The 56404-nt window shown below is 60.5% G+C and carries 58 protein-coding genes (1 of these 58 cut by a window edge); 10 read left to right on the top strand and 48 right to left on the bottom strand.

Annotation, left to right across the window (positions count from 1 at the left end; translation table 11 throughout):
- The 5 genes from QWE_RS12075 to QWE_RS12055 form a co-directional block, all read left to right on the top strand.
- A protein-coding gene (locus tag QWE_RS12075; protein WP_006726409.1) for an NAD(P)/FAD-dependent oxidoreductase crosses the window boundary here: on the top strand, positions 1–1266 show its 3' portion. It extends 21 nt beyond the left edge of the window; 1266 of the gene's 1287 nt are visible here — the last part of the coding sequence; its start codon lies beyond the left edge, outside the window; its stop codon occupies positions 1264–1266.
- Positions 1267–1450: 184 nt separating this feature from the next.
- Positions 1451–2923, top strand: coding sequence for a glucose-6-phosphate dehydrogenase (gene zwf / locus QWE_RS12070; RefSeq protein WP_006726408.1), 1473 nt, complete (start codon positions 1451–1453; stop codon positions 2921–2923).
- 11 nt (positions 2924–2934) lie between these two features.
- Positions 2935–3633 carry a 6-phosphogluconolactonase gene (gene pgl / locus QWE_RS12065; RefSeq protein WP_006726407.1) on the top strand — a complete coding sequence of 233 codons (699 nt, stop codon included), beginning with the start codon at positions 2935–2937 and terminating at the stop codon, positions 3631–3633.
- Positions 3634–3759: 126 nt separating this feature from the next.
- Positions 3760–5577: a phosphogluconate dehydratase gene (gene edd / locus QWE_RS12060; RefSeq protein ID WP_006726406.1), complete on the top strand. Its 1818-nt coding sequence runs from the start codon at positions 3760–3762 to the stop codon at positions 5575–5577.
- 275 nt (positions 5578–5852) lie between these two features.
- A complete protein-coding gene (locus QWE_RS12055) occupies positions 5853–7649 on the top strand; it encodes a methyl-accepting chemotaxis protein (protein ID WP_006726405.1) in 1797 nt (598 codons plus the stop codon).
- A gap of 43 nt (positions 7650–7692) precedes the next feature.
- Here QWE_RS12055 and QWE_RS12050 read toward each other — a convergent pair whose 3' ends face one another.
- Both QWE_RS12050 and QWE_RS12045 read right to left on the bottom strand, forming a co-directional pair.
- Positions 7693–8397 (bottom strand): anti-sigma factor, encoded by a 705-nt coding sequence (locus tag QWE_RS12050; RefSeq protein ID WP_006726404.1) that lies wholly within the window; start codon positions 8395–8397, stop codon positions 7693–7695.
- On the bottom strand, positions 8394–8945 hold the full coding sequence (locus tag QWE_RS12045; RefSeq protein WP_040300158.1) for a sigma-70 family RNA polymerase sigma factor: 552 nt from the start codon (positions 8943–8945) through the stop codon (positions 8394–8396). The genes QWE_RS12050 and QWE_RS12045 overlap by 4 nt, the downstream gene beginning before the upstream one ends.
- 262 nt (positions 8946–9207) lie before the next feature.
- Here QWE_RS12045 and QWE_RS12040 point away from each other — a divergent pair, with 262 nt between their 5' ends.
- Positions 9208–9993 (top strand): DUF4394 domain-containing protein, encoded by a 786-nt coding sequence (locus QWE_RS12040; protein WP_006726402.1) that lies wholly within the window; start codon positions 9208–9210, stop codon positions 9991–9993.
- Positions 9994–10080: 87 nt separating this feature from the next.
- On the opposite strand, the gene QWE_RS12035 is transcribed toward QWE_RS12040, so the two are convergent.
- The 8 genes from QWE_RS12035 to QWE_RS12000 form a co-directional block, all read right to left on the bottom strand.
- Entirely contained in the window at positions 10081–11412 is a 1332-nt protein-coding gene (locus QWE_RS12035) for a DUF2778 domain-containing protein (protein WP_006726401.1), read from the bottom strand.
- A gap of 185 nt (positions 11413–11597) precedes the next feature.
- A complete protein-coding gene (locus tag QWE_RS12030; RefSeq protein ID WP_006726400.1) occupies positions 11598–12302 on the bottom strand; it encodes an SDR family oxidoreductase in 705 nt (234 codons plus the stop codon).
- A 122-nt stretch (positions 12303–12424) separates the two neighbouring features.
- Positions 12425–12835 carry a hypothetical protein gene (locus QWE_RS12025; RefSeq protein ID WP_006726399.1) on the bottom strand — a complete coding sequence of 137 codons (411 nt, stop codon included), beginning with the start codon at positions 12833–12835 and terminating at the stop codon, positions 12425–12427.
- Between the two features lie 151 nt (positions 12836–12986).
- On the bottom strand, positions 12987–14075 hold the full coding sequence (locus QWE_RS12020; protein ID WP_006726398.1) for an ABC transporter ATP-binding protein: 1089 nt from the start codon (positions 14073–14075) through the stop codon (positions 12987–12989).
- Positions 14076–14089: 14 nt separating this feature from the next.
- Positions 14090–15745, bottom strand: a complete 1656-nt coding sequence (gene bglA / locus QWE_RS12015) for a beta-galactosidase BglA (protein ID WP_006726397.1) — start codon at positions 15743–15745, stop codon at positions 14090–14092.
- 37 nt (positions 15746–15782) lie between these two features.
- Positions 15783–16946: a carbohydrate ABC transporter permease gene (locus QWE_RS12010; RefSeq protein WP_006726396.1), complete on the bottom strand. Its 1164-nt coding sequence runs from the start codon at positions 16944–16946 to the stop codon at positions 15783–15785.
- Positions 16947–16960: 14 nt separating this feature from the next.
- Positions 16961–18202 (bottom strand): carbohydrate ABC transporter permease, encoded by a 1242-nt coding sequence (locus QWE_RS12005; protein ID WP_006726395.1) that lies wholly within the window; start codon positions 18200–18202, stop codon positions 16961–16963.
- Positions 18203–18295: 93 nt separating this feature from the next.
- The gene (locus QWE_RS12000) at positions 18296–19648 is read right to left on the bottom strand and encodes an ABC transporter substrate-binding protein (protein WP_006726394.1); all 1353 of its coding nucleotides are present in this window, start codon (positions 19646–19648) and stop codon (positions 18296–18298) included.
- Positions 19649–19928: 280 nt separating this feature from the next.
- On the opposite strand from QWE_RS12000, the gene QWE_RS11995 reads away from it, so the two are divergent.
- Positions 19929–20954: a LacI family DNA-binding transcriptional regulator gene (locus QWE_RS11995; protein ID WP_006726393.1), complete on the top strand. Its 1026-nt coding sequence runs from the start codon at positions 19929–19931 to the stop codon at positions 20952–20954.
- Between the two features lie 24 nt (positions 20955–20978).
- Here the strand turns inward: QWE_RS11995 and folD are convergent, their stop codons facing one another.
- From folD to flgF, 38 genes are all read right to left on the bottom strand, one after another.
- Positions 20979–21878, bottom strand: a complete 900-nt coding sequence (gene folD, locus QWE_RS11990) for a bifunctional methylenetetrahydrofolate dehydrogenase/methenyltetrahydrofolate cyclohydrolase FolD (RefSeq protein ID WP_006726392.1) — start codon at positions 21876–21878, stop codon at positions 20979–20981.
- Between the two features lie 125 nt (positions 21879–22003).
- Positions 22004–22825: a WecB/TagA/CpsF family glycosyltransferase gene (locus tag QWE_RS11985; RefSeq protein ID WP_100220897.1), complete on the bottom strand. Its 822-nt coding sequence runs from the start codon at positions 22823–22825 to the stop codon at positions 22004–22006.
- A 123-nt stretch (positions 22826–22948) separates the two neighbouring features.
- Positions 22949–23488: a flagellar basal body-associated FliL family protein gene (locus QWE_RS11980; RefSeq protein ID WP_006726390.1), complete on the bottom strand. Its 540-nt coding sequence runs from the start codon at positions 23486–23488 to the stop codon at positions 22949–22951.
- Positions 23488–23853, bottom strand: coding sequence for a hypothetical protein (locus tag QWE_RS11975; RefSeq protein ID WP_006726389.1), 366 nt, complete (start codon positions 23851–23853; stop codon positions 23488–23490). The genes QWE_RS11980 and QWE_RS11975 overlap by 1 nt, the downstream gene beginning before the upstream one ends.
- 29 nt (positions 23854–23882) lie before the next feature.
- Entirely contained in the window at positions 23883–24443 is a 561-nt protein-coding gene (locus QWE_RS11970; RefSeq protein WP_006726388.1) for a rod-binding protein, read from the bottom strand.
- A gap of 33 nt (positions 24444–24476) precedes the next feature.
- A complete protein-coding gene (locus QWE_RS11965; protein WP_052018175.1) occupies positions 24477–24830 on the bottom strand; it encodes a hypothetical protein in 354 nt (117 codons plus the stop codon).
- A gap of 67 nt (positions 24831–24897) precedes the next feature.
- Positions 24898–25647: a flagellar biosynthetic protein FliR gene (locus tag QWE_RS11960; protein ID WP_040300090.1), complete on the bottom strand. Its 750-nt coding sequence runs from the start codon at positions 25645–25647 to the stop codon at positions 24898–24900.
- Positions 25644–27731 carry a flagellar biosynthesis protein FlhA gene (gene flhA / locus QWE_RS11955; protein ID WP_006726385.1) on the bottom strand — a complete coding sequence of 696 codons (2088 nt, stop codon included), beginning with the start codon at positions 27729–27731 and terminating at the stop codon, positions 25644–25646. The genes QWE_RS11960 and flhA overlap by 4 nt, the downstream gene beginning before the upstream one ends.
- A 108-nt stretch (positions 27732–27839) precedes the next feature.
- Positions 27840–28106: a flagellar biosynthetic protein FliQ gene (locus QWE_RS11950; RefSeq protein ID WP_006726384.1), complete on the bottom strand. Its 267-nt coding sequence runs from the start codon at positions 28104–28106 to the stop codon at positions 27840–27842.
- Between the two features lie 58 nt (positions 28107–28164).
- The gene (gene flgD / locus QWE_RS11945) at positions 28165–28614 is read right to left on the bottom strand and encodes a flagellar hook assembly protein FlgD (protein WP_006726383.1); all 450 of its coding nucleotides are present in this window, start codon (positions 28612–28614) and stop codon (positions 28165–28167) included.
- Positions 28605–29054 (bottom strand): flagellar biosynthesis repressor FlbT, encoded by a 450-nt coding sequence (gene flbT / locus QWE_RS11940; RefSeq protein ID WP_006726382.1) that lies wholly within the window; start codon positions 29052–29054, stop codon positions 28605–28607. The genes flgD and flbT overlap by 10 nt, the downstream gene beginning before the upstream one ends.
- Positions 29051–29398: a flagellar biosynthesis regulator FlaF gene (flaF, locus tag QWE_RS11935; protein WP_006726381.1), complete on the bottom strand. Its 348-nt coding sequence runs from the start codon at positions 29396–29398 to the stop codon at positions 29051–29053. Before flaF ends, flbT begins: the two co-directional genes overlap by 4 nt.
- A 36-nt stretch (positions 29399–29434) precedes the next feature.
- The gene (locus QWE_RS11930) at positions 29435–30499 is read right to left on the bottom strand and encodes a flagellar hook-associated family protein (protein ID WP_006726380.1); all 1065 of its coding nucleotides are present in this window, start codon (positions 30497–30499) and stop codon (positions 29435–29437) included.
- A gap of 5 nt (positions 30500–30504) precedes the next feature.
- Positions 30505–31959, bottom strand: a complete 1455-nt coding sequence (gene flgK / locus QWE_RS11925; protein ID WP_006726379.1) for a flagellar hook-associated protein FlgK — start codon at positions 31957–31959, stop codon at positions 30505–30507.
- Between the two features lie 21 nt (positions 31960–31980).
- On the bottom strand, positions 31981–33207 hold the full coding sequence (locus tag QWE_RS11920; protein WP_006726378.1) for a flagellar hook protein FlgE: 1227 nt from the start codon (positions 33205–33207) through the stop codon (positions 31981–31983).
- Positions 33208–33343: 136 nt separating this feature from the next.
- Complete coding sequence (gene rem, locus QWE_RS11915; RefSeq protein ID WP_006726377.1) at positions 33344–34015, bottom strand: transcriptional activator Rem; 672 nt, start codon at positions 34013–34015, stop codon at positions 33344–33346.
- A 280-nt stretch (positions 34016–34295) separates the two neighbouring features.
- On the bottom strand, positions 34296–34877 hold the full coding sequence (locus QWE_RS11910) for a transglycosylase SLT domain-containing protein (RefSeq protein WP_240532539.1): 582 nt from the start codon (positions 34875–34877) through the stop codon (positions 34296–34298).
- Positions 34801–36207 (bottom strand): flagellar hook-length control protein FliK, encoded by a 1407-nt coding sequence (gene fliK, locus QWE_RS24420; RefSeq protein WP_052018165.1) that lies wholly within the window; start codon positions 36205–36207, stop codon positions 34801–34803. Before fliK ends, QWE_RS11910 begins: the two co-directional genes overlap by 77 nt.
- Position 36208: 1 nt before the next feature.
- Positions 36209–37534, bottom strand: a complete 1326-nt coding sequence (motC, locus tag QWE_RS11900) for a chemotaxis protein MotC (RefSeq protein ID WP_420804555.1) — start codon at positions 37532–37534, stop codon at positions 36209–36211.
- Positions 37534–38856 carry a MotB family protein gene (locus QWE_RS11895; RefSeq protein ID WP_006726373.1) on the bottom strand — a complete coding sequence of 441 codons (1323 nt, stop codon included), beginning with the start codon at positions 38854–38856 and terminating at the stop codon, positions 37534–37536. Before QWE_RS11895 ends, motC begins: the two co-directional genes overlap by 1 nt.
- Positions 38853–39500 carry a FliH/SctL family protein gene (locus tag QWE_RS11890; RefSeq protein ID WP_006726372.1) on the bottom strand — a complete coding sequence of 216 codons (648 nt, stop codon included), beginning with the start codon at positions 39498–39500 and terminating at the stop codon, positions 38853–38855. Before QWE_RS11890 ends, QWE_RS11895 begins: the two co-directional genes overlap by 4 nt.
- A 264-nt stretch (positions 39501–39764) precedes the next feature.
- Complete coding sequence (locus QWE_RS11885; protein ID WP_006726371.1) at positions 39765–40724, bottom strand: flagellin N-terminal helical domain-containing protein; 960 nt, start codon at positions 40722–40724, stop codon at positions 39765–39767.
- A 305-nt stretch (positions 40725–41029) separates the two neighbouring features.
- Positions 41030–42028 carry a flagellin N-terminal helical domain-containing protein gene (locus QWE_RS11880; RefSeq protein WP_006726370.1) on the bottom strand — a complete coding sequence of 333 codons (999 nt, stop codon included), beginning with the start codon at positions 42026–42028 and terminating at the stop codon, positions 41030–41032.
- Between the two features lie 223 nt (positions 42029–42251).
- Entirely contained in the window at positions 42252–43166 is a 915-nt protein-coding gene (locus QWE_RS11875) for a flagellin N-terminal helical domain-containing protein (RefSeq protein ID WP_006726369.1), read from the bottom strand.
- 402 nt (positions 43167–43568) lie between these two features.
- Complete coding sequence (locus tag QWE_RS11870) at positions 43569–44477, bottom strand: flagellin N-terminal helical domain-containing protein (protein WP_006726368.1); 909 nt, start codon at positions 44475–44477, stop codon at positions 43569–43571.
- A 248-nt stretch (positions 44478–44725) separates the two neighbouring features.
- Complete coding sequence (fliP, locus tag QWE_RS11865) at positions 44726–45463, bottom strand: flagellar type III secretion system pore protein FliP (RefSeq protein ID WP_006726367.1); 738 nt, start codon at positions 45461–45463, stop codon at positions 44726–44728.
- On the bottom strand, positions 45460–45978 hold the full coding sequence (locus tag QWE_RS11860) for a flagellar basal body-associated FliL family protein (RefSeq protein WP_006726366.1): 519 nt from the start codon (positions 45976–45978) through the stop codon (positions 45460–45462). Before QWE_RS11860 ends, fliP begins: the two co-directional genes overlap by 4 nt.
- Positions 45979–45997: 19 nt before the next feature.
- Positions 45998–46717, bottom strand: a complete 720-nt coding sequence (flgH, locus tag QWE_RS11855; RefSeq protein ID WP_006726365.1) for a flagellar basal body L-ring protein FlgH — start codon at positions 46715–46717, stop codon at positions 45998–46000.
- Entirely contained in the window at positions 46714–47250 is a 537-nt protein-coding gene (locus tag QWE_RS11850) for a MotE family protein (RefSeq protein ID WP_006726364.1), read from the bottom strand. The genes flgH and QWE_RS11850 overlap by 4 nt, the downstream gene beginning before the upstream one ends.
- Positions 47247–48350, bottom strand: coding sequence for a flagellar basal body P-ring protein FlgI (locus QWE_RS11845; protein ID WP_006726363.1), 1104 nt, complete (start codon positions 48348–48350; stop codon positions 47247–47249). Before QWE_RS11845 ends, QWE_RS11850 begins: the two co-directional genes overlap by 4 nt.
- Before the next feature lie 14 nt (positions 48351–48364).
- A complete protein-coding gene (gene flgA, locus QWE_RS11840; RefSeq protein ID WP_006726362.1) occupies positions 48365–48841 on the bottom strand; it encodes a flagellar basal body P-ring formation chaperone FlgA in 477 nt (158 codons plus the stop codon).
- Positions 48842–48858: 17 nt separating this feature from the next.
- On the bottom strand, positions 48859–49647 hold the full coding sequence (gene flgG / locus QWE_RS11835; RefSeq protein ID WP_006726361.1) for a flagellar basal-body rod protein FlgG: 789 nt from the start codon (positions 49645–49647) through the stop codon (positions 48859–48861).
- 15 nt (positions 49648–49662) lie between these two features.
- The gene (fliE, locus tag QWE_RS11830; RefSeq protein ID WP_006726360.1) at positions 49663–50001 is read right to left on the bottom strand and encodes a flagellar hook-basal body complex protein FliE; all 339 of its coding nucleotides are present in this window, start codon (positions 49999–50001) and stop codon (positions 49663–49665) included.
- Complete coding sequence (gene flgC, locus QWE_RS11825) at positions 49998–50420, bottom strand: flagellar basal body rod protein FlgC (RefSeq protein WP_006726359.1); 423 nt, start codon at positions 50418–50420, stop codon at positions 49998–50000. Before flgC ends, fliE begins: the two co-directional genes overlap by 4 nt.
- Positions 50420–50815 (bottom strand): flagellar basal body rod protein FlgB, encoded by a 396-nt coding sequence (gene flgB / locus QWE_RS11820; protein WP_006726358.1) that lies wholly within the window; start codon positions 50813–50815, stop codon positions 50420–50422. The genes flgC and flgB overlap by 1 nt, the downstream gene beginning before the upstream one ends.
- Before the next feature lie 75 nt (positions 50816–50890).
- Positions 50891–51457: a hypothetical protein gene (locus tag QWE_RS11815; protein WP_040300150.1), complete on the bottom strand. Its 567-nt coding sequence runs from the start codon at positions 51455–51457 to the stop codon at positions 50891–50893.
- 2 nt (positions 51458–51459) lie between these two features.
- A complete protein-coding gene (gene fliI, locus QWE_RS11810; RefSeq protein ID WP_006726356.1) occupies positions 51460–52848 on the bottom strand; it encodes a flagellar protein export ATPase FliI in 1389 nt (462 codons plus the stop codon).
- 18 nt (positions 52849–52866) lie between these two features.
- Positions 52867–53601 carry a flagellar basal-body rod protein FlgF gene (gene flgF / locus QWE_RS11805; RefSeq protein WP_006726355.1) on the bottom strand — a complete coding sequence of 245 codons (735 nt, stop codon included), beginning with the start codon at positions 53599–53601 and terminating at the stop codon, positions 52867–52869.
- Between the two features lie 225 nt (positions 53602–53826).
- Between flgF and motA the strand changes: the two genes are divergently transcribed.
- The 3 genes from motA (at position 53827) to fliN (ending at position 56364) form a co-directional block, all read left to right on the top strand.
- The gene (gene motA / locus QWE_RS11800) at positions 53827–54705 is read left to right on the top strand and encodes a flagellar motor stator protein MotA (RefSeq protein ID WP_006726354.1); all 879 of its coding nucleotides are present in this window, start codon (positions 53827–53829) and stop codon (positions 54703–54705) included.
- A gap of 2 nt (positions 54706–54707) precedes the next feature.
- Positions 54708–55655: a FliM/FliN family flagellar motor switch protein gene (locus QWE_RS11795; protein WP_085942933.1), complete on the top strand. Its 948-nt coding sequence runs from the start codon at positions 54708–54710 to the stop codon at positions 55653–55655.
- A gap of 61 nt (positions 55656–55716) precedes the next feature.
- Positions 55717–56364: a flagellar motor switch protein FliN gene (gene fliN, locus QWE_RS11790; RefSeq protein WP_006726352.1), complete on the top strand. Its 648-nt coding sequence runs from the start codon at positions 55717–55719 to the stop codon at positions 56362–56364.
- Positions 56365–56404 lie beyond the last annotated feature (40 nt).

Here is a 56404-nt window from a genome sequence, read left to right as displayed (position 1 = left end):
GCGCCGGGGATCTCCTGGTATCAGGCAAGTGTGGGCGAGCGGCCGGAATATCCGGCCCTCGACGGCTCTGTCTCCACTGACGTCGCCATCATCGGTGGCGGCTTCACAGGTCTGCAGGCGGCCTTCAATCTCGCACGCCTGGGGGTCTCAGTTGTCCTGATCGAGGGAAGCCGGTTCGGGGACGGCGCTTCGGGGCGCAATGGCGGGCAGCTCGGCACCGGCCAAAGGGCCTGTCCTGGCGAGTTGGAAGCAGAGCTCGGTTTCGAGCGGTCGAAGGCGCTCTTCGACATGGCGGAAAACGCCAAGCACTACCTGCTGGACTTCGCCGAGCAGCACGGCATCGATATCGAATATATGCCCGGCCAGTTGAACGTAGCGCACAAGCGCGGCTGGGAATCGGATTATCGGCACGATGCCGAGATCATGGCTGTGCGTTACGGCTATCCGCATATCTCCTTCATGGACCGGGAAGAGACGCATGAGCGTGTCGGTTCGACGCGGTATCATTACGGGGTGCGCGATACCGGCACGGGGCATATCCATCCGCTGAAGCTGCTTGTCGGCCTCGCACGCGTGGCCCATCAGGCCGGCGCCAGGATCCACGAGATGACACCGGCAAGCGCCATTCGCCAGGAAGGCGGCAAGACCGTGATCGACACGGCGCGCGGCACCATCACCGCCAACCGGCTACTGATCGCGACCAATGCCTATATCGGCAACCTGGAACCGGTAACGGCATCGCATGTGATGCCGATCCGCTCCTTCATCGGAGCGACCGAATCGCTGAGCAAATTCCCGCAGGTGCTCAAGGGCTCCGAGGCCGTGGCCGACAGTCGCTTTGTGGTGCGCTACTTCCGCAAGAGCCGCGACGGACGGCTGCTGTTCGGCGGGCGCGAGGCCTATACCGCCGACAGTCCCCGCGACATCTCGACCCATATCCGCCGGCAGATCGCCGAGATCTATCCCGATCTCAAGAACATCGAGATCACCCATGGCTGGGGTGGCTCGGTCGGCATTACCCTGCCGCGCAAACCTTTTGCCCGGGACGTGATGCCCGGCGTGACATCGCTCGCCGGCTATTCCGGGCATGGCGTGATGCTGTCGAACTACTGCGGCAAGATGTATGCCGACATGGTGGCCGGCAATGCCCGAGAGCTCGACGTGCTCAAGGACCTGAAGATCCCGCCCTTCCCCGGCGGCGCCAGCCTGCGCAAGCCGCTGCTGTTCCTCGCGCTCACCTGGTATGCGCTCCGGGACCGGTTCTGACACCTAGGTGCAACTTGCCGGTGCCATTCATACTGGGTGCCGACTGGTGAGTTTGATTGTCGCAGAACACGCTTTGTTCATCCTGCTGGCGGCATGCAAAGACAATTTCCGCCGGGCCGGGGTGGCTTTTTTAAATCGATTAGATTAGAACCTGTCCAACGAATTTGCCGAACGAGAGATGCGCATGAGCAGCCAGATCATCCCCGTTGAACCCTTTGACTACGTCGTCTTCGGCGGCACCGGCGACTTGGCCGAGCGCAAGCTTCTGCCGGCTCTGTTCCACCGCCAGCTCGCGGGTCAGTTGACGGAGCCGACCCGTATCATCGGTGCCTCGCGCACGGCGATGACGCATGAGGAATATCGCAAGTTCACGCTCGACGCGCTTCATGAGCACCTGAAGGCCGAGGAGCTGGAAGAGAGCGAAGTCGCGAAGTTTCTCGACCGCGTCCATTACGTCTCAGTCGATGCCAAGTCGGACCAGGGCTGGGAAGATCTGAAGAAGCTGCTCGACCAGGGCAAGGATATCGTTCGGGCCTTCTATCTCGCCGTGTCCCCATCGATCTTCGGCGATATCGCCGACAAGATCCGCGACCACAAGCTGATCACCAAGTCGACCCGCATCGTCGTTGAAAAGCCGATCGGCCGCGATCTCGCCTCGGCGCAGATCCTCAACGACACGATCGGCAAGGTGTTCAAGGAAGATCAGATCTTCCGTATCGACCACTATCTCGGCAAGGAGACGGTGCAGAACCTGATGGCGCTGCGCTTTGCCAACGCGCTTTACGAGCCACTGTGGAATTCTGCCCATATCGACCATGTGCAGATCACGGTTGCCGAATCCGTCGGCCTCGAAGGTCGCGTCACCTATTACGACAAGGCCGGCGCACTGCGTGACATGGTGCAGAACCATATCCTGCAGCTTCTCTGCCTGGTCGCCATGGAAGCTCCCTCCTCGCTCGACGCGGAAGCTGTGCGCGACGAAAAGCTCAAGGTGCTGCGCTCGCTGAAGCCGATCACGCCTAACAATGTCGAGAAGCTGACCGTGCGCGGCCAGTATCGCGCTGGCGCTTCCGCCGGTGGCGCCGTCAACGGATACCAGGAAGAACTCGGGGCGACGTCGGACACGGAGACCTTCGTCGCGATCAAGGCCGAGATCAACAACTGGCGCTGGGCAGGCGTGCCCTTCTACCTCAGAACCGGCAAGCGCCTGGCAACCCGCATGTCGGAAATCGTCATCACCTTCAAGCCGATCCCACATTCGATCTTCGGCGACGCGGCCGGCCGCATCGAGGCCAACAAGCTCGTCATCCGCCTGCAGCCGGACGAAGGCGTCAAGCAGTGGCTGATGATCAAGGATCCGGGCCCGGGCGGCATGCGCCTGCGCCATGTGTCGCTCGACATGAGCTTTGCCCAGGCCTTCGACGTGCGCAATCCGGATGCCTATGAGCGCCTGTTGATGGACGTCATCCGTTCGAACCAGACGCTGTTCATGCGCCGCGACGAAGTCGAAGCAGCATGGAATTGGTGCGATCCGATCCTCAAATCCTGGGAAGAGATCGGCCAGAAGGCGCAGGGCTATACGTCCGGAACCTGGGGTCCGAGTCAGGCCATTGCGCTGATCGAGCGTGACGGCCGCACCTGGCACGAAATCGACTGAGGCCGGGGCGGATGGCACATCACATGAAGACATTCGAGACAGGCGCGGCTCTTGCGGCCGGGCTTGCCGATGCCGTGGCCTCTGCGCTCTCCGGTGCGATCGCGAACAAGGGTGCGGCAACGCTTGCCGTTTCCGGTGGCTCGACGCCCAAGGCCTTCTTCGAAGCGCTGTCGACGCGGACTCTCGATTGGCCGAAGGTCAAGATCACGCTGGTCGACGAGCGGTTCGTGGACGAAGACAATCCGCGCTCGAACCATCTGCTGGTCAAGACGCATCTTTTGAAGAACGAAGCGGCAGCAGCCGAGTTCGTGCCGCTCTATCGCCCGGAAGAGACCATCGAGGAAGCGGCGAAGACGGCATCGGGCATCGTGCCCGGCATGACCGAGCCCTTCGACGTCGCGATCCTCGGCATGGGGACGGACGGGCACACAGCCTCCTTCTTTCCGGGCGGCGATCATCTGGATGCAGCGCTCGATCTTTCACAGCCGCGCCGCGTCATGACCATGGAAGCGCCGGGTGCTGGCGAAGCCCGCTTGACGCTCTCCTTTTCCGCGCTTCACGATGCCGTCCTTCTGGTCGTGCATATCGAAGGGGCTGAAAAGAAAGCCGTACTGGACAAGGCATTGGCCGGCATGGACGAAAAAGACATGCCGATCAGGGCCGTTCTTGAACGGGCCCGGACGACGCCCGACATCTATTGGGCGCCCTGAGGGCAGAGCCCTTGCCTGCCGGCAGTGTTCGGCAGGTTGATGCGCATATGACGAGTTTCCCGGCCGACGAGGCCTTTGCGCGATGTGCGCCCTTAAGCGCCCGCGCCAGATGAGGAGCCATATCCGATGACTGCAGACAGCCGTATCGAAGCCATCACCAAGCGGATCGTCGAGCGTTCCAAGCCGACCCGCGAAGCCTATCTCGACCGCACGCGCCGGGCGATCTCCAAGGGCGTGCATCGCTCGACACTGTCCTGTGGCAACCTCGCCCATGGCTTCGCGGTCTGTTCGCCCAGGGACAAGGAAGCGCTGGCCGGCGACGTGGTGCCGAACCTCGGCATCATCACCGCCTATAACGACATGCTCTCGGCCCACCAGCCCTTCGAGACCTATCCGGCCCTGATCCGCCAGGCCGCCTCTGAAGTCGGTGGCGTGGCACAGGTGGCGGGTGGCGTTCCAGCGATGTGCGACGGCGTCACCCAAGGACAGCCGGGCATGGAACTCTCGCTGTTCTCCCGCGATGCGATCGCCATGTCGGCGGCCATCGGCCTCTCTCACAACATGTTCGATGCAGCCGTCTATCTCGGCGTCTGCGACAAGATCGTGCCAGGCCTGATGATCGCGGCACTCACCTTCGGCCACCTCCCCTCGGTGTTCATCCCGGCCGGACCGATGACCACAGGCCTGCCAAACGACGAGAAGTCGCGCATCCGCCAGCTCTATGCCGAGGGCAAGGTGGGACGCGCCGAGCTGCTCGAAGCCGAGTCCAAGTCCTATCACGGCCCTGGCACCTGCACCTTCTACGGTACGGCCAATTCCAACCAGATGCTGATGGAGATCATGGGTTTCCATCTGCCCGGCGCTTCCTTCATCAATCCCGGCACGCCGCTGCGCGATGCGTTGACCAAGGAAGCGACCAAGCGGGCGCTCGCCATCACGGCTCTCGGCAACGAGTTCACACCGGCCGGCGAGATGATCGACGAACGCTCGATCGTCAACGGCGTCGTCGGCCTGCATGCCACGGGCGGCTCGACCAATCACACGATCCACCTGATCGCCATGGCGCGCGCAGGCGGCATCCAGCTCACCTGGCAGGACATCTCGGAGCTCTCGGACATCGTGCCGCTGCTCGCGCGCGTCTATCCGAACGGGCTTGCCGACGTGAACCATTTCCATGCCGCCGGTGGCATGGGCTTCCTGATCAAGCAACTGCTTAAGGCCGGCTACGTGCATGACGATGTCCGCACCGTCTATGGTCAGGGTCTGGCTGCCTATACGATCGACCCGAAGCTCGCCGACGACGGCACCGTCCACCGCGAGCCGGCCGCGGACGTGAGTGCCGATCCGAAGGTGCTGACGACGATCGACAAGCCCTTCCAGGCCAATGGCGGCCTGAAAATGCTGACCGGCAATATCGGCAAAGCCGTCATCAAGATCTCGGCGGTCAAGCCGGAGCGTCACGTTATCGAGGCTCCCGCAATCGTCTTCAACGATCAGCAGGAACTGCAGGATGCCTTCAAGGCCGGCAAGCTGGAGCGCGACTTCGTCGCGGTTGTCCGCTTCCAAGGACCGAAGGCGAACGGCATGCCGGAACTGCACCGCCTGACGCCACCGCTTGGCGTGTTGCAGGATCGCGGCTTCAAGGTCGCACTTGTGACCGACGGCCGCATGTCCGGCGCGTCGGGCAAGATCCCGGCAGCGATCCATCTGACGCCGGAAGCCGTCGACGGCGGTGCGATCGCCAGGATCAAGGACGGCGACATGGTGCGGCTGGATGCCATTGCCGGCACGCTCGAAGTTCTGGTCGATGCGGCTGACTTCGACGCCCGACCGCTTGCCACCACCAATCTCGACGACAATGAGTTCGGCATGGGCCGTGAGCTGTTTGCCAGCTTCCGCCGGATTGCCGGACCTGCCGACCAGGGCGCAAGCGTCCTGTTCTAAGCGCCTCAATTCTTAGAGTTAAGCTCAAGGGCCGCGAGCAATCGCGGCCTTTTGTCTATTCAGATTGACAGTTCTCGTTCGGTAGCGTCAACGCCACTGGTCATTTTAACAAATTCGACACTACTAATTTTGTATATCTTGGTACGGAAACAAACGCGATAACAACAAGTTATACAAACTCGACGATTCTGCGGCAGCACCTTCGCCCTTTGTCTACCTTTTGGATGCGCGGTCCGGTTTCTGAAGAAGGAAATTGGCCAAAGGACCAAGGCACTATGTTTGGACTGTCTACAAACAACCGCGCACAGCTTGAATCGCTTGAAGTCATTACCGCGAACATCATGATCGCGGACGAAAAGCTCAACATCCGCTACATGAACACCGCGACGAAGGCGATGTTGAAGGAAGCGGAAAGTGACCTGAAGAAAGAATTGCCGCGCTTCGATTTTGACAAGCTGATCGGCAGCAATATCGATATCTTTCACAAGAACCCCAGCCATCAGCGTAACATGCTGTCGAGCCTGCAAAATCAGCACAAGGCAACCATCTGGGTCGGCCACCGGGCTTTCGACCTGATCGTCACGCCCTTGAAGAACGGCGCCAAGACCACCGGCTTCGTCGTCGAATGGGCCAATGCCAAGGAACGGTTGCAGAACCTCGACTTCCAGAACCAGATGGAAGCCATCAGCCGTGTGCAGGGGATCATCGAGTTCACGCCAGAAGGCGAGATCGTCACTGCGAACCAGAATTTCCTCGACTCTCTCGGTTACCGAATGGACGATATCAAGGGCAAGAACCATAGCCTGCTGGTCGACCCCGAATATGTGCGGTCACCCGACTATGCCGAATTCTGGAAAAGCCTGCGCGCCGGCAAGTTCCAGGCCGCCGAGTTCACTCGCTACGGCAAGGGCGGCAAGAAGGTCGTCATCAACGCCTCCTATAATCCGATCATGGACGATCGCGGTCGTGTGACCAAGGTGGTGAAATTCGCCACCGATGTGACCGAACGCGTGCATGCCGTGGACACGATCGGCGATGCCCTCGGACGCATGGCCAAGGGCGATGTCAGCTTCACGATCGACAGACCTTTCGTTCAGGATTTCGAAGCACTCAGAACCAATCTCAACGACGCGGTTCTGCAGCTTGCGACCACGCTCGGCGCCGTGGCCCAATCCACCGACCAGATCGACAGCGGCAGCCGCGAGATCAGCTCGAGCGCCGAGGACCTTTCAAAGCGCACCGAACAGCAGGCAGCTTCGCTCGAGGAGACGGCAGCGGCCCTCGACCAGATCACCGTCAACGTCAACAACGCCTCGAAGCGCGCCGAGGAAGCCCGTCACGCCACCCAGGCCGCGGATACGAGCGCAACGCGTTCCGGCCAGATCGTCGCCGAGGCCGTGGGGGCAATGGCCCGCATCGAGCAGTCGTCGAACCAGATCTCAAACATCATCGGGGTGATCGACGAGATCGCCTTCCAGACCAATCTTCTGGCGCTGAATGCCGGCGTCGAGGCGGCGCGCGCAGGAGAAGCCGGTAAGGGTTTTGCGGTCGTGGCACAGGAAGTGCGTGAACTCGCGCAACGCTCGGCGCAGGCGGCAAAGGAGATCAAGGATCTCATCCGCAACTCGTCGGAAGAGGTGAAGAACGGCGTGAAACTGGTCAGCGAGACCGGTGAGGCGTTGAAGACGATCCAGGACAATATCGTGGCGGTCAACGACCACATGCAGGCCATTGCGAGCTCGGCACGCGAGCAGGCAACCGGCCTCTCCGAGGTGAACTCGGCGGTCAACCAGATGGACCAGGTCACCCAGCAGAACGCTGCCATGGTGGAAGAGTCCAACGCTGCAAGCGCCACATTGGCAACGGAGACACAGCGGCTTCGCCAGTTCATCTCCCGCTTTACCCTCGGCAGGCACTATACCGGCCAGCAGGGTACGACCTCAGCATCCCATGGCGCTGTGCGCGCTCACACGCCGTCCAGCCCAGCGGCCGCACCCCGGCGCGCAGCGGCACGCCCGGCGCAGACGCATGGAAATGCAGCACTCAAGCAGGACGAGTGGCAGGAGTTCTGAGCCTGACAAGCGTCGCGCCCGCATACCGGGCGCGACGCCACACTCATGGGCGCGGCACTTTCGCAAAGCCCTTGCCCAGGATCGGGCCTGTCGGCTTGCCCGTCGGTGATCCGCCCAGAGGCTCCACCGTGATCTCGTAAAGCTGCTCCTCGAGCGGGCCGGGAAGGTCCGGCCCTGCGACGGTTGCTGTCCGCCAGCCATCGAGCACACCGAGCGATACGGGTCCGGTATCACTGGACGGCAAGGTCCAGAGCTGCAGGGACCGGTCCTCGGCCACAGTCACATCCGTGAGCGGAACGACCCTGGCTGTATCATTGCCGAAATCCTCGATCATCACGACCGGCTCACCCTGCTCATTCATCAGGACGGCAATCACCTGCGGCTCCGCCCGACTGAGCAGGGCGTAGGACAAGGCACCGACAAGCAGGAGCGAGGCGGCTGCAGCCGACAGACCGAAGCCTCGCCACCAGGAAAGGCTGTTGTCGTTGACCGCCGCTGGTGCCACAGAGCTCTTTGGTCGCTCCTGCGGGCCGAGCTGTCGTTCTATCCTTGCCCAGAGATCGGGGGAGACGCTTGCGGTCGGCCCGACGAGGTCGAGCTCCAGAAACCGGTCACGCGCAACAGCGACGGCACGGGCAAGGCTTTCGTCTCGTTCCATCTCGGTTTCGGTAGCGCGATGTTCATCCTCGTCCATCAATCCGAGGACATAGGCGTCGGCGCGTTCGGCGAGTGTGTGCCATGTGCTCATGCCATGCACTCCCTCAGCGCGACCAGCGATCGGCGGATCCAGGCCTTGGCGGTTCCCAGCGGCAATTTCAAGCGACCGGCGATCTCACCGTGGCTGTAACCCGAGACATAAGCCATCATGACCGTCTTGCGGCGCAGTCCGTCGAGCCGTCCGAGACAAGCGCGCAGGCGACTTGCGGTGTCGAGTTGATCGAACAGATCGTGATAGAGAGCGTCAGCTCCCTCGTCCTGCAGTCGCTCAAGGCTGTCCGTCTCGGTCAGATCTTCCCGACCTCCATCCCGGAGAGCATTCAGCGAGCGTGATCGAACGATGGCGAAGATCCAGCCTCGTGCCGAGCCGCGGGATGGGTCGTACTGCCAGGCCTTGTTCCAAATCTGCAGGAAGGCCTCCTGGACGATCTCTTCCGCCAGATCGTGGCGCCGCAGGATGCGCTCAGCCACTGTGACCATGCGAGGCGCTTCGCTCTCGTAGATCAAGGCCAGGCCTTTGCGATCCCCTGCAGCACAGGCTTTCAGCGCCGCACCGAGCTTATCTTGCTCATTCTCCATCCAGCTTCCTTCCAAGAACCTGCGCGGAAAGTAGCTCACCCGCTTGATTTGGCAACCTGCACCAGATGCGCCCGTTGAAGAACTGTCGCTCATCATCGCCACGTCCATGACTTTCTCCTTCTTTTCGGAGACACGCGAAGACGGTTTCTGGATGCAGAAGAAAAAACTTCTGACGCCTGCATCCAATCGGCATCTGCCGCGTGTCTTGAGATCAGGAGGCACCAGACCGGTGTCGCCACCATGCAAACGGGAGAAGTTTTCCATGACCAGCATCCGTATCCTCAGCCTCGCAGCCGCCACCGCCCTTACGGCCTTTGGCGCCCAGGCCGCTCAGGTCGTCGGTCTCGCAGGCGACAAGACGCTCGTGATGTTCGACACTGCGAACCCCGAGATCAGCAAATCGATGGATGTCACCGGTGTCGATCGCCTCGTCGGCATCGATTATCGCCCGGCCAACCAGACCATCGTCGGCGTGACGGCGGATAACGTCATCGTCACCATCGATCCGGAAACCGGCGCCGCCACGGAACTTGCCAAGATGGACAAGCCGCTGACGATCGGCGATGCGCCCGTGGTCGTGAATTTCAATCCGGCGGCCGATCGGCTGCGCTACATGACCGGCACCACCAACCACCGTGTCCATCCCGACACGGGCGAAGTGACCGTGGACGGTAGCCTCGTCTTCGAGGAAGGCGACATGCACAAGGGCGAAACCCCGAACACCGTCGCTGCCGCCTATACGAATTCTGTCGGAAAGCCGGAAACGGCCGCTATGTACAACATCGACGCGACGATCGGCGCATTGATCCAGCAGACCAAGCCGAACGACGGAACGCTGAAGGCAATCGGCAAGCTGGGTATCGAGAGCATGCCGACGACCTATGCCTTCGATATCGAGGCGGGTGCCGACGGCATGAACACTGCCTGGCTGGTTGCCGACAGCGCGCTTTACACCGTGAACCTCGAGACCGGGGCCGCGACGAAGGCCGGTGACATCACGGGCGCGCCTGCGCAGATCAAGTCGATCACCGTGATCCCGGCGATGTAAGCGGAGGCTTACAAGGAGCTTCTGTTAACAGGCATCACCCAACCAAAGCGAGAAGGCCTCCGCGGGATCATCGCGGAGGCCTTTTTGTCAGAGCATCGCCATGTATTTTGGCAGTTCCCGCATGCTGGGCACGACGATCAGCGTGTGCACGTTCCCGCGCTTATAAGCATTGAGGAACTTGTTATAGTCTTCAAAGACCACACAGCCTGAGCTGTCGCCGCGGCGGCGCAGCAGGTAGGTGTGGGTCAGGAAGCCATCGCGATTATACATCTTGGCATCGCCCACAGGGTTCATGCGAATGGCCTCGACGCCGTGGAAGCGGGCTTCGCGCATGCGCAACTTGTAGACATTGGGCGGGGTCGGCCCCATGTTTTTCACATGCACATATTTTGGGTTGTCGCGCATGTGGCCACGACCGGAATGGGCGCGCAGCTTCTCGCCATTGGGCATGTGCACGACAGAATCCTCGATCACATAGACGGCGATGCGGCTACCTGGACCGGGCATGCTGTTCTTGCGGTTGAAGATGCCCCCTGCCCCGTCGTCCGTGGTGACCGGATTGTCCGGCTTGGCATAGGCCAGCATGCCGAACAGCGTCTTCTTCTTCGGCTTTTCCGGCGTGGCGGCTGCAACAGGCGCTTCCGGAGCCGGCACGCGCTCGACACGCGGTTTGGCCTGCGGCTTGGCACCCGGTACCGGGCCATCATCCGGCAGCGCACCATGATCTTCTGTCTGCGGTGCCGAAAGCAGCTCCTCGAAGGGCTCCACGCGAGGATCGGCCGCGGCCATTGTTTCGGTTGCGCTTGGCGTTGCCGCATAACCGAGGGCGACTGGCGCCGCCTCGGCGGTACTCGTCGGGATCGAGGCGGTGACGACGGGATCAACATCGTCACTGTCACTGCGGCGTTCATGGGCCGCCGTTGCAAGGGCTGCCTGCTGCCGCCCCGCTTCCGCCTGCGCAAGCGCATCACGGAGCACAGCGAGGGCTTGGGAATCGGTTACGCTCTCGACGCGGGCCAGCAGAAGACGATCGGACTTGTCGACCTCTGCAAGCCGCATGGCAGCAGGCAGCATCAGCAGCCCCAGATGGTCGGTGGCAGCGATCGCTTCGGCGAAGCGGTTGCGCATTTCTTCAAGGGCCGCGAAATCCGTCGATTGTGCCGGTGCGGCGCGGGGCGCCAGCTGCTTCGACAAGGCGAGTTCCGGCTTTGGCAGGCTGTGGCCTGCCATGCTCGGTGCCTGGATCGTCGAGGATGACAGCCCCTTGAAAACGGCAAGGCTCGCGGTGCCCCAGAAGAGGCAGGCCAGTGAGATGCCCAAGATCGTCGGCAGGCTGGAGCCGCGCTTGTTTCTGCGCGACTTTGTCTTTTGAACGGCGGCGCGATTGCCACCGATGACCTGAGGGGCCAAGGACGCCATGATACCTGAACTCGCTTACCAAAACTCGGAGAACCGGTCGCCTAGCAGCGGAAACCGGCTTTACTGGGACAGAAAACCCGAAAAGCGTCCTGTCGACTGCTCTAAAGAATGAAGAAGTTTGGTAACCAAGAGGTTTACGCCCGGCGGTTCGTCGTCGTATTTCCGGGCACGGCATCGAGATAGTTTCAAACGTGACGGGTTAAACCACCATCAACCTTGAGATTCTGGCCTGTGATGTAGGCTGCGCCGTCGGAGGCCAGGAAGGCGATCGTGGCTGCAATTTCCTCGCTCGTGCCGTAGCGTTTCATCGGCACACCGTCACGCCGCTCCTCTGTCGCCGGCAGGCTGTCGATCCAGCCGGGAAGGACATTGTTCATCCGGATATTCTCACCGGCATAGGTATCGGCGAAGAGCTTGGTAAAGGACGCAAGGCCTGCGCGGAAGACGGCCGAGGTCGGGAACATCGAGGATGGCTCGAAAGCCCAGGCGGTGGAAATGTTGATGATCACGCCGGCCTTCTGGCGCTGCATGATTGGCGTGACGAGACGCGTCGGGCGGATGACGTTGAGCAAATAGACATCCATGCCCTTCGCCCATTGCTCGTCGGTGATCTCAAGGATCTGGGCACGGGGCCCATGACCTGCGCTGTTCACGAGGACATCGATGCGGCCATAGCGTTCCATGGTGCCGTCGACGAGGCGTGCGAGGTCTTCCGGAGACTGGTTCGACCCTGTGACCCCGAAGCCTTCGAGTTCGGCGGCGAGTGCCTCCCCCTTGCCGGAAGACGAGAGGATCGCGACCTTGAAGCCGTCGGCGGCAAGACGCCTGGCGGCCGCCGCCCCCATACCGCTTCCCCCTGCCGTGACAATGGCGACCTTCTGAATGGACATGTCTGTTTCTCCCTTTGATCCGGCGAAGATCAAAGGTCAGCCCGGCGATGTCCAGTCAGAAATGCTGAAGGCCGATGCAGCGTCTGCTGCACCGGCCTTCAGAGAATTCGTTGGCGCGCTGCTTACCAGCTGCGGACGTCGAGCACACGGTCCTTGTGCGCCGGATGGGTGGAGAAGACGAAGATGCGATCCAGCTCCTTCTGGGTCAAAAGACGCAGGAAACGGATTTCGGCCGTGTTGTTGGCAAAGCTCTTCATCAGCACCGCACCGACCTTGTTGATGCGGGCGTCCGGAATATCGAGGTAGAATTGCTTGGGCAGGTTCACCTGCGTGAGCACTCCGATCACGGCCCCGCTCAGCGAGATACGCAGGACGTCACAACGCCGCGCGGCCATGTGGGTCATGCCGTTTTCGGTGTATTCGAGGCGCCCGGCATTCATCGTATCCTCCATGCGATACCGGTTCTCCCGGTCGTACATGAAGGATTCCTCCTTCTTCAGGAAATGAGATCCGCCATTTGCCGCTCTCATCATTTCTGCCCTCGTCTTTTGTCAGTTGTTATGGGCAAAAAGCTAGCAGTGACAACTTAACAGTCGGTATTGGCGCGAGGGCCATTCCTGACCACGGAGAAGCCCTGTTATCGGTAAGGATAACAGGGCTTTAAGCAGTTCGATCGAGTTAAACTCAGCGGCGGTATGTCTGACCGTCGGCATCGAAGAGGTGTAGCTTGGTCTGGTCTGCGGAAAAGCGCAGGGTCTGCCCCTTCTTCACGTCGACAATGCCGGGCAGCTTGACCACGATCGCCTCGTCTTCGACCGGTCCCTTGACGTAGAGAAGCGTGACTTCTCCGAGAGCCTCGACGATGTCGACATTTCCTTCGAACAGGAATTCTGGACCGGTTGCGATTGCCAGATCTTCCGGGCGGACGCCGAAGCTCGCAGACTTGCCCTGTTCCGATGCGGCGGTCGCGACATCGACGGTGACTTCCGAGCCATCCTTCAGCTTGATCCGGGTCGCCTCGCCCGTGCCGATCACGGTTACCGGCATGATGTTCATGGCCGGAGAGCCGATGAAGCGGGCGACGAAGAGGTTGGCCGGACGCTCATAGAGTTCGAGCGGCGGGCCGACCTGTTCGATCTTGCCGGCCGAGAGCACCACGATACGGTCTGCGAGCGTCATCGCCTCGACCTGATCGTGGGTCACGTAGATCATCGTGGTGTCGGCCATCTGCTCGTTGAGCTTGGCGATCTCGATGCGGGTCGCGACACGCAGGGCCGCATCGAGGTTCGACAACGGCTCGTCGAACAGGAAGACCTTGGGGTCACGGCAGATCGCGCGCCCGATGGCGACACGCTGGCGCTGACCGCCGGACAGCGCCTTTGGCAGGCGGTCGAGATAGGACTCGAGCTGGAGAATGCCGGCAGCGGAGCGAACGCGCTGGTCGATCTCTTCCTTGCTTTCGCCGGCGATGCGCATGCCGAAGGCCATGTTGTCGTAGACGGTCATATGCGGGTAGAGCGCATAGGACTGGAACACCATGGCGATGCCGCGCTTGGACGGCGGCACATCGTTGACAAGCTGGCCGTCGATATAGAGTTCACCGCCGGTGATGTCCTCAAGACCCGCGATCATGCGCAGAAGCGTGGACTTGCCGCAGCCCGACGGGCCGACGAAGACCACGAACTCGCCTTCCTTGATCTCCAGATCGATGCCGTGCAGGACCTTGACCTGCCCGTATGCCTTGCGGATGTCCTTGAGAACGAGACCCGTCATGCTTTCCTCCCCTGTCAGGCGTGGCGCGCGAAATATGCGCCCCAAGCCGGCAACTCTACCTTGTTATCGTTGACTGCACTGTTGAAGCCATGGCCTTCGAGCCCGATCCATTCGCCGGATGGCAGCGTGATTGCGGTCTCTTCCGCATTCATGTTGAAGACGCAGAGCAGCTTCTCGTTTCCGAAGGCGCGGGTGTAGATCAGCTGATTGTCGCCGGCGTCGTGGAAGACGATGTCACCCTTGGCAAAGGCCGGATGCTGGCGGCGGAAGGCGAGGAAACGGCGATAGTGCTCAAGCACCGACTCTTCCTTGCCGGCCTGCGTGTTGACGGCGCGCAGGACATGTTCAACCGGGATCGGCAGCCAGGTCTTCTGCGCCGTCGAGAAGCCGGCCTGAACGGCGTGATCGTCCCAGACCATCGGCGTGCGGCAGCCATCACGGCCCTTGAACTCCGGCCAGAACTGGATGCCGTAGGGATCCTGGAGATCCTCGAAGGCAATGTCGGCTTCGGTAAGACCGAGTTCTTCGCCCTGGTAGATGCAGACGGAGCCGCGCTGGGTGAGCAGCAGCGCCGAGGTCATCTTCGCATAGGCGTCGCGATCGAGAACATTCGCACCCCAGCGGCTGACGTGCCGGACAACGTCGTGGTTGGAGAAGGCCCAGCAGGCCCAGCCTTCGGGCGCGGCATTTGCAAAAGCATTCTGCGTGTTGCGCACCACTTCGGGGGTGAGCGGCTCTGGCGCCAGGAATTCGAAGGCGTAGCACATCTGCATCTTGTCGTTGCCGGAGGTGTATTCGCCGACGATTTCGAGGCCGCGCTGGCTGTCACCGACTTCGCCAACCGCTGCGATCGCCGGATACTCATCCAGCAGCGCGCGGAAGCGCTTGAGGAAAGCGATGTTTTCGGGGCGGTTCTTGTCGTAGATGTGTTCCTGGAAGTTGTAGGGATTGACCGCAGGCGCCGTCGAAGCGTTGCGGCGCTCCGGTGCGAGGGCCGGGTTATCCCGCAGTTCCTTGTCGTGGAAGTAGAAATTGATCGTGTCGAGGCGGAAGCCGTCGACGCCGCGTTCCAGCCAGAAGCGGGTGGCGGCGAGCAACGCGTCCTGCACTTCCGGATTGTGCAGGTTCATGTCCGGCTGCGAGGTCAGGAAGTTGTGCAGATAATACTGCATGCGGGTCGGATCCCACTGCCAGGCCGAGCCGCCAAAGATCGACAGCCAGTTGTTCGGCGGCGAGCCATCCGGCTTCGGATCAGACCAGACATACCAGTCCGCCTTGGGATTGACCCGGCTGGAGCGGCTTTCAACGAACCAGGCGTGCTGGTCCGACGAATGCGACATCACGAGGTCGATCATGACCTTGATGTTGAGACGGTGGGCTTCGGCGATCAGGCCATCGAAATCGGTCAGCGAGCCGAACATCGGATCGACGTCGACATAGTTCGAGACGTCGTAGCCGAAGTCCTTCATCGGCGAGGTGAAGAAGGGCGAGATCCAGATCGCATCGGCGCCGAGATCGGCGATATGGGCGAGACGGGCTGTGATACCCTTCAGGTCACCGATGCCGTCACCATTGGAGTCCTGATAGGAGCGCGGGTAGATCTGATAGATCACCGCGCCGCGCCACCAGTCCTTGTCGGGCGTCATGACGGGATTTGCATCTGCACTCATTCACATATTCCTGTTGGCTTGGTCTGAAGACCCCGCGTCAGCCACCCTTAACCGATCCGGCAAGGAGGCCACGCACGAGGTAGCGTTGCATGAAGAAGAAGACGAGGAGCGGCACCGCGATCGACACGAAGGCGGCCGTTGCCAGGATTTCCCAGTTGCCGCCGCGCGTGCCCAAGAGCTCGACAATCTGGTTCGTCATCACGGTCGTCTCGCCGGTCGCATCGATCAGGAAGACCTTGGCGACAAGCAGGTCGTTCCAGGTCCAGAGGAACTGGAAGATGGCGAAGGAGGCAAGCGCCGGGAACGACAAGGGAAGGATGATGCGGGTGAAGATCTGGAAATCCGTCGCACCGTCTACCTTGGCGCATTCGATGATGTCGCGCGGGAGCCCGACCATGTAATTGCGCAAAAGGTAGATCGCGAGCGGCAGGCCGAAGCCCGTATGGGCAAGCCAGACACCGAGATAACCCTTGCCGATGCCGATCGACAGATGAAGGCGAAGGAGCGGGATGAGTGCCAACTGCAGCGGCACGACCAGAAGTGCGACCACGGCCGCAATCAGCAGTGCGCGTCCCGGGAATTCCATCCACGCGAGCGCATAGGCCGCGAAGGCTGCAATCACGATCGGGATCACCGTGGCGGGAATGGTCACCGTCAGCGTGTTGAAGAAGGCCTTCGCCATAGAATCTGTGGTGGAGCCGGAGAAGAGCACCGTCTCGTAGTTGTCGAGCGTGAATTCCGGCGGAAGCTCGGCCGTCACGAAGATGCGATCGCCACGGGTGCCGGTCAGCTCGACATCGCTTTCCAGACGATAGTCACCATTCTCCTGAACGGTCACACGAGCACTGTCACCCATGGGTGCGGTCGCACCGGGTTCGTATTCGCTGATGGCGCGCGACGTGGTGCCCCAGGTCGAGATCTCCGCCTCGGCCGAAGCGCCGCCTTCGCTGAGCAGATTGCCCTCGATGACCCAGAGATTGCCTTCCTGGCGCTGGGTCGACGGTGCTGCGGTTCTCAAGACGAGGTTCTGCTCCTGCGAGAAGAGCGAACTCCACCAGCCGCTGGTGGCGATCTGGTCTGCCGTGCGGAATGAGGAGATGAAGAGGCCTGCGGTCGGCAGAAGCCAGAGGACGACCAGCGCCGCGACCGAGAGATGAACGGCCCAGACGAGACCGGATTTTTTGCCTGCAATCTTTGCCATGGTCCCGCCTCCCCTCAGCGCATTTCTTTTCGAGCGTTGTAGACGTTCCAGATCAGGATCGGCAGAACCAGCAGCATGATCACCATGGCGCTTGCCGAGCCGATGCCCCAGTCATTGGCCCGGAAGAGCTTGTCGAACATGTAGTTTGCAAGCACCTGCGTTTCCCACTGGCCGTTGGTCATCGCAAAGACGATGTCGAAGACCTTGAGGACGACGAGCGTGATCGTGGTCCAGACGACGACGACGGTTCCCATGATCTGCGGGATCTTGATCTTGAAGAAGATCTCGAAGTCGTTAGCCCCGTCGATGACGGCCGCCTCGATCGTTTCTTCCGGGATCCCGCGCAGCGCCGCCGACAGGATGACCATGGCGAAACCGGTCTGAATCCAGATCAGCACCACCATCAGGAAGAAGTTGTTCCAGAAGGGGATCGTCAACCAGGTCTGCGGCTGACCATAGGGATATTCGAAGGTCAGGACGGAGTAGGTGGAAATCAGCCCGCGATAGCAAAGCCAGAGGCCGGCCAGGGTGAGTGCGACGCGCACGACCACGCCGAATTTCGAGCTGCCGCCATGATAGCCGATGCCGCCTGAGAGCGGGCGCAACAGCTGGTAAATGCCGTAGACGACGAAAGCGATAAAGGCGAGAAGCAGGAGTGCCGGAAGAACGCGAAGCACCAAGACCGCACCCCATCCGCCATCGAAGGACAGCCACAAGGCGTTCAGAAGGCCGATCTGCTCTTCCCCTGCCGGGCGCGTGTCATAGACCAGCTTGAAGATGACGGACGCACCGACAAAGGAAATCGCCATGGGCATGAAGATCAGCGATTTCGCGATATTGCCCCAGGAAATCCGGTCGGTCAGCTGTGCGGCGAGCAGGCCAAAGGCCGTGGATGCGGCCGGGACGACGGTCAGCCACAAGAGATTGTTGCTGATCGCTTCCCAGAATTTCGTTTCGCCGAGCATGCGCTCATAATTGGCCAGACCGACAAAGGCGCCGCCCGCATTGCGGCTGGTTACCGACAACCAGAGCGAGGCGATGACCGGATAGACCAGATAGAGGCCGAGTGCCACGATCGCCGGAAATAGGAAGAGCCAGGGGCGGATCATGTTGGCGCGGTTGATATTGCGCCCTGCATGTTCGCCCTTTGCGGGGAACAGCACCCTGTCGACGAACACGTTCGACAGATAGAAATAACCGATACACCCACCGACACCGATGACGATCGTGATCAGAGCCTGCAACGCCGGATTCATCTTGGTCTCCCCTCCGCATGCCTTCTGATTTTTTTGCGAGCGCCCGGGCGGTCAAGCCCGGACGTTCGTTAGGCAATACTGTTCTACGGCAGCTTACTTGATGCCGTCCCAGGCTGTCTGGATCGACTTTGCAACATCTTCGGCAGACTTGCCACCGACAAAGTCGACCATGCCGGTCCAGAAGCTGCCAGCGCCGATGGCGCCCGGCATCAGGTCGGAACCGTCGAAGCGGAAGGTGGTGGCCTGCAGCAGGATGTCGTTCATCTTACGAACGGTCGGATCGGTGAAGACTTCCGGGTTTACACCCTTGTGCGGGGTGAGAAAGCCCTTCTGGGCCATCCAGACTTCATGGGCGATCGGCGACTTCAGAAACTCGATGAAGGCGCGAGCAGCCTTGCTGTCCTTGGTGATGGCGAAGGTGGTACCTGCGCCGAGAACCGGGCTGCCGAGATCCTTCTCGGCATAGGCCGGGAAGTAGAAGAAGTCTGCATCTTCACCAACGCTCGTGCCCTCGGGGAAGAAGGACGGAATGAACGAAGCCTGACGGTGCAGGTAGCACTGCGGCGGCGAGGCAAAGAGACCCTTCGGGCTGTCGCGGAAGTCGGTCGAAGCAACGGCGCCTGCACCGCCAACGACGAACTTGTCGTTCTTGGCAAACCAGCCGAATTCGTTGATGGCGTTGACGACGATTGGGTCGTCGAACTTCATTTCGTTGGAAACCCACTTGTCGTAGTCTTCCGGCGATGCGGTGCGGAGCATCATGTCCTCGACCCAGTCGGTTGCTGGCCAACCGGTGGCAGCACCCGAACCGAGACCGATGCACCAGGGCGTGCCGCCGTCAGCCACGATCTTTTCGGTCAGAGCCTTGAGCTCTTCCATGGTTTCGGGGACTTCGTAACCGGCATCCTCGAAGTTCTCAGGCGAATACCAGACGAGCGACTTTAGGTCGGTCTTGAAGGGGAAGCCGTAGAAAGCCGTGTTGCCATCCTGGCCAGCATAGGTGCCGAGGTCGACCCAGGACTGGCCGGCAGCGTAGTTGTCCTTGAGCCAGGATGCGTTTTCAGCACCGAGATCGGTCAGGAAGCCACGCTTTGCCATGTCGGACGCGAGGCCCGGCTGCGGGAAGATAGCGATGTTGGGAGCGGAGCCGGCTTCCAGATCGACGACGATCTGCTGCTCGAAGCTGTCAGAGCCGGTATAGCGTACATCCGCGCCAGTCGCGGCTGCGAAATAGGCCAGAACGCTTTCGACGAGGACCTGGTCAGGGCCGAGCCAGGGGCCAAAAATGGTGATCTGTTCGCCGTTGAGCTGGGTCTTCTTCAGCTCTTCGAAACTTGCCCAGTTGAACTTGGCATCTTCACCGGGAGCGAACTTCAATTCCTGTGCGCCGACCGAGCCGGCTACGAGCGCGGCAGTCGCCACGGTCATCAAAAACAGTTTCTTCATGTGATTAACCTCCCATCACATCGGACGGCCAAACGTCCTTGGTCAGCGCGTTTTCCTCAAAGCGCTTTGGCCCCTATTTCATCACATTGGGGTCCACACCGAGTCAAGCGCTTTTCTGGTACTGCCACATTTAGGCGCAACTCCCAGTTCGAGAAGAAGCAACTGCATTGATTTGTATCATTTTCCTCTTGTCGCAGCCCGCTGGTCTGCGCCATAGTCGAAGCGCTTTGGCCGCCTGTGGAGGCAACTGGCGGCCTTGCACGGGAGAGGAATGCCAGCAGTGAATCTCAAAGAATTGTCGCAGATGCTCGGTCTGTCGCAGACGACGATCAGCCGCGCGCTCAACGGTTATCCCGAAGTGAACGAAGAGACGCGCAGGCGCGTGCTTCAGGCCGCCAAGGAAACCGGCTATCGGCCCAATCGCGCAGCGCAGAGGCTCGCCACCGGTAAGGCCGGGTCCATCGGGCTGATCATGCCGATCTCGCCCGACCACAGTTCGGACATGCACTTCGCCGAGTTCCAGAGCGGACTGGCCGAGGCTGCGATCCTCCAAGACTTCCACTTCGTCATCATGCCTTCCAAAGCCGAAGACGAGGAGCAGGCGATCCGCTGGCTCGCCGCCAGCGGCAGCGTCGACGGTTACTATCTCGCCTATGTTCGCGAGAAGGACCCGAGGATCGTGATGGCGAAGACACTATCGCTTCCCTTCATCGTCCACGGCCGCTCCTCGGGGCTTGAGCTGGACTATCCGTTTCTGGATGTCGACAATGAAGGCGCATTCTACGATGCGACCCGTTTCCTGCTGCAACTCGGCCACAAGCGGATCGCCCTGCTGAACGGCCATGCCGATCTCGACTTTGCCCATCGGCGACGGCTGGGAACGGAAAAGGCGCTGGCCGACCGGGGATTGCTGCTCGATCCTCGCCATACACGGCACAGCTTCATGGGCGACGAACAGGGCTATCGCGGGATGAAGGAGATCCTGTCCGGACCGGACCGGCCGACCGCCGTATTATGCGCCAGTACCGTGCTGGCACTCGGCGCCGTCAGGGCGATGAACGAGCTTGGCCTCAAGCTTGGCGTGGACGTCTCCCTGATCGCGCATGACGACGAACTGCCATTGCTGAAGCCGGAGAACTTTTCGACGCCGCTCACGACGACGCGCTCGTCGCTTCGCGCTGCCGGCGAGCGGATCGGAGAACGGCTGATTGCGATGATCAATCAGACCGTGCCTGCGCCACCGGCACAGGAATTGTGGAAGGTGGAACTGGTGGTCCGGGCCTCGACCGGGCCGGCTCCCACCTGACCCGGCGATCGATGGCCTCGTGCGTCAGAAGCGCGGCGCGGTCATGCCGGCCCGACGATGGGCGGCAATCACGGTGTTGGCCATCAGCATGGCAATCGTCATCGGCCCGACGCCGCCCGGAACCGGCGAGATTGCCTTGGCAACCGGCTTGCATTCGGCAAAGGCGACATCGCCGACCAGCTTGAACTTGCCCTCGCCCTTCTCAGGCGCTGCGACACGGTTGATGCCAACATCGATGACGGTCGCCCCGGGCTTCAACCAGTCGGCCTTGACCATCTCGGCACGGCCGACGGCTGCGACCAGGATGTCCGCCTGACGGGCAAGCTCCGGCAGGTCGCGGCTGCGCGAATGGCCGATGGTGACGGTGGCATTGGCGTTCAGCAGCAGTTGCGCCATCGGTTTGCCGAAGAGGTTCGAACGGCCGATGACCAGTGCGTTGAGGCCGGAGAGGTCGCCACCATGGATCTGGCGCACGAGGATCATGGCGCCGGCGGGCGTGCAGGAGAGCAGGCCCGTCTTCAGATCACCGGTGGCGAGCTTGCCGGCGTTGACGATGTGCAGGCCATCGACATCCTTTTCGGGCAGGATCGACTGGATCACCGGCTCGCTGTCGAGATGCTTGGGAAGCGGGAGCTGGACGAGGATACCGTCGATCTCGGGATCGGCATTGAGCGAAGCGACCAGCGTCATCAGCTGTTCCTGAGAGGTCTTCTCGGGCAAGGTGTGCTGAATCGAGTTAAAGCCACACTGCTTGGCCATCCGGCTCTTGGCACCGACGTAAGCGTGGCTTGCCGGGTCGTCGCCGACGATGACCACGGCCAGGCCCGGCTTGCGATGGCCGGAGGTCTTGAGTGTCGTCGCTGCTGAGGTTACCGCTTCGATTACCGAAGCGGCGGCGGCCTTTCCATCGATTACCGTGGTCACTGTGCACAATCCCCGTCTAGAACTCGCAGCAAGCTAGCGCCAACATGCAGGCGCCGTTTGCCTGTCGCCGTCCTATGCTGTCAAAATGCGGCATATTGCAAGTGCAGGATTTCGCGGCTCCGCTGTCAGCCGAGTAGCGTTGAGGGCTCACGAAGCCGATGGCGCAAGACGTGGGCCAGAAAGACGGGGATGCCGAGAACATAGCGCCGCCAAAGGCGCGAAGGCTCCAGCCAAAGGCGAAACAGCCATTCGGATCTCAGTTGGCGAACCCAGTCGGGCGCCCGCGGGACGCGTCCCGAGACGAAGTCGAGCAATGCGCCAACACTGATCACGACCCGGGCATGATCGCCCGTCAGGTGCCTGTCGACCCATTTTTCCTGCAAAGGCGTGCCCATAGCAACGAGCAGCAGATCGATGCGGGCCTGCTCGATGCGCTTCAAAATGAAGGTCGGATCGGCCCGGTCGAAATAGCCATCCGAGATTTCCACGAAGTCATGCCAGGGCGAATGTCGCCGGAAGTTGTTGGCCGCATCCTGAAGCACCTCGGATGTCGCGCCGAGCAGGCCCACCCGTAGCGGTTTGGTGATGAAAGTCAGAGCAGCTGGAACGAAGTCGGTCCCATTCAGATTGGCCGAGAAGCGGCCGCCGTGCAGGAACCTTGCAGCGATGTCGACACCTATGCCATCCGGCAGGACCAGACACCGACCGAGAACCTCGCGGTAATCGGGATCTCGCATCATGACATTGGCATTGTTGGCATTGAGGAAGGCGATGTGAGTCAGGCCCCTGTCCTCGGTCAGCTTTTCTTCGAGCAAGGCGAGCGCCGGCTTCCAGCCGAGATCGTGCACGGGCATATCGAGGATCGGGCGTACCGGGACGACCGGCTGCGGAGCCTCACCGACCACGTCGTCCGGTTCTCTCAATGCAGAAAATGACGAAGCTGGCATGGAACGGGTCCCGAGGATCGATGCTCGGAACCTATCAGCGACAGCTCAAATTCAGGTTAAGCGCGGCACTACAATTCTCATGAGATGATCAACCCGCCGTTCACCATGATGGCGCACAGGTCATCAATGCCCTGACGATGCGGGCTTTTCTTCGACCTTTTCGCCTTCAACGACCGTCGTCATCTCGATCGGCTTGGAACCACCGTCGGCGGCCTTGCGGGCGGCGTCCTTCGAGACGTAGTCGAGCTGCTCGATCAGCACCTGATCGATCATGCCTTCGCCGAGCCTTGCATTCATCTCGGTCTTGATCTGATCACGGAAGGAATTGACGTTGAAAGCCGCGACGTTGCCGATATCGACCATCTTGTTGCCGACCAGCAGCGTGAACAGCTGGTCGGTCATCACTTGGGTCGTCGGCAAGGTTTGTCCCTTGATCTTTTCCTTGTCCATCATGAAGGAGATGCGGGTCAGGAAATATCCGGTGACATCACCACCGCCAATGACCGGAATGGTGATGGGCTCGCCACGAACGAGCTCGAGCGCGGCCTTCTTCGTCTCTTCCTCGCTCGGGCCGGCAGGGGCTGTCGCCAGGTAGATCGAGCCATAGACTGCCCCTAGCGTGACGATGCAGACCCAAAGGCCGATTCCGAGTATCTTGCCCATCAGAACTCGCTGAACTGGAACTGTTCCTGAGAATAGGTGCCGTCACCATCGGCGTCGCGAACCGCGTTCTTCAGGATATCGGCTACGGCACGAACGGCCGCGAGATGCGCCTCGACACGACGAGCGTTCAAGGCGAGCTTTTCCTTCAAAACATGGAGCTGCTCGACATAGTTGACGGCGAATTCGCGCGGATCCGTGTCGCGGAACAGCATGGTCAATTCGTAAAGGCAGCGACTCTTGTGGGCGTTGGAAACCTTGAAGTCGAATTCCGGATCCTTGCCGATCCGTTCGTTCTCATTGTCGATGATACGCTCAAGCCGGCTCAGTACCGTCTTCACCCGATATTCGCTCGAAACAACTTCCATGAATTCTGCCCTGTCTTTCGAAAAATCGATCAATTCTTGGTATCAGTGTCAGCGCCGGCACCGAGGGTGCGACGCTCTAGATCGGTCACCCAGCTCATGGCCAGACCGCGATCTGTCTCGTCCGTTGCGGCATTGACGTTATCCTGGCCGCGCACGCGCTGGAGCGCCTGGTCATACATCTGTTGAGCGATGCCGACGCCACCGGATTCGGAGAGCACGGTGCCGAGCTGCTCGGCCATCATGCTCTTCCACATTTCGCCAGAATTGCCCTTGCCGTAAACTTCTTCGCTCTCGTCCGGCAGCATGCTCTGGACGAAGTTGGTCAGATAGACTGCTTCAAAATCGCGGTAGATCTTTGGCGGCTTGCCGACCTCTTCGGCCTTCTCCGCCGTCGCTTCGACCCGTGCGGCATTCGCGGTACGGTTCAGAATGTCGACGGTCGCGCCAAAGCCTGCGCCCTTCTCGGCGAGACTGGTCGCCATGAAGTTCGCCCGGTTGGCTTTCAGTTTTTCCTGGGCAGCGGCAACTTGTGCCGGATCAGCAGCACGGACAACGTCCAGCACCAGATCGCTTGGAGGAGAAATGGCCACGGTGACATCCTCGTTTTCGGTTCGAGGCGACTATCACTCCTGAAGCTTGCTGGAGGCTGGTGTGGCAAATTTCAGGTCGATCAGATCGTAGATGGCATCATCGTCGCGTTCGCGCTCTTCGTGGTCGCGCGCATCCTTCATGTTTTCTTCCAGCCGGTCGCCCTTGGCTCGCTCGCGCATCAGCTTCATTTCCTGAACCTGCTGCAGACCATGCAACTGCTTGTCCGTGTTGGAGAGGCGGTCGAAGCGGTCGGCATAGTTCTGGGCAAAAAGACGGTGCAAGGGATCGAGCGATCCGATGGCATCCATGACCGTGTCCATCGAGCGAGCGTTTTCCTCGATGCGTTGGGCGGTGATGCCCAGATCGCTTTCGGCCATTCGCTCCATGTGACGCTGCACGGCGACGAGACGCTTGAGTTTGTCGGATTTCTTTTGCGGTCCCAAGGCAGCCTCGTCAGAAATTGAAGATCATCGGAAAGTACTGGCCGAACTGCATGACCATGGCGGCGATGGTGAAATAAACCAACAGCAGACCGCCCAGCAGAAGGTAGGGGGTCGAAATGTAGAAGACAGGCACCTGGGGGGCGAGCTTGTTGACGAGACCGACGGCGACGTTGAACATCAGGCCGAAGATCAGGAATGGGCTCGCCAGGCGCAGCATCAGCAGAAAGGTCTGCGTCAGGGTATCGGTCAGCGTGATCAGCATTTTCTGGCTGTCCGGCATGCCGCCGATCGGCATCACCGAATAGGAATCGAAAAGCGCGCGGAAAACCACATGGTGGAAATCCAGCATGAACAGAACGAGAAGGCCGCCGAAGGAAATCAGATTGGTCATCTGGTTGTCTGGGGCGTCTTCGAGGACATCTGACGAGCCCGGCGTGTTGAGGCCGATCGCCATCGAAATCGCCGAACCGGTGAACTGCAGTCCGAGCACGTAGAAGCGTGGGACCAATCCGTACATCATGCCGATCAAGAGTTCGGCGACGATGACGCCGATCAGGGAGGCCCCTCCCCCGGATACCCGAGGATAGACCGTGTCGAAGAGCAGGGGCGTCATCGCCAGCGAGATGGAGAAGGCGAGGAAGAACCGCACCGTCATCGAGATGCGGGCCGAAGAAAAGCCCGGCAGGGTCATGATGCAGGCGCCGATGCGACAGAAAATCGCGATCAGCACCAGCACACTCCCCTGCGGGTCAGAAATCATGAAATGGAGCCCAAAATCTTGATCTCGATGCCCTTGGCGAGTTCCACATGCGAAAGGACCGGCAAGGTGGCAAAGAGTCGTTCGATGATCATGCGCACATAGGACCGTGTTTCAGGCGACGTGACAAGGACGAAGGGCAGGCCCCGGTCCATGAATTCACGGATAACCTGGCTTGCCTGTTCGGAGAACTCCTCCAGGCTGCGCGGATCAATGTCGAATTCGACGATCTCGCCCTTGGCATCGCGCTTGAGCGCCTGGTGGAAGACGAGATCCCACTTGGAGCCGAGGCGCAGGACGCGCAGGACGCCGTTGTCGGTGAGGTCGCCGCAAAGCTGCTGGGCCATGCGAACGCGCACGTGCTCGACAATCTGCTCTGTCTTGCGGACATGCGGCGCGAGCTCGGCGACCGCTTCGAGAATGAGATGCAGGTTGCGGATCGAGACGCGCTCGGCAAGCAGCAACTTCAAGACCGCCTGAAGGCCCGAATAGGACATGTGCGACGAGCAGATTTCGTCGGCGAGCTTCTTGTATTCCGGGTCGAGGCGATCGATCAGCACCTTGACGTCCTTGTAGGACAGCAGCTGCGGCAGGTTGTTGCGGATGACTTCGCTCACATGGGTGAGGACCACAGAGACATTGTCGATCGGGTGGAAGCCCTCGCGCTTCAATTCTTCGGTGAAGGTTTCGAGAACCGATACGGCCGGCATGCCGAAGGCGGGTTCGCGGATTTCGTCACCCGGCACGTTCGGCTTGCGGCCGGAACCGGTAACGACCAGAACTTCGCCGACGCGCAGGTTGTTGGACGCGACCGTCGTGCCGTGGATGCGGATCTGATAGGCCTTTTCCGGGATGGCGATATCGTCGGTGACCTTGATTTCCGGCACCACGAAACCGTACTGGCTGGCGAACTTCTTGCGCATCTTGCCGACGCGGAAGGCCAGTTCCTGATGAGCGCCGAGAAGGCGTGTCGAGACGAGCTTGCCGAGCGCGAGCTCGATTTCCGAGGTCTTCAGGACAGATTTGACCGAGTCCTTCTCGGCCTCCTTGTTCTGAATGACCTTCTTTTCCTCCTGGTCGCGCTTCAGCTGGTTTGCAGCTTCGAGCTGGCGAGGAATGAACCAGGCGCCGAAGGCCATGACACCGCCAAGAACGGTGAACGGGATCAGCGGGAGGCCGGGAACGAGTGCCAATGCCCCCATCATTGCGGCCGCGACAGACAAGGCGCGCGGATAGCCGCTCAGCTGATTGACGACCGCCTGATCGGTGGAGCCCGGCGTGCCGCCGCGCGAGACCAGCAGGCCGGCGGCCAGCGAGACGATCAGGGCGGGAACCTGCGAAACAATGCCGTCACCGACGGAGAGCTTGACGAAGACGTCGGCCGCCTGGCCGAGTTCCATGCCGTGGCGGAAATAGCCGATGATGATGCCGCCAGCGACGTTGATGGCGGTGATGATCAGGCCGGCAATTGCATCGCCGCGGACGAATTTGGACGCACCGTCCATCGCACCGAAGAACGAGCTTTCCTGCTCCAGTTCGCGGCGTCTGTGCTGCGCTTCCTTTTCATCGATGATGCCGGCCGACAGGTCGGCGTCGATCGACATCTGCTTGCCGGGGATGGCATCGAGGGTAAAGCGGGCGCCGACTTCCGCGATACGCGTGGCACCCTTGGTGATGACGATGAAATTGACGGTGATCAGGATCAGGAAGACGATCAGACCGATGACGAAATCGCCGCCCATCACCAGGTTCGAGAAGCCGGCGATCACGCCGCCGGCGGCGCCGTGGCCCTCGTGTCCGTGGGTGAGAATGACGCGCGTCGTCGCGATGTTGAGCGAGAGGCGGATCATCGTGGCGATCAGCAGGATCGTCGGGAAGGACGAGAAATCCAGAGGGCGCTGGATCCAGAGCGCGACCATCAGGATGAGGACGGACAGCGCAATGGAGAATGCCAGGCCGACGTCGATCAGGAAGGGCGGTATCGGCAAGAAGAGAATGCACAGGATCATCACGATCCCGAACGCGAAACCGATGTCACGCCCGCTGGGGCTGGCCTTCGGGATTACGAGTGCAGGTGGTTGCGCCATGTCCATTCCATCTCTTCATGAGAAGTCATCCGGAAGACCATGCTTCCGGCAGTCTGCCTTGGAGAGATAGACGGCGAAGCTTGCGCGAGGGTGTCAGGCCGAACCCGGCTAGAATCCTGACTGGATCCGCGAGAAAACGAGATTGCTGAAGAGACTGATCTGGGCGCCGACGAAGGGGGCGGAGATACCGATGGTGATCATGATCGCAAGGATCTTCGGCACGAAGGTCAGGGTCATTTCCTGAACCTGGGTCAGCGCCTGGATCAAGGCAATCGTCACACCCACGATCATGCCGGCGGCCACAGCCGGGCCGGAAGCAACGATGATTGTCCAGATCGCAGCCTGGAGAATGTCGAGAGCGTCTGCCTCATTCATGAGACGATATCCTTTCGGGGCGGCGAATCATGCCGTCCGCGCCGAAAGGACTATCATATCAGGAGTCGCTCGTCTCGGTCGCAGGCTTGGTGCCGACGCGAACGCCAACGACGATCGGAACTTCCTTACCTTCCGTCGTCGTTGCGACCATCGTGTCTGTATAGACACGGACGGAGGCCACGATGCCGCTGGTCTTTTCATCGGCACTGGTGATCGTCTTGCCGATATAGGAGGAGGCATTGGTCAGGGCATTACCGGTGATCAAGGTCTCGAGGTTCGAGTTCATCTGGATCGACTGTTCGACCTGCGAGAAGGTCGCCAGCTGCGCGATCTGCGCGCTGGCATCCATCGGATCGGTCGGATCCTGGTTTTTCATCTGAGCGATCAAGAGCTTCAGGAAGCTATCGTAGTCGACAGATGCCTTTGCGGCAGCCTTGCTTGCCGTGCTGCCGGTGGCCGACGAGGTCGTCGGGGCCGCAGTCGCTGCAGCTACACCGTCTACCGCCATGGTGCGATCTCCTTGCGGATCTGCTCGATCGTCGCCGGCGCCATTTCCTGGTTATTCAGGATGCGGTCCTCGATCGGATAGAGCTGGCGGATCGCCTTCAAGGCGTCGAAAGCGCGACCAGAGGAAACCATGCCGTCGATGCGCTTCAGTTCTGCGAGGATCTCCTCGTTCTCGAAGCAGGACAGCAGCATGATCACCGACTTGCGGAACATCGCGAGCGACTGATCCTTGCCTTCCGGATTGATCAGCATCATCTGGGCGATGAAGTAGAGCTGACGCAACGGCGTCGTCGCCTGTTCCGGCTGCAGAACATGGTTCTCGAGCAGGAAGGTGACATCGTTCAGGAACTCGAGGGCAACCTTGCGGTCGACGCGCAGAACCGCTCCATTGATGAAAATACGTTCGCCCGACTTGAGCGAGATGCGCAAAGTGCTCTTCATTTAAGTCCATCCCTGATGATGGTTGTCACGTCGATGATGCCCTGGAAGTTCTCGGACTCTCGCTTGCGGATCCGGTCACACTCTTTCAAAATCCAGATGGCGATGGAAATCAGATTGGCGCGTACTTCGTCGCCGAGCTGGTTCTCGGGGTTCTGCAGATCTTCGATCAGTCGGATCCAGACCCGGCGGGTATAAAACAGAGCTTCGATCGCCTCGCGGGAGTAGCCCTTTTTTTCACGGGCCGCGCTCAGAAGCTGGATGCAACGGTCAAGGGCCTGCCGTTCGCGCTCCTTGGCGTCAGCGACGCCATCTTCCATAATCTCGGCATATGAGAACTGGTACATTCAGTTGCCCTTCAGGTTCATTTCACCCTTTGCTCATCAAAGGTAGTTTACAAGGCTCAGAGACTGAATCCTCGCCGTCAGCGTGTAGGATGCTTCCACCATGGCAAGCAGAGAGTTAACGCGAGTCGACGCTTCGTACGCATCTACTTCAATTTTGCTCGACAGGCTGGTTTCGATTATATCCACCTGAACCTTGAGCGAGGCATCCGCCTTCTCAATTCGGTTCTCGGAAAGACCAAGTTCCGAGCGGGTCGAGTTGATGCCGGTGATGGCGCGACCCGTATAGTCGATCGCCTTGTTGATCGCGACGGTGACAGCCGCAGCTGGCGCACCGATCGTCATGAGTTCCTTGGTGACGATGGCCGCGAGCGCAAAGTAGCGGAAGCCGTTTTCATTCGCCGAGGCGGAAGTCTGGACGGTTTCCGATTGCGTGATGCGGCTGGTCATCGCCTGGTCGGTCGCGTTCGACCAATCGGTGTTCCAGTCGGCTCCGGTGTACATCGGCTCAAGCGTAGAGGTGATGAAATCCTCCATGCTCGGGAACCCGCCACTCGGGACGATCGTTGAGACGTTCGCCGTATCGGTCGGCGGAAAGCCGAAATAGCCGGTGAATGCGTTGTCGAAAGCCGTCTTGGCCGGCGACGTGTCCGTGTAGTCGGCGAGCGGCTTCACATCGGTGTTGATGCCCGCGAACAGGAATTCACCATTGGCCGACTGGTTGGCCATGCTCGTCATCGTCGAGAGGGAGTTCGATACGGTCATCACGGTGGTGTTGATCGTATCGCTGTTCGACGAGCCGGAGATGGTGATCAGCGCATTGTTCATCTCTTCCGCGGCCGTGGCGATCTGCTTCAGCGCTTCCTGAGAAGCGGAGAGACGCTGTGTCGCGATCGAGTTGTTGCTGATCATCGAGTTCAGCCGCAGGCTTTCCCGGTTCAGGTCAACGACGGTCGAGGTTCTGCTGCCCAGTTCGGCGCCGATGTCGGCGTAGAAGCCGGTGCTGACTTCCTGCTGCGACTTCAAGAGCTCATTTTGCGCCTGCCGAATGGTCAGCCGCATGGATGTCTGGGTGGAAAGATTGGAAACGCTGGCTGTCGACATTGGGATTACCTCACCATATCCATGACGGCCTTCAGCATCTCATCCACGGTCGAGACGAGTTTGGCTGCGGCTTTGTAGGACTGTTCGACATCGAGCAGCATTGAGAGTTCTTCGTCGAGACTGACCGCCGTCTTGGAGGAGTAAGTCTGGAACGTGCGCTCGTAGAGCGCCTGCTTGTTTTCGTTCGCCGTCGTCGCATTCGAGCGCAGTTCTTCGAGCCAGCCGATCGAGTTGCTGGCGAAGGACAGCACACTTGCACTGGTCTTCAGATCGGCGTCGGAGGAGAAGTCGCGATTGGCGGCGAGTTCGTCGACATAGCTGTTGATCAGAGCGGTGAAACCCGAGGATCCATCAACGTTCTGCACATAGGCAGCGCCATTGATGCCACCGTCACGGATCAGCATGGGATCGCCGCCGGAATCCGAGCGGACGGCCGGATTGACTTGAATGAGGGCAGCCAGTCCAGGCTCTACCGTTCCTGTCAGGGGAACGGTGCCGGTCGGCCAGGTGAACAGGCCGGGCAGTTCGCCGCCGCCGCCGATGTCGGCTTCTTGGAAGGCTTCGATCAGGCCACGAGCGATTTCATCGAGCTGGGTCTGGAAGGTTGGCGCAATGACGTCGCGGATCTGCACGAGCGAAGCCAGCGAACCCTGACCGTCGGTATTGCCGCCGACGCCAGCACGAACTGCAGTGCCGTCGATGTAGATCGCATTGCCGGAGACTGTCGAGTCATAGGTAAAGGTGCGCGCGAAGCTGACTTCGCGCGGTTCCGTCTCGAACAGCGTCGTGCCATCGTAGGTGTAAAGAACCATGTCGCTGTTATCGCGCATGTTCACGGTGACGCCGACGATCTTCGAGATCTCCTTGAGGAGCGTGTCGCGCCGGTCGAGATAGTCGTCGGCATTGCCGCCGGTCGCCGTCTGACGCACAACCGTGTCGTTGACGATCTTGAACTCGGCGAGCAGCTTGTTCAGCGACTCGACCTGCTGAAACATCTGAGCATCGGTATCTTCACGCAGTTTCTGCGTCGTCTTCGTCGTGTTGTTGAGCGAATTGACGACGTCTATCGCATCCGTCACGACCGTAGAGGCGAGCGCATATTCCCCCGGTGCCGCGGCGAAGGCCTGCAGGCTGCTCTGCAGGTTCGCGAGATAGTTAGATGGCGACAACTCCTTGTCGTTGCCGCCAAGCGCGTTGGAAAGTGTGGTCAGCCCGTCCAGAAGGGTCGACTGCGCACTCTGCTGCGCCGTCGACGATGCCATCTGGCGCAGCAGAGCCATCTGCTGCGAGCGTTCGTTCTGCACCGTCGAGAAACCGTAAACGGTCTGTGTGACCACCGCGTCACGGCGAACGTAGTTTTCGTTGCCGGTGTTGGCGATGTTCGTCGAGATTACGGACGTCTGCTGCGACGTGTTCCGGAAAATCGAATTGGCCGTATTCAGTGACGATGCAAGCGACATAGGACTAACCTACTCTTTCGATTATCTCTTCAGGTTGACCAGGACTTCCATCAATTCGGAGCCGGTCTGGAATACCTTGGAGTTTGCAGTGTAGTTGCGCTGGGACTCGATCATGGCCGTGAGCTCTTCAGCGACATCCACGTTGGAGTCTTCAAGCGCACCGGAGAGGATCGTGCCAAAGCCGCTGGAGCCGGCATAGCCGAGGATGACCACGCCCGAACTGTTCGACTGGGTGTACATGTTGCCGGCGACCGGATTGAGATTGTCCGGGCTCTGGACACTGGCCAGAGCGACGCGGAAAGTCGGCACCAAATCACCGTTGTCGTAGGCAATCGACACGATGCCCTTGTCATCGATTTCGTAACCTTTGACCTTCGAGGCAGCGTTGCCATCCACCTTGCCCAACTGGACGGAGAAATCCGAGGCGAGCTGGGTCGTAGCACCGATATTGATTACGATGCCGTTCGTGGGGTCGCCGACCTCCGCACCCTCGACAGTGTAGGGATCAAGCGTCAACTCGGCTGGATCGGGAGATACGAGTTTGCCGTCAACGTCAAAAACCAACGTTTCCGGTGCAAGAACCTGGGTGCCGGTGTCTCTTTCAACCGCAGAGACCTCCCACGTGTTGTCGTTAATCTTCTCATAGGTAAAATCGATCAATCGGCTTGATCCCTGACTGTCGAAGACGGTCAGAGACGTCTTCTTGATGTCAGAGGCAACCCCTACTTCGGCCGAGTTGGGCAGGTTCACGTTCAGTGTACCTGTCAGTGATCTGACTGCCGAAATTCCCGAACCGGAGAGGTCCACCGGCTGCAAGCCATCGAAGCCATTCACAACGATCGTCGGATCGACGTCGGAATCGTAGGGATAACCCTGCAACGTATAGCCAGCCGTGTTCTTCAGAGTGCCGTCGTCCTGGAGCACGAAGGAGCCGGCACGGGTCATGTAGGGGGTGCCATCGTCGCCCTTGACGATGAAGAAGCCGTCGCCATTGATGGCGAGGTCCGTCGTCGACGTGGTGTAGCTGAAGGTGCCCTGGCTCGAGATCGAATAGCGAACCTGCGTCTCGACGCCACCGGAATTGTAGGCGCCGTTCGTGGTCGGCAAAATCATCGACGAAAATTGCACAGAGGCCTTCTTGTAGCCGACAGTGCTGGAATTGGCGATGTTGTCAGCGACGGTGCTCAGCCGGTTCGACTGGGCATTCATGCCGGAGACACCCGTTCGCATGGTTCCGTAAAGGCTCATGTCAAAATCCTCGTTTGCTAGTCGATTTGGAGAGTATGAGGTGGGCCTTGCGTGAAGCTGTCTGGCTTGAGCGCCCAGCTGTTTTTCCCTCGCGTCGAGGAAAAAATGCGGCCGCTCAAGGGCGGCCGCAGGTAGATCAGCTCCAGTCGATGCAGTAGCCGAGAAAGCGTTTGGAATCGACAGGATCGAAACCCAGCTTCTTGCGCAGCTTCTTGCGAAGCTTGGAGATGTGGCTTTCAACGACGTTCTCTTCGACTTCCTCGTCGAAGATACCGTAGATCGCGTTGAAGATCTGGGTCTTCGATACGCGCCGGCCGCGATTTGCGACCAAATATTCGAGGATGCGGCGCTCGCGGCGCGGCAGGGCGAAGACGTCGCCGGCGATCTCGGGATCACGGCCGTCGGAGAACACCTTGATCGGGCCGATCTCGGTGAAGTTGGTGATTGCCCGCAGACGCCGGCGGATTGCCGCCGCACGCGCCAGGATCTCACGGGGGTGCACAGGCTTGCGAACGACGTCGTCGACGCCGCAATCAAAAAGTGCCAGAGTTGCCTCGAGGGATGGCTGATCGCTAACCGCGATCACCGGTGCCTGGGTCCTGTCGCGAATTGCACGCGGCAATTCGAGGGTGGTCTCGCCTTGGCCGAGCACGAATGCCTCAACCGCCGCGATGTCGGAATCGGCCGCCGTATTGACCCATTCCCCGAACTCGCGGGGGTCGAACCCCGTCGAGGGAATCCCCTCGCGTCCAAATAGTGATGTGTATCCGTCTTTCACGAGCTCGCGCTCATCTACCACGACGATCATTCAGCCGCCTCCGAATCAGTGTGGTGTTTCGATGCACCATGGGTACGAATCGGGGGATTCATGAACAACTAGGAGAACTTAACCATAGTTATTAACGATTGATTAACCTTTTGGTGCCGATTTGAACTAGATCTAGTAGGTTTTTAACTAAATAGGCACTATTTTTCAGTGGAAAAGTTAACGCAAGTTTCGCACAAGGTCTTGCTAGACCTCGGCGTACCGCAGTGTCGCCACAATTGGCAAATCGGCACAATCGTGGCTGTCAAACAACTCCAGATTGTTATTCACCGCAAAATTGTCGCGCATTAGGCGTCCAATTTCCGTATCCCGTTGCGACCAGATTGGAGATCACACGGCACACGTAGCGCTTCTGGGCGGGATCATTGTTGGGGCCCGCGTGATAGCGGGCGACCGCCATCGTCCAGGTTTCGTGACGATTGTGGAGGTTGCTCAGGAAGCGAGCTGCATATTCCACGTTTCGCCGCGGATCGAACATCGCCTCCACAGAGGTAAAGTGCTCCCCATGGAAGTGCTGATTGATCTGCATGCAACCGACATCAATGAGCTTCGCGCCCCCGGTCCGCGCACGCTCGAAGGCATCGAGTGCTGCGTCCAGATCGTCGAAATAGTAGGCTTTTCCCTCGACGTTCATGGCGTAGGGCGCCAAGCTCCCCTTGCGGCCGGTCTCTGTCAGGCCGACCGAATAGAGGATGCCTTCGGGAACGCCGTATTTGGCAGCGGCCGCGCTGATGGCGCCCTCACAGGCACCGCGACTTGCCTCTGCCTCAGACGTAAAGCTGATCAGGGCGAGCGCCGCGATTGCCGGAAGCGGGAACATCCGTCGTATCAGCCACACGCTCATCCGTCATCCTCACGGTATTTCCTGGCGCGTCACCGCGCTGCTGTCGTTCACCGCCCTGATTTCCGGGCTGGAATGTCTGTTGACCGGCCTGCTGGTTCTGGGAACCATTCTGTCCAGCGTCCGCGCTCCGATCGGCCGACGAGGCCTGCATGGTCACCTGGACCTGGTCGACAACGAGACCCTGCGCCCGGAGTGCCTTCAGGATGTCGCTCTGATCGTTGGAGAGCTGGCGGAAGGCCGCCGCATTGTCCACGGTCAACTGAACGCTCAATTCTTCGCCGGACAGGCGCAGAGTTGCGGTGACGCTGCCGAGGTCAATCGGCGTCATCTGGAGCTTCAACGTATGCACCACCTTGCCCTGGCTGGACTGGGCGGCGGCATTGGCGAGCTCGGAGCCGGGCGCCATGGCGCCGAGCCAGTCATTGTCGCCCAGCATCGCTGCGGTGATGGACGCCGCATTGGACGTCGAGACTGGAGCGATGTAGCGGCGGCTGTCGACCACCGTGACCGTTTCGACGACCTTCTGCTCCGCCTGTTCTGGAGAAGACGCAGCCTCCCCGCGCAGAACAAGCGGCTGGCCCTTGCCGTCGGCGCGGACGAAGCGGAAATCGCGATCGCCGTCAGAGCTGTCGTCATCCGAAGCTGTGCTATTGGCCGCATCACGGGTCTTGGCATCGGCGAGGTTGCCTGGAAGAACCTTCTGCTCGTCCTTAGCCGCCTTATCGCCCTTGGTGGGCTCCTTGCCTTTTTCGGTCGGATCGATCTTGCCGCCTGCCAGAAGCTGGAGCACATCGGCGAGATCCGCCACGGGGGTTTCGGGCGCAGTCGCCTCGCCTGCAGCCTGTTCGGCCGCGACCGGTTCGCCTTCTCCGGTTTCCTTGCGATCCCGGACCGCAGCCATGGCCTTGGCCAATTGCGCCTTCAGTTCCGGATCGAGGCCTTCGATCTCGACCTGAGGCTCCTTGTCACCTCGGGAGTTTCCATTACCCTTGGCCTGCGCCTTGGCGAGAGCACGGATCAGATCCCCCGTCGAGATGTCATCCGGCAGCGCGTCGAGCTGCGCCAGCAAAGCTTCGTCGATGGCCGGGAAGGATCGCTCCCCTGCCCGTGTCGCCGTCTTTGTTGTCGGCTGATCGACATCTGCATCTGAAGCATCCGTTTCGTCGCGCGTGCGATCCTGCCTCGACGCGCCAGCCTCCTGTTCGCCGGATTTGGAGAGCACCTTGGAGAAGCTGCTATCGTCCGCCGCCTTGTCTGCGCGGCCCGATCCGGCCGAAGCCGCCGAGCCATCCGTCGCGGGCATTCTGGGGGCTGAGAGTGCGTCCATCATCTTACGGGCCTTCTTTCTGGAGAAGATCGTCAATTGCGTCGAGCTTCGAGCGTCCGGAATCGACGAAGCTGCGCAGCTCCGGGTCGATTTCGGCTTGCTCGGCAGGGAGTGTCGCGGATGCGCTGGCAGCCGGCTGCGCCGGCTCAGTCTGGGCAACCGGGGTCGGCTCCGGCTGGGCAAACGGGTCCTGCAGGTCGGGATCAGCCGCTGCGGATTGTGCCGGGTTCTCGATGCTCACGGCCTCGGCCGAAGGAGTCTGGGAACGCTGAACCGGCTCGGGCTTTCGCAAAACTTCCTTGGCTATGGTTTCAGCCGCTTGCCGAAGCGCGCGATCGCGGGGCGACAGCATGTCTTCCGGGACCTGCATGAGGGCGGCCATGGCGTCGTCGACATTCTCGGTCGGGACACGCACGAGGCTGCCATAAAGTTTCGCCAGTGCGTCGGCGCCTTCCTCGGTGCCGGAAAGCAGCTTCGCCTGCTCGGCCGCCATCGTCGCCAGTTGCTTGCGCCCTGCAATGGCCGCCTCACGGGCGATCCGGAGATAGACCTCACGGCGCCGATCCGCATCCATGTAGCCAAGCGTGGCTTCGATATCGGTGGGCTTCAGCACCTCGTAATGCTCGACCACGAAGCGGACGAACAGATCGGCGAACTGGCTGGCATAGGGAGAATAGAGAAAGCGACGGGCATAGCCATTGGCATAGAGCGAGGCCTTGTCGACGATCTTGGCGTCGACAGCGACCGCAAGCGACCGACGCAGGGCCGCCTCCTCGACGATGGTGCCGGGCGCCGTGAGACGGGCCCAATCGTAGAACTTGAGCGCACCGGCCGGATCCCTTGTCAGGGTCACATTGCCGGCGACCAGCGCCAGATAGGGGCCGATCTTGTCATTCTTGTATTCCACGGCCATGTCGCCGAGGGTCTTGGCGATGAGCGTACCCTTGCCGCTCAGATACTTGCGGAGCGCATCACTGACCCGGTTGTCGAAATTGCCTTCAATGTCGCGGGCGACCAAGAATTCCAGGGTCGCCGGATTTCCTCCGCTCATCGCATAGATCAGTGCCGCATCGACATTGCGGGGATCCTGGAAGATCTTGGGGTCGGCAGTTCGCAAACGCTCGTCGATCGTGCCCAGCATGAACCGTTGCATGTCCGCGGCAGAATGGTCGCCGCGTACCACGGTGTCCTGAACGAATTGCAGCGAGCGCAGCATGCGATAGGGCTCGATCGTCTCGTCCAGCGACTGGGCATGGCCGAACGATCCGACCGAAAGGACGGTCAGACCGGACAGCAGCAGTCGGATGGTGAGACGCCGGATGCGCATGATTAGCCCTGCTCCGCTTCGATCAGGATCTCGATGCGACGATTGGCATCCGCCAGCGGATCCTCCGGCACCTGCAGGCGCCGATCGGCAAAGCCGGAGACCTGCTCGACCCGATCCTCGTTCAGACCGCCGCGCACCAGCATGAAATAGGCGCTGTGGGCGCGTGCCATGGAAAGCCGCCAGTTGTCATTCTCGGTGCCGCGGAACGGGCGGGCGTCCGTATGGCCACGGATCACGATCCGGCCTGGCTTTGCCTGCAGGATCTGGCCAAGCCTCTCCATGGCAATCACGAGTTCGCGGCGCGGCACGGCCGAGCCGACATTGAACATGGCGGCATCGCTCTGATCGCTGATTGTGACCAGCAAACCACCTTCCGCCGGTGTGACGAGGAGCCCTTCGGCCAGCTTGCCGGCGGCACCGCCGATGGCATTCTCAATTTCTGCTTTCAGCTTGTCAGCCGCAGCAAGCTGCACTTCGAGTTGCGCCTCGGCAGTGTCAGGCTTCTCGCCGACCCCATCGAGCGGCTGTTCGGTCTGACCGATTTTCGCTGCTTCAGCGTCGGCAGGCTTGGCGGCGGTCATCGCTTCTGACGGCGTGGCTGACGGGTCCGGCTTCCGGCCCGGCACCACGAGAGCGATCTGCTGCTCGGGCTCGGTCGAAGGTTCAGAGATGTCGGTCTCGGACGGCGGCGCGGTCTGCGCCTGCTCGGCCGGGGTTTGCGCGTCGGTCGGTTCACCCGGGGGGCCATTGGAGGTCTGAACCTGCTGCGTCCAGAAATCCGGATCGAAGGGATCGCGATAGGCCTCACCGCCCTGGGCGCCGGTGGACGGACCTGAATCGGCTGCGCCACCTTCGCCCTTGGCGCTGACATTGGCTTGCTGCCCGACTTCCTGGGCGATTTCAGCCAGAACCGAATAGGGATTTTCGAAGAAGTCCGCTTCAGAATAGTTGGCTTCGTCGCCCGAAGACGCCGTCTGGTCGTCGCCGGTAGCGGCTGCGGAACCGACCTTGTCCTGATCTTCGTCGACCTGGGAACGTTCCTTCTTCTCCTCGCCCTCGCTCGTCTCGACCGGCTTCTCAAGCCCCTTCTTGGTGGGCTGCTCGTCAGACAACTGGATAGGGTTGAAGTAGCTTGCGACCGAGGCCTTGGTTTCCTCGTTGGCGGCGTTCACCAGCCACATGACGAGGAAGAAGGCCATCATGGCGGTCATGAAGTCGGCATAGGCGATCTTCCAGGCACCACCATGGGCACCGTCGTGGTCACCCTTGTGGCGTTTGACGATAATGATTTCGTTCTTGCCGTGGTGATGATTGTCTTCGCTCATGCCAGCACTTTCTTCAGGCTCGCCGTAAAGGCCGAGATGCGGGTGACGAGCGCGGCATCGCCGAATTCAGCCGAGAGATCGAGGTCCGGATCTTCGACATGGCGCAGGAAGCCTGTCTGCTCCGGCATTTCCGACTGCAGCTTTTCAAACAGGAGACGAGGTCCCTTGACCTCGATCGTACCTGCCTCGCCCGCAGTGATGGCTGCCTTCAAAAGGTCAGCGAGATCTTTGACGGCCTTTTCGGCAAGCGCCTCGCCGATGGCCGGAGCGAGCGCAATCGCCGCTTGTTCGCTCACGGCAAGCGAGAGCCTCTCGATCACGTCCGGCAGCTTCGTCGCGAGCAGGTCTGCAAACTCGTCACGCAGTTTCTGGTCACGCTCGGCCAGCGCCTGGGCGTGGGCGATCTCCATCGCCTGGCGATCCACCTCGAAACGTTCCGCAGCGGCCTTCTCCCCGGCTTCATGGCCCTCGGCATAGGCCTCGCGTTTGATGGCCTCGACGTCGACTGTCTCTGGTTCGGGAAGCGCTGGAAAGTCCATGTCGAAGGCATCCACCGACGGCATGTCGAACGCCGGCGCCGGCGGCGCAGGCGGCGCGACCGACGTCGAGAAGTCCTTGAGATAACGGGCCAAAGGCATGCTCATGGGCAATCGCCTCCATCGGCGACAGTTTGGACACGGCTGACGTGCACTTGCAGGAGAAGAAGATCAAACATCAGCATGTCCGTACGCGTTCTCTCATCTTCAAGGATCGACCTATGCTCATTCGGCACGGCTTGGCTTCTGGTGCCACGTGCGCTTCCTCAAGCTAGGGGTTCAAACTTGCGCGAAGATGAATGAGGTTTGCAGTCGGCCTGCTTCAGAACGGCACGGTTACGCCGACTGCCTGCGCAGCCGGCGTTTCAGGGCTTATCGCTGGAAGAGCGTGAGAAGCTTTTCGGCGCTGCTGTTGGCTATCGAGAGTGCCTGGATGCCGAGCTGCTGCTGGGTCTGCAGCGCCTTCAGACGCGTCGATTCCTCGTTCATGTCGGCATCGACCAGACGCCCAATGCCCTTGTCGATCACGTCCATGAGGTTCGAGACGAAGTTGTCCTGCATCTCGATGCGGCTGGTGATCGCGCCGAGGGTGGCGGCGGCGTCGGTCAGCTGCTGGATGACGTTGTCAACGACAGCAATCATGTCGTCGATTACATCATCGGGAGTGTCGGTCTCTATCGCGATCTCGTCGCCGCCCGTCGGCCCTCCCATGTCTAGGAGGTAATATTCGCGCGTGCCGGTGCCGGTGTTGCGCAGGGCATCGGCATCAATCGACTTGGTGAGAAAGCCGCGAGACGCATCCTGGGTGTCGATCAGCACGGATTCAGCGGTGTCGAAGTCGAGGGTCGTGACCTGAACGCTGCCGTCTGCTCCGCGGACGAAGGAGGAAACAACCTGCTTGGTGCCGAGCTCCAGCGCATTGGTGTTGTAAAGCCAGTTTTCACCCGAGAAGGATGCGGACTGGGCCGAGGAAATCAGCTGGTTTTTCAGCTGCGTCATTTCCTCGTTGATCTTGTTCTTGTCGACGCCCGGTTCGCGGGCGGCAACCAGCTTCGCCTTGATCGTGGACATCACGTCAACGACATTGTCGAGCGCCGTGTAAGCGGTATCAACGGTTGCCGCACCGAGGCCGAGTGCGTCGGAAACTGTCGAGAGCGCAGCATTATCGGAGCGCATCGTCGTGGCAATGGACCAATAGCCGGCATTGTCGGCTGCCGTTTCGACCCGGTAACCCGACGAGACCCGCCGCTGGGTCATCTCGAGATTGTTGTCGATCGAACGAAGTGTCTGCAGCGCCGCCATGGCGGCCGCATTGGTCATAATACTGGTCATGCTTGGTGCCCCTAAGCGTAAAGGACTGCGCATCCGGCGGCTCGCCGGCAAGACGGGAGGGCATCATGCAGAACGCGCATAGGCGCGGTCCCCGTCACTGTTAACAAATCGTTAATAGTGGCAGTTAACAAACAGACCAAGGACATGGCAAGGCACCGGCTTGTCTTTTGTCGTCCAAACGAAAATGCCAAAAGTTTCGCGCAAGGCTCAAACGAAAATCCGCGCCTCTTGCGAGGCGCGGATTCACACCGATAACATCCGACACTGTCAGGGCGGGACGAAGTCGCCCCTAGCCAGAGCGCCGCTTACTGACGGAAGAGTGTCAGGATGCTCTCGGAAGAGGTGTTGGCGATCGAGAGCGACTGGATGGCCAGCTGCTGCTGGGTCTGCAGTGCCTTGAGGCGGGTCGATTCTTCGTTCATATCGGCATCGACGAGACGGCCAATACCGCTGTCGATCGAGTCGGTCAGGGCCGCAACGAAGTCTTCCTGCATGCCGATGCGCATCGAGATGGAGCCGAGAGCGGCGGCCGCACTGGTCATCTGCTGAAGGCCGTACTCGACGAGCGAGAGGGCTTCCTGCATGCCGGGGGTGGTCAAGCCGGTAATGTCCAGCTGATCGATGGAAACGCCGGCGATTTCGGCGGCTGGTGCCCCGACTGCGCCGTCATTGTCCCAGTCAACAAAGGCATCGAAGGTGTCGGACACACTGCCGATGATGCCGGAGTTGTAGTCGATCAGACCGTTCGCATCGCCGCCGTACAGCACGGTCATGCCATCGGGCGTCGTCGCATCGAGAGAATAGAGCGTCGTTGATACCGAAACATTACCGTTTGAGTCACGAATGAAACCGGAGACAACCGTCACTTCGACGGGGGCAGTCACCGTGTCATTGCCGGTTGCGACCCAGTTCTGGCCGCTGAAGCTCGCCGATTCCGAGATCGAACGAAGCTGTTCCTGCAGCTGGTCGATCTCTTCCTGGATCTTGGTCTTGTCGACGCCCTGTTCAGTGGCGGCAACAACCTTTGCCTTGATTTCCTTCATCACCTCGATGGAGCTTTCCATCGCGGCGTAGGCGGTATCGATTTTTGCAGCGCCGAGGCCGAGGGCGTCCTGGACGGCTGAAAGAGCCATGTTGTCGGAGCGCATCGTGGTTGCGATCGACCAATAGGCGGCGTTGTCGGAAGCTCCTCCGACACGCAGACCGGAGGACACACGCGCCTGGGTGTCCTGCATCTTCGAGTCGATCGAGCGGAGAGTCTGGAGTGCAGCCATCGCTGCGTTGTTCGTCAAAATGCTGGTCACGGTCGTGTCCCTTAAATGGCTAGATTTGGGGACATCCCGGTCTTGTCCGGGAACGATGATCTGGCCTAATGCCGTTAACCAGTTCTTCGTCTTGGTTAACTCATCGTTACATGAGCTCATCTAACGACTGTATGGTTAACGCATGGTTAAAGAGATCTGATAAATTCGTTAAAACGCAAAAAGCCGCCCCGGAGGGCGGCTTCGATGCTGGATCTCTTCAGTCTTAACGGAAGAGCGAGAGGATGACTTCCGAAGAAGAATTGGCGATCGAGAGCGACTGGACTGCCAGCTGCTGCTGAGTCTGCAGTGCCTTGAGGCGGGTCGATTCTTCGTTCATGTCGGCGTCAACGAGGCGGCCGATACCGGAGTCGAGCGAGTCAGACAGCTTGTTGGCGAAATCTTCCTGCAGTTCGATGCGCATGGAAATCGAACCGAGTTCAGCACCAGCGCTGGTCATTGCGGCCAGGGCTTCATCAACCAGGGTCAGGGCCTCTGCCATCTCTGCACCTTCAAAGGTGGAGATGTTGAGTTCGTATACGGAGACGCCGATGGTCGCACCGCCCGAAGTCCCAAGGATGCCAGTCGCCTGATTGATGCCGCCGGCACCGTCACCGCCGAACAGCAGCGTACCGTCAGCAGTATCCGTCAGGGAATATGTCGTCGTTTTGACGGATACGGCATTGTTAGCGTCGCGTACGAAGCCCGAAACGACGGTCACGTCTGCGGCGTCACCAGCGATCCAGTTTTCGCCCGAGAAGGACGCGGATTCGGCAATCGACATCAGCTGCGCCTGGAGCTGGGTGATCTCTTCCTGAACCTTGTTCTTGTCAACGCCTTCTTCGGTTGCGGTGACCAGCTTTGCCTTGATTTCCTTCACGACTTCGATGGCGGACTCCATACCGGCATAGGCGGTATCGACCTTCGAAGCGCCCAGGCCCAGAGCGTCAGAGACGGCAGAGAGGGCCATGTTGTCGGAGCGCATGGTGGTGGCGATCGACCAATAAGCAGCGTTGTCGGAAGCTTCGCCGACGCGCAGGCCGGAGGAAACGCGGCCCTGGGTGTCTTCCATGCTGCTGCCGATCGTGCGCAGCGTCTGGAGTGCCGACATTGCGGCGATATTGGTAAGAATGCTCGTCATGGTAGTATTGCCCCTTGAATGGCTGACTAAGAAGGGACATTCCGGTCTCACCGGTAACGGCGCACAGCATCATGCCTGCTAACTGGCTGAAATGTATAAGTTAGCTCGCCGCTTCGATAAGCTTAGATAAAACCATCAAGGTTAATGAAGGCCTAAACGAACCGATGCATCGGCGGATTTTTGATTTTTTTTGCAACCTTCGCGCGTACGCGCGCGTAGCAGATCATGATTAATAAAACGCAAAGGCCGCGCTCGTTTCCGAACGCGGCCTTCGTGTAGCTTCCGATCCGGTTCAGCCTCCGGAGGGTTAAGCCTTCCCTTCGCGCGCCTCTGGTCAGCCACCAAGGCATAATGGCGTCGGGATCGTCTAGCCGGCCCTCACGGGCCGACTTGATCGTGCGATTAACGGAAGAGCGACAGGATGTTCTGCGAGTCGCTGTTGGCGATCGAGAGCGCCTGGATGGCCAGCTGCTGCTGGGTCTGCAGGGCCTTGAGGCGAGTCGACTCTTCGTTCATGTCAGCGTCGATGAGACGACCAACGCCCTTTTCGATGGCGTCAGACAGCTTCTGCGAAAAGTCGGTCTGCAGTTCGATACGCGAAGAAATCGAGCCGAGCTTTGCCGCAGCGCTGGTCATCGACGTCAGAGCGGTTTCGACGTCAGTCAGCAGGTTGCCAAGCGCAGTCGCATCGGTGTCGTTGTCGATCGTGAAGGCGTATACGCTCTGGGTACTTGCGGTACCTGCTGTGCCAAGGATGCCGGTGGTTGCGGTGATAGTCCCATCCGCAGCGGTCTGGAACAGCATGTTGGTGTCGTCAAGGGTCACCGTGGTGGACTTGACCGAAACAGTGTTGTCGGAAGCGCGTACGAAGCCCGTGATAACGCTTACTTCGGTGCCATCTTCATTGGCGAGCCAGTTCTGACCATTGAAGGCCGCTGACTCGGCTACCGAAAGAAGCTGTTCCTGAAGCTGAGTAATCTCTTCCTGGATCTTTTCTTTATCGACGCCCTGCTCCTGGGCAGCCACCAACTTGGCCTTGATCTCCTTCACGACATCAATAGCCGACTCCATACCTGCGTAAGCGGTGTCAACCTTGGCAGCGCCAACGCCGAGAGCATCCGTTACGGCGCTCAACGCCATGTTGTCGGACTTCATGGTGGTGGAGATCGACCAGTAAGCAGCGTTGTCAGAGGCCTTGGAGACCTTCATGCCGGTCGAGATGGAGTTCTGCGTCGATTCCATGCTGGAAGCGATCGAGCGCAGGGTAGAAAGCGCGGACATCGCGCTGGAGTTGGTCAGAATGCTGGCCATAGGATTTGTCCCTTAAAAACGAGATACAAGAGGGGACATACCGGACTGAAAAACTTACCGGTCACGGACGTTCGGCATCATGCCTTTTGGTATTTTTCGTTGCTACCAGACCCGTCGTGCGAGGTCCAAACTCGCAGCCAATCCTTGCCAACTTCTTTACATTTGGAGGTAGTTCAGGGGGCGCTGACGACGTGGTAAATCGCCCGTAAGGGAGCGTAGTGAATCAACCGTAAGCAGGGATGGTTAACTCAAACGAACGATCGGACGAGGCTGCCGACGAGCAGGTTCCAGCCGTCGATCAAGACGAAGAAAAGGATCTTGAACGGCAGGGAGATCGAGGTGGGCGGCAACATCATCATACCCATGGCCATGGTGATGGTGGCGACCACCATGTCGATGACGAGGAAGGGCAGGATGATCAGAAAGCCGATCTCGAAGCCGCGCCGGATTTCCGACAGCATGAAGGCCGGGATGAGGACACGGTAGTCGACCTGGCCGTCGACGATGGTTGTCTGGCCGCGCTCGTTGGCGATGTCGACGAAAAGCGCGAGATCCCGGTCGCGCGTGTTCGCCGTCATGAAGGCGCGGAACGGCTCGGCGATGAGGGCGACCGCTTCTGCCTCGGTGATCTGATTGTTGATGAGCGGCTGCACGCCTTCGCGCCAGGAGCGGTCCATGGTCGGCGCCATGACATAGAAGGTCATGAACAGCGCCATGCTGGTCAGGATCATGTTCGATGGCGTGGTGGCAAGCCCCATGCCGGAGCGCAGAATGGAAAATGCGATCAGGAAACGGGGAAAGCTCGTGACCATGATCAGAATGCCGGGCGCGATCGACAGCACCGTCAGCAGACCGAAGGTACGAATGATCCACGCCGCCACCGATCCATCGATCGGGGTGTTGAAGATATCCGTGGGCAACTGCTGGGCCACAGCCAGTTGCGGCGCCATCATCATGACGGCGACGAGGAGTAGAAACCGAATCATTCGATCACGAGCGTTCTGAACATCACCTTGGATACGCGGCCTTCCGAGCGCAGGTCAACTCGCTCCTGAAGGTCATCCTTGAGATATTGAAAGCCGCGTGGGCCCTCGACCTGCTGCAGAGATACGGTGCGCAAATAGGCCATGATGTCCTGGTGCACTGCCTCGGCGATCTGGACATCCGGCGGGCCATTGAACATCAAGGCCACTTCCAGACGGATCCAGTTTTCTGAGGGGTATGCGAGGTTGGTCGTAATCGGCTCGAGCGCCACGACGCCATTGGCCTCGGTGGAGATCTTGGGGAGCCCCTCCTCGTCCTTCTTGGCCTCACCACCATGTCCCCCGGCCGCCGCTTCCGCCGCCTTGGCAGCGTCTTCGGCCTGCTTGACCTGAGGTGCGAGCATGTTGCCGATCACCCAGCCGCCACCGCCACCGACGGCGGTGAGGACCACCAGCGGGATGACGAGCGCCATAAGCCCCGACTTCTTCTTGCCTTCGCCTTCCTGACCTTCTTCCATGTGCCTTGCCTCCCCCGCGTCAGAACGGCGAGTAGATGTCGACGACCTGCTGGCCGATCGGCGGCTGCTGGACCTCGGTCAAACGGCCGCGACCACCATAGGAGATGCGGGCTTCGGCGATCCGGTCATAGGAGATCTGGTTGTCTGCATTGACATCCTGAGGCCTGACGATACCGGCGACGTTCAGGATGCGAAGCTCGTGGTTCACACGCACTTCCTGGGAACCGCTGATCAGCAGGTTGCCGTTTTCAAGCACACCCGTGACGACGGCTGCGACCAGAAGGTTCAAGCGCTCCGAACGCTCAGTCTTGCCCGATCCCTTGGAGCTCGTGTTGGAATCGGTCGAGAGATCGCCGGACGTTCCCGTATCGGTCGAGAAGCCTAGGAAGTTGGAGACGTTCGCACCCCAGCTCAGACCGGTCCCATTGGTGCGGCTGCGGTCGGTCTTGTTGTCGAACGAGGCCCGATCATTGATCTCGATATTGACGGTCAGGATGTCGCCGACATTCAGCGCGCGCGCATCCTTGAACAGGGCGGACTGGCTGTCGCTCCACAGGGAATAGCCGCTGGCCGTCTGCGCCTGCTGTTTCGGATACATGGCCATCTGCGGGGTCTGGCTGTAACGCAGTCCGGACCCGATCGGGCTCATCGACGGTGCGTTGCCGATCTCCTTGACGGTCTGGCTCTGGCAGCCGGCGAGGAGAAGAACGGCCAGCAGTGCCGGGAAACGCTTCATCATGATGGGTCCTTCGATGTATTGGGGTCGCCGGCGCTCGACATGATCGAAGCGACCTGGGCAGCCTTGCCCGGGCTCATCTCGGTCAGGATCAGGCTCGACTGGCGCGGCGGCAGTTTCATGATGATGGCGGCCGCCAGCATCACGTTGGTCTCCTCAAGTTGAGGTGCTGCCGCATCCGGCGCCATTTTCCGGTAGATTTCGACGAGCTGCCCTTCGGCCTGCTTCATGAATTCGTTGCGGCGGGTCAGCCAGTCCTCGTATTCCTCACGGCGCTGTTCGAGGATGGCGATACGGCTGTCCACATCGGCCTGCAGCTTGTCGAGTTCCTGCTTCTGCAGAAGGTAACGCTGGTCGCGTGCTGCATCCGCGATGCCGGTGCAGAACTGGCGGATTTCAGCCTCAGTCGCGCTTTCGGGCGGTTGTTGCTGACCGACCGCGTTCTGGGCAAAGGCCGGCAGGGTCGCGACGGTGACGACGAGAGCCACATTGCGCAGCGACTTGGCGGAAGGGCGAATACGATCGAAAAGGTTCATTGCAGCACGAGCTCCGCTTGCAGGGCGCCGGCAGACTTGATGCCCTGGAGGATGGCGATGATGCCGTCCGGCTTGATCCCAATGCTGTTAAGCCCGCTGACGAGGGTTCTGAGATCCGGACCATCGACGATGGCGATCTGATCGCCTTCCTGCCGGATCGAGATATCGGTCTGCGGCTGGACTGCCGTCTCACCGCGCGAGAAGGCCTCTGGCTGGATGATTTGCGGGGTTTCCTGCACCTGGACGGTCAGCGTCCCGTAGCTCACGGCAACGCGCGAAACACGAACGTCGGCGCCGATGACGATCGTACCGGTGCGCTCGTTGATGACGACGCGGGCCGGCGAATCCGTTGCGACGACCAGATTTTCGATATCGGCCATCAGGCGCGCGAGGTCTGCCGTGCGGGGCTTCTGGACAACGACTTCCTGGCTGTCGCGCGCCTCGGCGATCGGCGCGCCATAGTTGGCTGCCGCATAGGCGTTGATCGTATCGGCGATGCGAAGCGAGGTGGTGAAGTCGGCGTTGCGGAGCTGCAGCACGAGATTGACGCTGTCCTTGAACTTGGACGGCAGCTCGCGCTCGATGATGGCACCCGTCGGCACGCGGCCGGACGTGGTGATGCCTTGCTGCACGGCTGCAGCGTCACCCTGGGCATTGAAGCCCGAGACGACGACAGACCCCTGCGCAACGGCGTAGATCTGACCGTCGGCGCCGGTCAGCGACGTCATGACCAGCGTGCCGCCGCGCAGCGACGTTGCGTCACCGAGCGAGCTCACGGTCACGTCGATGCGGCTTCCCGGGCTCGCGAAAGGCGGCAGGTTGGCGGTGACCATGACGGCTGCGACATTCTTGGCGTTTGACTGCCCACCCTGGGTCGAAATGCCGAGGTTCTGCAGCATCGCGCGCATCGACTGGTCGGTAAACGGCGAGGAGCGCAGGCTGTCGCCGGTTCCTTGCAGACCGACCACGAGGCCATAACCAATGAGCTGGTTGTCGCGTCCGGACTGGAGCGAGGCGATGTCCTTGATGCGCGAATTGGCGCTCAGGGCCGGCTCCAGGGGGGCCATGACCAGCGCCAGCGCGCAGAGCGCGATCCGCATGGGAGCAATCAATCTCATTTTGCCATCACCTGTACCGTGCCATCCGCCATGACCGTGCCAGACACGATCGAGCCGGAATCGATATTGCGCACCTTCACGACCTCACCGACGGACGCGTCGGTCAGCGGCGTGCCACTGGCGCTGATCAGCATGGTGCCGATCGAAAAGGTCAGACGAACGCTGCTTCCGCGCTTGACGGCGAAGGCTTCGCGAAGCCCGTGGACCGGAATGGTCCGACCGGGGAGCAAGGTGCGCTTGGCCACCATGCCGACCACTTCGTCCTTGGTGCGGGCATAGCCTCCGGCGAGATTGGGATTGGTCACGGCGACCACATCGACCTGCTCGGATGCAATGATTTCGCCGGGATAGATCACCCGCTTGGGGATCACGGCCGTGTTCTGCGCCAGGGCACCGCCGGCGCCGAGGCCCATTGCGGCGACGGCGAGAGCCATCGCGCGCAAGGCATGTCCGAATTTCCGGCGAAACCTCATGTTTGCCTCCAGTTGTCTTACTTGAGGTTCTTGCTGACGATCTGAGCCATCTCGTCGGCAGTGGTGATGACCTTGGAATTCATCTCGTAGGCGCGCTGAGCCGAGATCATGTCCGTGATCTCCTTCACCGAGTCGACGTTCGAGGCTTCCAGATAGGACTGCTTGATGTAGCCGAAGCCCGGATCTTCCGGGGCGCCCACGATTGCGGCACCCGAGGCTGCGGTCTCGGCAAACAGGTTGTCGCCAAGCGGCTTCAGGCCGGCTTCGTTGACGAAGTTGGCAATCGTCAGCTGTCCGAGGTCGGTGTAGTCGGCATCGTTGCCGATGCGTGCCTGAACCTGGCCGGTACGGCTGATCACCACTTCGCTCGCATCCTGCGGGATCGTGATCTGCGGCGTGACGAGGTAACCGTCGATCGTGACCAGCTGGCCCTCGGCATTCATGTTGAACGCACCGGAACGGCTGTAGAGCGTGGCGCCGTCAGGGCTTTCGATCTGGAACCAGCCGCGGCCGATGAGCGCGAGGTCCAGTTCATTGCCGGTCTGGGTGAGCTGGCCCTGGGTGTGAATGTTGCGGACGGCGGCCGTCTGAACGCCGAGACCGATATTCGCGCCTTCCGGCACGATTGCCTGGTTGGCACGGTTCGGCACGCCCTGGGCGCGCTCCGTCTGATAGAGAAGGTCGGAGAATTCAGCACGCGCCCGCTTGAAGCCGGTGGTGTTGATGTTCGCGATGTTGTTCGCGATGACTTCGAGATTGGTCTGCTGGGCGTCCATACCCGTGGCTGCGATGGCAAGCGCTCTCATAGTTCGGTACCCCTGCTAGATTTGCATCTTCGTGATTTCGAGATAGGCGTTGACGATCTTGTCGCGGAACGCGATCGCCGTCTGGAGCGACTGCTCGGCCTGCATGACGGCATCGACCACCTCACGGGTGTTGGCCTTGCCCAACAGGCCGTCGAACGACGTCTGCTCGGCCTTTTTCAGGTTGTTGGCCGCGTCCGCCGCGACATTGCCGAGGGCGGCCATGAAGGTCTCGCCGGTCATGGTGCCGGGCGTCGTACCCTCGGCGGTCAGGCCCTTCGACGAAAACGAGCTGGACAGTGAATCCAGGCCGCCGATGCCCGACAATGCGCTGGTCTTGGTGATAGATTCGATCATTGCGAGGCCTTCAGAAGCGCGATTGTCTGGGAAATGATGTCTCGGGTCTGCTTGATCGTCTGCAGGTTGGCTTCGTAAGTCCGATTGGACTCACGCATGTCGGCCATCTCGATCAGGATGTTGACATTCGGCATCTTGACGATGCCGCGCTCGTCGGCAGCCGGGTTGCCCGGATCGAATTCTTCAATGAAGTCGGCAAGGTCGACGCCGAGCTTCTTGACCTCAACGGTATTTGCGCCGGTTGCGCGATCCAGTTCGGCCCCAAACGTAATCGTCTTGCGGCGATAGGGATCGGCGCCGGGCGTATCGCCCGTGGTGCGCGCATTGGCGATGTTTTCCGATACGATGCGAAGTCGGGTCGACTGGGCTTCAAGCCCACTTCCCGCAACGCGCAGAGTTGCCAGCAAAGGATCAGTCATCAGCGTTTCACCGTCATAAGCATCATGCGATGGAAGGAGGACATCAACGAGGTGTTGAGCTCGTGATTCCGCTTGATCTCGCCCGTCTTTCTCAGTTCGTCCGAGAGCGCGACCGTGTTTCCCGACTCCTGGATGCCGATCTCATTGTTGAGTTCTTCGTCGACGACGGCGATGTTGCGATCGCTGAAGTCGTTGGCAGCCATGTGGCCCGGCTGAGTGACGGCCATACCCTGCACGGTGCTTGTCCGGTCCAGGACCGCACTGAAGGGCGTGATATCCTTGGCCAGAAATTTCGGGGTATTGGCGTTGGCGATATTGGTCGCCACGACCTGCTGGCGCACCGAAAGCCATTCCGCCTGTCTGGATGCCAGCTCGAACAACTGGATGGGATTCATGGGCGTCACTCCGTCTTTTACTGATCGGAGCCTAGGCCCTTAATCTTGCGTGGGACTTGCCCGCCCCCACGCCTTTCAATTGTTTCGAACGACCTCGCCGGTCGACGTGACAATCACCCATTTTCCGTCCCGCTGCTCGAGCGTGGCGACGCGGCTGTTGTCCGGCAGGATCGAACCGACACGCACGAGAAACATGCCGGACTTGTCTTCGATCAGTGCACGACCATTGGCGACATGCAGGAGACGGAAGCCGCTCTTGCCGGGGAATGGCTGCGAGCTCGGCATATCAAGCGCTGCCGGCTGTTCACGTCCCAGGGTCGGGACGGTCGCGGTGACGATCTGGTCGACCGCCTCCACTTCGCTATCATCATCATCTTCGTCGTCACGATCGACGAGAGCGAGCGGCGACACACTGAAGACGTCGCGTCCCGGGCCCTCGGGCAGATCGCGGGTGCGCTCCCAATTGGCCACACGGATACCGAACTTCTCTTCATTGAAGAAAACGTACCAGGGAAACAGGGCGGCACCGCACGCAAGTGCGATGCCGGCGAAGGCCAGGACACGGTCGACGGTCGGGACACGGCGCTTCGCCAGGACCGGTCGCAGCGGAGCCACGGGCTCGTCAGCATCGAAATCGGTCATGGTCATCCCCTTTGTCTCATGCCCTGCCCGCCGGCAGCCGCCTTGAGGGCGTTGGCCAGATCGGCATAGGCATCAAGGGCCGGTTTCTCGCCCGGCGTCTGCTTCAGAATGTCGTAGATGACCGGAACCTGCTTGATCGCCATGTCGAGATCGGGGTCGGAACCATTGCGGTAACCGCCGATCAGGCGCAGGTCTCGGGTTTCCTCGAAGCGATGGATCAGCGCCTTGAGGCGCGACACCAGCTTTTCCTGCTCGGCCGTCCAGGCCTTGCGAGCCAGACGTGAGATCGAGGTCAAAGGATTGATCGGCGGATAACGTCCTTCATCCGCAAGGGCGCGGTCGAGGACAATGTGACCGTCGAGAATGCCGCGTGTCGAGTCGGCGATCGGGTCGTTGTGGTTGTCGCCATCGACAAGGATCGAGATGATCGCGGTGATGGTGCCCGCCCCCTCCGCGCCCGGTCCGGCACGTTCGAGGAGGCGCGGCAATTCCGTGAAGACCGAGGCGGGATAACCGCGCGCGATCGGTGGCTCGCCGGCGGCCGTTGCCACTTCGCGGATTGCATGGGCAAAACGCGTGACACTGTCGACGATGAATAGGACGTTCTGGCCCTTGTCGCGGAAGTGCTCGGCGATGGTGATCGCCGTCAGAGGCGCCATCTTACGCAGCATCGGGCTTTCGTCACTGGTGGCGACCACAGCGATCGATTTCGCCATGTTGTCGCCGAGCGTATCCTCGATGAATTCGCGCACTTCGCGACCGCGCTCACCGACCAGGGCGATCACGACCTTGTCGAAGGCATCCGCTCTGGCGAGCATGGAGAGAAGTGTGGATTTGCCGACGCCAGATCCCGCGAAAATGCCGAGACGCTGGCCAAGGCAGAGGGGCGAGAAGATGTCGATGGCACGGACGCCGGTCTTGAACCCCGTCTCGACGCGGCTTCGGGTCATGGATGGAGGAGCGGTCGTCGAAATCGGTCGGCGTTCCGGTCCCGGCGACAGCGCCGGGCCGTTGTCGATCGGATCGCCGAGCGCGTTGATCGTGCGGCCACACCAGCTGTCATCGGGTGCGATGCGGAACGCGCCCTTGCGGATGACGACATCGTGGATGCCGATGGGTTCGCCGGGTTCGATCGGGCAGACGTAACAGACATCTGGCTCGACACGCACGACCTCGCCGAGATGCACGCCCGTCGAGGAGCGATGCGCGACGAATTCACCGAGGCGCACATGACGCGAAAGACCCGTCACCGTATAGTGTCCGGCAGCGATGGTGCGGACATGGCCGCCCTGCGTCACGGAATTGCTCGGCCGGGAATAACGCTGCGCCAGCGCCGCCAGTTGTCCGAGCTTGGGTGACAGCGGAAATTCGTCTGAAGTCGGCGCGCTCATGATAATCCGATCTCAGGCTCAGTTGCCGCCGCCGAGGACCTTGATCGCCTCGCTCATGGTATTCTCGCTCGAGCTGATCAGGGCGCTGATGGCTTCGAAGGCGCGATTGACCTGGATGAGCTGGGTCATCTCGCCGATGCCGTTGACGTTGGAGTTTTCGACATAACCCTGAAGAATCGAGATTTCCGGGTTGTCGACGACCGGCTGCGGGTTGTCGACGGTGGTCACGCCGCTGTTCTCATATCGAAGGAAGCCGTTGCGCACGTCCGCAGTGAAGACGCCGAGCGTGGCGACCTGGCGGCCGTCCTGTATGATCTGACCACCCGCACCGACTTCCGGCGGACCGCCGGCGCGGTTGAGCTGGATCGGCGCGCCGCCGGCATCGAGAACCGGGTAGCCGCGGGTCGAAACCAGTTCGCCGGTGTCGGTCATGGTGAAACGACCATCGCGAGTCAGCACCTGGCCGACCGGCGTGTCGATCGCAAACCAGGCGTCACCCTTGATCGCAAAGTCCAGCACATTGCCGGTCGAGATCAGTTCGCCGTTCTTCGTCGACAGATAGTCGTTGCCCTGGCTTACGAATGCGATCTTCGCATTGAGGTCGTTGCCGGTGCGGCTCAGCATCTCGTCGAATTTCACATCCGTCGAGCGAAAGCCCACCGTGTTCACATTGGCCATGTTGTCGGCGATGGTGGTGAGACGACGCTCAAGAGCCATCTGGGACGACAGGGACACATAGATACCGGATTGCATCGCTTGGCCTCCGCGAGTGAATAATATCAGTAAATCATTATTTAACGCAGGATAGCCTACGCTCCATTCCACTCTTCTTGCGGCAAAAGGCTTGCGCGAAACTGTCGGGCAGACACCCTGACTTGCCCGCCCATGCGCAGCCCAAAATTGGCGCTGTGATTCAGCCTCACGCAAGGCAGGGGCTCTATCGCTAACGGTGAATAGTAACGTTCGGGTGCGGGCAAAATGAACTTAATCGTCGGTTTCATCATCACACTGGGCTGCGTCCTAGGCGGCTTCATGGCCATGGGCGGCCATCTGGACGTTCTGGTCCAACCCTTCGAGCTCGTCATCATTGGCGGCGCGGGCATCGGCGGCTTCATCATGGCCAACCCGATGAAAGTCATCAAAGATACAGGCAAGTCGCTCGGCGAGGCCTTCAAGCAGACGGTTCCGAAGGAGCGCGATTATCTCGACGTTCTCGGCGTGCTCTACTCCCTGATGCGCGACCTCCGCACCAAGTCGCGCAACGAAATCGAAGCGCATATCGACAACCCGGAAGAATCCTCGATCTTCACAGCGGCCCCGAACCTGCTGAAGAACAAGGAACTGACCGCCTTCATCTGTGACTATGTCCGCCTGATCATCATCGGCAATGCCCGTAGCCATGAGATCGAGGCGCTGATGGACGAGGAAATCGAGACCATCCACTACGACAAGATGAAGCCTTACCACGCCATGACCGCCATGGGCGACAGCTTCCCGGCGATCGGTATCGTCGCGGCCGTTCTCGGGGTTATCAAGGCAATGAGCAAGATCAACGAGTCGCCGGAAGTGCTCGGTGGCCTGATCGGTGCGGCACTCGTCGGCACCATGCTTGGCATCTTCCTGTCCTACTGCCTCTGCAACCCGATCATCTCGCAGATCAAGGCCGTGCGCACCAAGCAGCATCGCCTCTACATCATCGTGAAGCAGACGCTGCTCGCCTACATGAACGGCTCGGTTCCGCAGGTGGCGCTGGAATACGGTCGCAAGACCATCTCCTCGCACGAACGTCCGTCGATCGACGCCGTCGAGCAGGAAATGATGAACCCGGGTGGCGGCGGTGAAAGCAAGGCGGCTTGATCATGACCGAGACCATCACTGAGACGGCACCCAGCATGGACCGCGCGCTGCTCGCCAAACTGACCGGCGGCCTGGGCGATTCGAAAACCCTGCAGCGCCTGTGCAGCGACTTCGGCCAGCTTTATGTCGAGTTCCTGCCCGACGTCTTCCACAGCGAGACGGGGCTCACCATGCAGGTTCACTACAACGGCCACGAAAGCGGCCTGATGACGGACCTGATCGCCGATCTCGGCGACAATGTTTCGCTTGCCGACGGGCAGTTGCGCAACTGGTCGCCGAACTTCGTGCTGGCATGCGGCAACAGCTTCGTCATCACGCTGATGGAGAACCTTCTCGGCGCCCTGCCGGAGACCATTCAGGAGCCGATCGAGCGTCCGCTTTCGCAGATCGAACTCGATTTGGCCGTCATGGTTTTCGACAAGATCGCGAACGTCCTGCGCTCGGGCGTCAACGCGCCTGGCGGGTTCGAGCCGCTGCTCGAGAAGGCTCACAACGCCGAAGACCGTCAGAAGCTAGAAGAAGATCATGTCGACGAATATGCGGTGACAGTGAAGCTCGGCATAACGCTCGGCCCGGTCACCTCGGAATTCTATCTGGTCATTCCGCAAAAAGCGCTGCTCAAGACCGTTGTCACGATACCGAAGTCGAAGAGCCAGGCCGGCAAGTCGAAGAAGGAATGGCAGGAACAGATCGCCGAGCAGGTTCGTCGCTCGCAGGTCACCCTGGAAGCCCGCGTCCGGCTCGATTCGCTGACCCTCGCCACCGTTTCGCGCCTTGTCGCCGGCGACGTCATCCCCTTCCACGACAAGGGTGACGTGATGGTGGATGTCAGCGCCAACGGCAAGAATCTCTACCGCTGCGAGTTCGGCCGCGCAGGCGACCGTTACACCGTGCGCGTGAAGGACAATGTGAGCAGCGAAGATGAGATTCTAAAGCATTTGATGAGCTAGCAATTTACCGGGGCTCGCCGCACGGCAGCTTGAGGCAAGTTTCAAGAGGAATAATCAATCCATGGCAACGAAGAAGACACCACCGAAGGATGACGACGCGCTGGCGATGCCGGGCGCGAGCGACACCGATTTCGACCAGGCCGTCGATGACCTGCGCGGCGTCCTCAAGGCGGATGCAGACGGCGGGCTCGGCGACTTCGGTTCGGACCTTGGCCTCAAGGACGACCCGCTCGCGGCGTTCGAATCGGATTTCGGCGGCGGCGCTGCAGCGGCCCCGAGCGATGACTTCGGGCTCGGCGATTTCGGTGGCTCCAGCGATCTCGGTGGTAGCAGCGATTTTGGCGGGACCAGCGACTTTGGCGGCTCCAGCGATTTCGGCGGCGGCAGCGACTTTGGCGGCGGCGCCGACTTCGGTGGAGCCAGCGGCACGCAGCCGGAACCGGGCAGCGGCCTGACCGCCAATCTCGACCTGATCATGGACATCCCGATCGAGGTCCAGATCGTGCTCGGCTCCAGCCGTATGCAGGTCTCCGGCCTGATGAACCTCGAAGAAGGCGCCATTATCGCGCTGGACAAGAAGATCGGCGAACCCGTCGAGATCATGGTGAATGGTCGTCGCATCGCGCGCGGCGAGATCACCGTTCTCGAGAACGACGATACACGATTTGGTGTCAAACTGATTGAAGTGATGGCGACCAAGACATCCTGACCCATGACGGGCCAGAGAGGACAAGACCATGATGGACTTC

The organism is Agrobacterium albertimagni AOL15 (genome assembly GCF_000300855.1).
Taxonomy (GTDB): Bacteria; Pseudomonadota; Alphaproteobacteria; order Rhizobiales; family Rhizobiaceae; genus Allorhizobium; species Allorhizobium albertimagni.
The sequence above is the reverse complement of the archived record's forward strand: the minus strand, read 5'-3'. Positions and strand labels throughout refer to the sequence as shown.

What these genes read in the sequence shown, in the direction of transcription:
- fliN (WP_006726352.1), top strand. Translation starts at nt 55,717, where the DNA reads ATGGCAACGAAGAAGACACCACCGAAGGATGACGACGCGCTGGCGATG.
- flgG (WP_006726361.1), bottom strand. Translation starts at nt 49,647, where the DNA reads ATGAGAGCGCTTGCCATCGCAGCCACGGGTATGGACGCCCAGCAGACC.
- fliP (WP_006726367.1), bottom strand. Translation starts at nt 45,463, where the DNA reads ATGATTCGGTTTCTACTCCTCGTCGCCGTCATGATGATGGCGCCGCAA.
- zwf (WP_006726408.1), top strand. Translation starts at nt 1,451, where the DNA reads ATGAGCAGCCAGATCATCCCCGTTGAACCCTTTGACTACGTCGTCTTC.
- QWE_RS11890 (WP_006726372.1), bottom strand. Translation starts at nt 39,500, where the DNA reads ATGAGCATGCCTTTGGCCCGTTATCTCAAGGACTTCTCGACGTCGGTC.
- QWE_RS12000 (WP_006726394.1), bottom strand. Translation starts at nt 19,648, where the DNA reads ATGAAGAAACTGTTTTTGATGACCGTGGCGACTGCCGCGCTCGTAGCC.
- QWE_RS11920 (WP_006726378.1), bottom strand. Translation starts at nt 33,207, where the DNA reads ATGAGCCTTTACGGAACCATGCGAACGGGTGTCTCCGGCATGAATGCC.
- QWE_RS12010 (WP_006726396.1), bottom strand. Translation starts at nt 16,946, where the DNA reads ATGGCAAAGATTGCAGGCAAAAAATCCGGTCTCGTCTGGGCCGTTCAT.
- QWE_RS12005 (WP_006726395.1), bottom strand. Translation starts at nt 18,202, where the DNA reads ATGAATCCGGCGTTGCAGGCTCTGATCACGATCGTCATCGGTGTCGGT.
- motA (WP_006726354.1), top strand. Translation starts at nt 53,827, where the DNA reads ATGAACTTAATCGTCGGTTTCATCATCACACTGGGCTGCGTCCTAGGC.
- flhA (WP_006726385.1), bottom strand. Translation starts at nt 27,731, where the DNA reads ATGGCGCAACCACCTGCACTCGTAATCCCGAAGGCCAGCCCCAGCGGG.
- pgl (WP_006726407.1), top strand. Translation starts at nt 2,935, where the DNA reads ATGGCACATCACATGAAGACATTCGAGACAGGCGCGGCTCTTGCGGCC.
- rem (WP_006726377.1), bottom strand. Translation starts at nt 34,015, where the DNA reads ATGATCGTCGTGGTAGATGAGCGCGAGCTCGTGAAAGACGGATACACA.
- QWE_RS11960 (WP_040300090.1), bottom strand. Translation starts at nt 25,647, where the DNA reads ATGATTTCTGACCCGCAGGGGAGTGTGCTGGTGCTGATCGCGATTTTC.
- QWE_RS12025 (WP_006726399.1), bottom strand. Translation starts at nt 12,835, where the DNA reads ATGATGAGAGCGGCAAATGGCGGATCTCATTTCCTGAAGAAGGAGGAA.
- QWE_RS11965 (WP_052018175.1), bottom strand. Translation starts at nt 24,830, where the DNA reads ATGGAGCGAATGGCCGAAAGCGATCTGGGCATCACCGCCCAACGCATC.
- QWE_RS12050 (WP_006726404.1), bottom strand. Translation starts at nt 8,397, where the DNA reads ATGAGCACATGGCACACACTCGCCGAACGCGCCGACGCCTATGTCCTC.
- QWE_RS11910 (WP_240532539.1), bottom strand. Translation starts at nt 34,877, where the DNA reads ATGAGCGTGTGGCTGATACGACGGATGTTCCCGCTTCCGGCAATCGCG.
- edd (WP_006726406.1), top strand. Translation starts at nt 3,760, where the DNA reads ATGACTGCAGACAGCCGTATCGAAGCCATCACCAAGCGGATCGTCGAG.
- QWE_RS12030 (WP_006726400.1), bottom strand. Translation starts at nt 12,302, where the DNA reads ATGTCCATTCAGAAGGTCGCCATTGTCACGGCAGGGGGAAGCGGTATG.
- QWE_RS11795 (WP_085942933.1), top strand. Translation starts at nt 54,708, where the DNA reads ATGACCGAGACCATCACTGAGACGGCACCCAGCATGGACCGCGCGCTG.
- flbT (WP_006726382.1), bottom strand. Translation starts at nt 29,054, where the DNA reads ATGAAGAGCACTTTGCGCATCTCGCTCAAGTCGGGCGAACGTATTTTC.
- flgK (WP_006726379.1), bottom strand. Translation starts at nt 31,959, where the DNA reads ATGTCGCTTGCATCGTCACTGAATACGGCCAATTCGATTTTCCGGAAC.
- flaF (WP_006726381.1), bottom strand. Translation starts at nt 29,398, where the DNA reads ATGTACCAGTTCTCATATGCCGAGATTATGGAAGATGGCGTCGCTGAC.
- QWE_RS11985 (WP_100220897.1), bottom strand. Translation starts at nt 22,825, where the DNA reads ATGCCAGCTTCGTCATTTTCTGCATTGAGAGAACCGGACGACGTGGTC.
- QWE_RS11860 (WP_006726366.1), bottom strand. Translation starts at nt 45,978, where the DNA reads ATGGAAGAAGGTCAGGAAGGCGAAGGCAAGAAGAAGTCGGGGCTTATG.
- QWE_RS12055 (WP_006726405.1), top strand. Translation starts at nt 5,853, where the DNA reads ATGTTTGGACTGTCTACAAACAACCGCGCACAGCTTGAATCGCTTGAA.
- flgD (WP_006726383.1), bottom strand. Translation starts at nt 28,614, where the DNA reads ATGGCGGTAGACGGTGTAGCTGCAGCGACTGCGGCCCCGACGACCTCG.
- QWE_RS11875 (WP_006726369.1), bottom strand. Translation starts at nt 43,166, where the DNA reads ATGACGAGCATTCTTACCAATATCGCCGCAATGTCGGCACTCCAGACG.
- fliK (WP_052018165.1), bottom strand. Translation starts at nt 36,207, where the DNA reads ATGATGGACGCACTCTCAGCCCCCAGAATGCCCGCGACGGATGGCTCG.
- QWE_RS11975 (WP_006726389.1), bottom strand. Translation starts at nt 23,853, where the DNA reads ATGGAAGTTGTTTCGAGCGAATATCGGGTGAAGACGGTACTGAGCCGG.
- QWE_RS11950 (WP_006726384.1), bottom strand. Translation starts at nt 28,106, where the DNA reads ATGAATGAGGCAGACGCTCTCGACATTCTCCAGGCTGCGATCTGGACA.
- QWE_RS11815 (WP_040300150.1), bottom strand. Translation starts at nt 51,457, where the DNA reads ATGACCGATTTCGATGCTGACGAGCCCGTGGCTCCGCTGCGACCGGTC.
- QWE_RS11980 (WP_006726390.1), bottom strand. Translation starts at nt 23,488, where the DNA reads ATGGGCAAGATACTCGGAATCGGCCTTTGGGTCTGCATCGTCACGCTA.
- QWE_RS11870 (WP_006726368.1), bottom strand. Translation starts at nt 44,477, where the DNA reads ATGGCCAGCATTCTGACCAACTCCAGCGCGATGTCCGCGCTTTCTACC.
- QWE_RS12045 (WP_040300158.1), bottom strand. Translation starts at nt 8,945, where the DNA reads ATGGAGAATGAGCAAGATAAGCTCGGTGCGGCGCTGAAAGCCTGTGCT.
- flgC (WP_006726359.1), bottom strand. Translation starts at nt 50,420, where the DNA reads ATGACTGATCCTTTGCTGGCAACTCTGCGCGTTGCGGGAAGTGGGCTT.
- QWE_RS11895 (WP_006726373.1), bottom strand. Translation starts at nt 38,856, where the DNA reads ATGAGCGAAGACAATCATCACCACGGCAAGAACGAAATCATTATCGTC.
- QWE_RS11885 (WP_006726371.1), bottom strand. Translation starts at nt 40,724, where the DNA reads ATGACCAGTATTATGACCAATGCGGCCGCCATGGCGGCGCTGCAGACA.
- QWE_RS12035 (WP_006726401.1), bottom strand. Translation starts at nt 11,412, where the DNA reads ATGGCGTCCTTGGCCCCTCAGGTCATCGGTGGCAATCGCGCCGCCGTT.
- fliE (WP_006726360.1), bottom strand. Translation starts at nt 50,001, where the DNA reads ATGATCGAATCTATCACCAAGACCAGCGCATTGTCGGGCATCGGCGGC.
- QWE_RS12040 (WP_006726402.1), top strand. Translation starts at nt 9,208, where the DNA reads ATGACCAGCATCCGTATCCTCAGCCTCGCAGCCGCCACCGCCCTTACG.
- flgF (WP_006726355.1), bottom strand. Translation starts at nt 53,601, where the DNA reads ATGCAATCCGGTATCTATGTGTCCCTGTCGTCCCAGATGGCTCTTGAG.
- QWE_RS11845 (WP_006726363.1), bottom strand. Translation starts at nt 48,350, where the DNA reads ATGCGGATCGCGCTCTGCGCGCTGGCGCTGGTCATGGCCCCCCTGGAG.
- QWE_RS12020 (WP_006726398.1), bottom strand. Translation starts at nt 14,075, where the DNA reads ATGACGGGTCTCGTTCTCAAGGACATCCGCAAGGCATACGGGCAGGTC.
- flgH (WP_006726365.1), bottom strand. Translation starts at nt 46,717, where the DNA reads ATGATGAAGCGTTTCCCGGCACTGCTGGCCGTTCTTCTCCTCGCCGGC.
- flgA (WP_006726362.1), bottom strand. Translation starts at nt 48,841, where the DNA reads ATGAGGTTTCGCCGGAAATTCGGACATGCCTTGCGCGCGATGGCTCTC.
- flgB (WP_006726358.1), bottom strand. Translation starts at nt 50,815, where the DNA reads ATGAATCCCATCCAGTTGTTCGAGCTGGCATCCAGACAGGCGGAATGG.
- bglA (WP_006726397.1), bottom strand. Translation starts at nt 15,745, where the DNA reads ATGAGTGCAGATGCAAATCCCGTCATGACGCCCGACAAGGACTGGTGG.
- QWE_RS11930 (WP_006726380.1), bottom strand. Translation starts at nt 30,499, where the DNA reads ATGTCGACAGCCAGCGTTTCCAATCTTTCCACCCAGACATCCATGCGG.
- QWE_RS11850 (WP_006726364.1), bottom strand. Translation starts at nt 47,250, where the DNA reads ATGAACCTTTTCGATCGTATTCGCCCTTCCGCCAAGTCGCTGCGCAAT.
- fliI (WP_006726356.1), bottom strand. Translation starts at nt 52,848, where the DNA reads ATGAGCGCGCCGACTTCAGACGAATTTCCGCTGTCACCCAAGCTCGGA.